This is a genomic window from Leucobacter sp. 1207-22, from assembly GCF_052850455.1.
Genome location: NZ_VXCR01000007.1, coordinates 1 through 56,670 on the forward strand (window position 1 = coordinate 1; position 56,670 = coordinate 56,670).

At 60.8% G+C, this 56,670-nt stretch carries 46 protein-coding genes and 2 tRNA genes; 35 read left to right on the top strand and 13 right to left on the bottom strand.

The genetic code is table 11. From position 1 onward, the window contains the following. The 3 genes from FW756_RS11245 to FW756_RS11255 form a co-directional block, all read left to right on the top strand. On the top strand, positions 1-955 hold a 955-nt coding region (locus FW756_RS11245; protein WP_446430250.1), incomplete at its 5' end, for a hypothetical protein. Between the two features lie 73 nt (positions 956-1,028). After that, a complete protein-coding gene (locus tag FW756_RS11250; protein ID WP_446430251.1) occupies positions 1,029-1,814 on the top strand; it encodes a DUF5819 family protein in 786 nt (261 codons plus the stop codon). Further along, positions 1,811-2,923, top strand: a complete 1,113-nt coding sequence (locus FW756_RS11255) for an HTTM domain-containing protein (protein WP_446430252.1) — start codon at positions 1,811-1,813, stop codon at positions 2,921-2,923. The genes FW756_RS11250 and FW756_RS11255 overlap by 4 nt, the downstream gene beginning before the upstream one ends. A gap of 7 nt (positions 2,924-2,930) precedes the next feature. Here FW756_RS11255 and FW756_RS11260 read toward each other — a convergent pair whose 3' ends face one another. Beyond that, positions 2,931-3,392, bottom strand: a complete 462-nt coding sequence (locus tag FW756_RS11260; RefSeq protein WP_446430253.1) for a tRNA (cytidine(34)-2'-O)-methyltransferase — start codon at positions 3,390-3,392, stop codon at positions 2,931-2,933. Positions 3,393-3,594: 202 nt separating this feature from the next. On the opposite strand from FW756_RS11260, the gene FW756_RS11265 reads away from it, so the two are divergent. From FW756_RS11265 to FW756_RS11280, 4 genes are all read left to right on the top strand, one after another. Next, positions 3,595-4,950 (top strand): PhoH family protein, encoded by a 1,356-nt coding sequence (locus FW756_RS11265; RefSeq protein ID WP_446430254.1) that lies wholly within the window; start codon positions 3,595-3,597, stop codon positions 4,948-4,950. A gap of 388 nt (positions 4,951-5,338) precedes the next feature. Continuing rightward, positions 5,339-5,542 carry a cold-shock protein gene (locus tag FW756_RS11270; RefSeq protein ID WP_446430255.1) on the top strand — a complete coding sequence of 68 codons (204 nt, stop codon included), beginning with the start codon at positions 5,339-5,341 and terminating at the stop codon, positions 5,540-5,542. Between the two features lie 425 nt (positions 5,543-5,967). After that, positions 5,968-6,579, top strand: coding sequence for a TetR/AcrR family transcriptional regulator (locus FW756_RS11275; RefSeq protein WP_446430256.1), 612 nt, complete (start codon positions 5,968-5,970; stop codon positions 6,577-6,579). Between the two features lie 57 nt (positions 6,580-6,636). Then, positions 6,637-8,151, top strand: coding sequence for an MFS transporter (locus FW756_RS11280; RefSeq protein WP_446430257.1), 1,515 nt, complete (start codon positions 6,637-6,639; stop codon positions 8,149-8,151). Positions 8,152-8,255: 104 nt separating this feature from the next. Here the strand turns inward: FW756_RS11280 and FW756_RS11285 are convergent, their stop codons facing one another. Continuing rightward, positions 8,256-9,425, bottom strand: a complete 1,170-nt coding sequence (locus FW756_RS11285; RefSeq protein WP_446430258.1) for a M20/M25/M40 family metallo-hydrolase — start codon at positions 9,423-9,425, stop codon at positions 8,256-8,258. Positions 9,426-9,597: 172 nt separating this feature from the next. Further along, on the bottom strand, positions 9,598-10,491 hold the full coding sequence (locus tag FW756_RS11290; protein ID WP_446430259.1) for a MurR/RpiR family transcriptional regulator: 894 nt from the start codon (positions 10,489-10,491) through the stop codon (positions 9,598-9,600). A gap of 154 nt (positions 10,492-10,645) precedes the next feature. Here FW756_RS11290 and FW756_RS11295 point away from each other — a divergent pair, with 154 nt between their 5' ends. From FW756_RS11295 to FW756_RS11325, 7 genes are all read left to right on the top strand, one after another. Next, positions 10,646-12,046 carry a cyanophycinase gene (locus tag FW756_RS11295; protein ID WP_446430260.1) on the top strand — a complete coding sequence of 467 codons (1,401 nt, stop codon included), beginning with the start codon at positions 10,646-10,648 and terminating at the stop codon, positions 12,044-12,046. Positions 12,047-12,059: 13 nt separating this feature from the next. Beyond that, positions 12,060-13,655: an ABC transporter substrate-binding protein gene (locus FW756_RS11300; RefSeq protein ID WP_446430261.1), complete on the top strand. Its 1,596-nt coding sequence runs from the start codon at positions 12,060-12,062 to the stop codon at positions 13,653-13,655. A gap of 92 nt (positions 13,656-13,747) precedes the next feature. Continuing rightward, the gene (locus tag FW756_RS11305) at positions 13,748-14,701 is read left to right on the top strand and encodes an ABC transporter permease (RefSeq protein ID WP_446430262.1); all 954 of its coding nucleotides are present in this window, start codon (positions 13,748-13,750) and stop codon (positions 14,699-14,701) included. Next, a complete protein-coding gene (locus tag FW756_RS11310; RefSeq protein WP_446430263.1) occupies positions 14,701-15,774 on the top strand; it encodes an ABC transporter permease in 1,074 nt (357 codons plus the stop codon). Before FW756_RS11305 ends, FW756_RS11310 begins: the two co-directional genes overlap by 1 nt. Beyond that, positions 15,771-17,558, top strand: a complete 1,788-nt coding sequence (locus tag FW756_RS11315) for a dipeptide ABC transporter ATP-binding protein (RefSeq protein ID WP_446430264.1) — start codon at positions 15,771-15,773, stop codon at positions 17,556-17,558. The genes FW756_RS11310 and FW756_RS11315 overlap by 4 nt, the downstream gene beginning before the upstream one ends. Continuing rightward, a complete protein-coding gene (locus FW756_RS11320) occupies positions 17,555-19,231 on the top strand; it encodes an amidohydrolase (RefSeq protein WP_446430265.1) in 1,677 nt (558 codons plus the stop codon). The genes FW756_RS11315 and FW756_RS11320 overlap by 4 nt, the downstream gene beginning before the upstream one ends. Continuing rightward, on the top strand, positions 19,228-20,784 hold the full coding sequence (locus FW756_RS11325; RefSeq protein WP_446430266.1) for an amidohydrolase: 1,557 nt from the start codon (positions 19,228-19,230) through the stop codon (positions 20,782-20,784). Before FW756_RS11320 ends, FW756_RS11325 begins: the two co-directional genes overlap by 4 nt. Before the next feature lie 300 nt (positions 20,785-21,084). Here the strand turns inward: FW756_RS11325 and FW756_RS11330 are convergent, their stop codons facing one another. From FW756_RS11330 to FW756_RS11350, 5 genes are all read right to left on the bottom strand, one after another. After that, positions 21,085-21,396 carry an antibiotic biosynthesis monooxygenase family protein gene (locus tag FW756_RS11330; RefSeq protein ID WP_446430267.1) on the bottom strand — a complete coding sequence of 104 codons (312 nt, stop codon included), beginning with the start codon at positions 21,394-21,396 and terminating at the stop codon, positions 21,085-21,087. 46 nt (positions 21,397-21,442) lie between these two features. Further along, positions 21,443-22,204 (bottom strand): DNA alkylation repair protein, encoded by a 762-nt coding sequence (locus tag FW756_RS11335; RefSeq protein ID WP_446430268.1) that lies wholly within the window; start codon positions 22,202-22,204, stop codon positions 21,443-21,445. Beyond that, positions 22,201-22,677, bottom strand: a complete 477-nt coding sequence (locus FW756_RS11340; protein WP_446430269.1) for a MarR family winged helix-turn-helix transcriptional regulator — start codon at positions 22,675-22,677, stop codon at positions 22,201-22,203. Before FW756_RS11340 ends, FW756_RS11335 begins: the two co-directional genes overlap by 4 nt. A 119-nt stretch (positions 22,678-22,796) precedes the next feature. Then, complete coding sequence (locus FW756_RS11345) at positions 22,797-24,185, bottom strand: hypothetical protein (RefSeq protein ID WP_446430270.1); 1,389 nt, start codon at positions 24,183-24,185, stop codon at positions 22,797-22,799. Positions 24,186-24,903: 718 nt separating this feature from the next. Continuing rightward, positions 24,904-24,994, bottom strand: a tRNA-Ser gene (locus tag FW756_RS11350). Between the two features lie 225 nt (positions 24,995-25,219). Here FW756_RS11350 and FW756_RS11355 point away from each other — a divergent pair. The 6 genes from FW756_RS11355 (at position 25,220) to FW756_RS11380 (ending at position 32,771) form a co-directional block, all read left to right on the top strand. Then, positions 25,220-26,671, top strand: a complete 1,452-nt coding sequence (locus tag FW756_RS11355; RefSeq protein ID WP_446430271.1) for an APC family permease — start codon at positions 25,220-25,222, stop codon at positions 26,669-26,671. 38 nt (positions 26,672-26,709) lie between these two features. Continuing rightward, the gene (locus FW756_RS11360; RefSeq protein ID WP_446430272.1) at positions 26,710-27,888 is read left to right on the top strand and encodes an amidohydrolase family protein; all 1,179 of its coding nucleotides are present in this window, start codon (positions 26,710-26,712) and stop codon (positions 27,886-27,888) included. After that, a complete protein-coding gene (locus FW756_RS11365; protein ID WP_446430273.1) occupies positions 27,885-29,084 on the top strand; it encodes a M20 metallopeptidase family protein in 1,200 nt (399 codons plus the stop codon). The genes FW756_RS11360 and FW756_RS11365 overlap by 4 nt, the downstream gene beginning before the upstream one ends. Positions 29,085-29,092: 8 nt before the next feature. Beyond that, positions 29,093-30,418 carry an aspartate aminotransferase family protein gene (locus FW756_RS11370; RefSeq protein ID WP_446430274.1) on the top strand — a complete coding sequence of 442 codons (1,326 nt, stop codon included), beginning with the start codon at positions 29,093-29,095 and terminating at the stop codon, positions 30,416-30,418. A gap of 11 nt (positions 30,419-30,429) precedes the next feature. Next, positions 30,430-31,284, top strand: a complete 855-nt coding sequence (locus tag FW756_RS11375) for a MurR/RpiR family transcriptional regulator (protein WP_446430275.1) — start codon at positions 30,430-30,432, stop codon at positions 31,282-31,284. Between the two features lie 167 nt (positions 31,285-31,451). Then, positions 31,452-32,771 (top strand): glutamine synthetase, encoded by a 1,320-nt coding sequence (locus tag FW756_RS11380; protein WP_446430276.1) that lies wholly within the window; start codon positions 31,452-31,454, stop codon positions 32,769-32,771. A 341-nt stretch (positions 32,772-33,112) separates the two neighbouring features. Here the strand turns inward: FW756_RS11380 and FW756_RS11385 are convergent. Further along, a tRNA-Ser gene (locus FW756_RS11385) sits at positions 33,113-33,203 on the bottom strand. Positions 33,204-33,322: 119 nt separating this feature from the next. On the opposite strand from FW756_RS11385, the gene radA reads away from it, so the two are divergent. Both radA and mqo read left to right on the top strand, forming a co-directional pair. After that, on the top strand, positions 33,323-34,642 hold the full coding sequence (gene radA, locus FW756_RS11390) for a DNA repair protein RadA (RefSeq protein WP_446430277.1): 1,320 nt from the start codon (positions 33,323-33,325) through the stop codon (positions 34,640-34,642). Between the two features lie 15 nt (positions 34,643-34,657). Then, positions 34,658-36,136, top strand: a complete 1,479-nt coding sequence (gene mqo, locus FW756_RS11395) for a malate dehydrogenase (quinone) (RefSeq protein WP_446430278.1) — start codon at positions 34,658-34,660, stop codon at positions 36,134-36,136. Between the two features lie 309 nt (positions 36,137-36,445). Here mqo and FW756_RS11400 read toward each other — a convergent pair whose 3' ends face one another. Continuing rightward, the gene (locus tag FW756_RS11400; RefSeq protein ID WP_446430295.1) at positions 36,446-37,210 is read right to left on the bottom strand and encodes an HAD-IIB family hydrolase; all 765 of its coding nucleotides are present in this window, start codon (positions 37,208-37,210) and stop codon (positions 36,446-36,448) included. Positions 37,211-37,294: 84 nt separating this feature from the next. Between FW756_RS11400 and argF the strand changes: the two genes are divergently transcribed. The 4 genes from argF to FW756_RS11420 all read left to right on the top strand — a co-directional run bounded on the left by argF (position 37,295) and on the right by FW756_RS11420 (position 42,770). After that, positions 37,295-38,227 carry an ornithine carbamoyltransferase gene (gene argF, locus FW756_RS11405; RefSeq protein WP_446430279.1) on the top strand — a complete coding sequence of 311 codons (933 nt, stop codon included), beginning with the start codon at positions 37,295-37,297 and terminating at the stop codon, positions 38,225-38,227. 93 nt (positions 38,228-38,320) lie between these two features. Further along, entirely contained in the window at positions 38,321-39,757 is a 1,437-nt protein-coding gene (argH, locus tag FW756_RS11410; protein ID WP_446430280.1) for an argininosuccinate lyase, read from the top strand. 781 nt (positions 39,758-40,538) lie between these two features. Further along, complete coding sequence (gene tyrS / locus FW756_RS11415) at positions 40,539-41,861, top strand: tyrosine--tRNA ligase (RefSeq protein WP_446430281.1); 1,323 nt, start codon at positions 40,539-40,541, stop codon at positions 41,859-41,861. Positions 41,862-41,966: 105 nt separating this feature from the next. Further along, the gene (locus FW756_RS11420; protein ID WP_446430282.1) at positions 41,967-42,770 is read left to right on the top strand and encodes a nitrilase-related carbon-nitrogen hydrolase; all 804 of its coding nucleotides are present in this window, start codon (positions 41,967-41,969) and stop codon (positions 42,768-42,770) included. Positions 42,771-42,839: 69 nt separating this feature from the next. Here the strand turns inward: FW756_RS11420 and FW756_RS11425 are convergent, their stop codons facing one another. After that, a complete protein-coding gene (locus tag FW756_RS11425) occupies positions 42,840-43,775 on the bottom strand; it encodes an Lrp/AsnC family transcriptional regulator (protein ID WP_446430283.1) in 936 nt (311 codons plus the stop codon). Between the two features lie 187 nt (positions 43,776-43,962). On the opposite strand from FW756_RS11425, the gene FW756_RS11430 reads away from it, so the two are divergent. Genes FW756_RS11430 through FW756_RS11440 form a run of 3 tightly spaced genes read left to right on the top strand, consistent with a single transcriptional unit; the run spans position 43,963 to position 46,754 of the window. Further along, a complete protein-coding gene (locus FW756_RS11430) occupies positions 43,963-44,160 on the top strand; it encodes a hypothetical protein (RefSeq protein WP_446430284.1) in 198 nt (65 codons plus the stop codon). After that, the gene (locus tag FW756_RS11435) at positions 44,160-45,626 is read left to right on the top strand and encodes a purine-cytosine permease family protein (protein ID WP_446430285.1); all 1,467 of its coding nucleotides are present in this window, start codon (positions 44,160-44,162) and stop codon (positions 45,624-45,626) included. Before FW756_RS11430 ends, FW756_RS11435 begins: the two co-directional genes overlap by 1 nt. 3 nt (positions 45,627-45,629) lie before the next feature. Then, a complete protein-coding gene (locus tag FW756_RS11440; RefSeq protein ID WP_446430286.1) occupies positions 45,630-46,754 on the top strand; it encodes an alcohol dehydrogenase catalytic domain-containing protein in 1,125 nt (374 codons plus the stop codon). A 74-nt stretch (positions 46,755-46,828) separates the two neighbouring features. On the opposite strand, the gene FW756_RS11445 is transcribed toward FW756_RS11440, so the two are convergent. Next, positions 46,829-47,410 (bottom strand): helix-turn-helix domain-containing protein, encoded by a 582-nt coding sequence (locus tag FW756_RS11445; protein ID WP_446430287.1) that lies wholly within the window; start codon positions 47,408-47,410, stop codon positions 46,829-46,831. A gap of 181 nt (positions 47,411-47,591) precedes the next feature. On the opposite strand from FW756_RS11445, the gene speB reads away from it, so the two are divergent. Further along, a complete protein-coding gene (speB, locus tag FW756_RS11450) occupies positions 47,592-48,539 on the top strand; it encodes an agmatinase (RefSeq protein ID WP_446430288.1) in 948 nt (315 codons plus the stop codon). A 132-nt stretch (positions 48,540-48,671) separates the two neighbouring features. Further along, on the top strand, positions 48,672-49,382 hold the full coding sequence (locus FW756_RS11455) for a cyclase family protein (protein ID WP_446430289.1): 711 nt from the start codon (positions 48,672-48,674) through the stop codon (positions 49,380-49,382). A 16-nt stretch (positions 49,383-49,398) separates the two neighbouring features. Here the strand turns inward: FW756_RS11455 and FW756_RS11460 are convergent, their stop codons facing one another. Next, positions 49,399-50,385 carry an Lrp/AsnC family transcriptional regulator gene (locus tag FW756_RS11460; RefSeq protein WP_446430290.1) on the bottom strand — a complete coding sequence of 329 codons (987 nt, stop codon included), beginning with the start codon at positions 50,383-50,385 and terminating at the stop codon, positions 49,399-49,401. 190 nt (positions 50,386-50,575) lie between these two features. Here FW756_RS11460 and FW756_RS11465 point away from each other — a divergent pair, with 190 nt between their 5' ends. The 4 genes from FW756_RS11465 to FW756_RS11480 all read left to right on the top strand — a co-directional run bounded on the left by FW756_RS11465 (position 50,576) and on the right by FW756_RS11480 (position 56,310). After that, positions 50,576-52,246 (top strand): amidohydrolase, encoded by a 1,671-nt coding sequence (locus FW756_RS11465; protein WP_446430291.1) that lies wholly within the window; start codon positions 50,576-50,578, stop codon positions 52,244-52,246. Positions 52,247-52,337: 91 nt separating this feature from the next. Then, entirely contained in the window at positions 52,338-53,693 is a 1,356-nt protein-coding gene (locus FW756_RS11470) for an MFS transporter (protein WP_446430292.1), read from the top strand. Between the two features lie 2 nt (positions 53,694-53,695). Then, the gene (locus FW756_RS11475; RefSeq protein WP_446430293.1) at positions 53,696-55,318 is read left to right on the top strand and encodes a thiamine pyrophosphate-binding protein; all 1,623 of its coding nucleotides are present in this window, start codon (positions 53,696-53,698) and stop codon (positions 55,316-55,318) included. A gap of 2 nt (positions 55,319-55,320) precedes the next feature. Further along, a complete protein-coding gene (locus tag FW756_RS11480; protein WP_446430294.1) occupies positions 55,321-56,310 on the top strand; it encodes a C-terminal binding protein in 990 nt (329 codons plus the stop codon). Positions 56,311-56,670: the final 360 nt, after the last annotated feature.

The following is a 56,670-nucleotide window of genomic DNA, read 5'->3' on the forward strand; positions in this document are numbered from 1 at the left end:
CAGCAAGGCGAACGCTGCAGCTCAGGCTGCTGCGAAGAGCACTGCTGATGCGGATGCTTCGACCAACGCGTCGGCGAATGACGAGGCTTCGGCTTCGGCAAATGCTGCTGCGTCGGCTCAGGCTGCTGCGCACTCTGCCGCTGATTCGGACGCAAACGCCGCTGCTTCGGCAGCTGCGAACGCGAACGCATCGGCAGCTTCTGAGGCGAGCGCAAACGCGACCTCATCGGCAGATGCTTCGTCAAGTGCAGCTGCGAACGCGAACGCAAACGCGGCAGCGAACGCTGATGCGAATGTCAACGCTGCGGCATCTGCCTCGGCATCGGCGCAGGCAGATAGCGACAACAACGCCGCAGCTCAGGCTGCTGCTGTTGCTGCTGCAAACGCGGATGCAAGCTCCGCTGCACAGGCTGCGGCAACGGCTAACGCCAATGCTGCGGCTGAAACAGCTGCGAAGGCAAACGCAACGCAGAATGCTTCGGCAGATGCGACGACCGCGGCGAATGCTGCCGCTGTTGCAGCTTCGCAGGCTTCCGCTGATTCGACCGCGCAGGCCGCTTCTGCTGCAACTGCGCAGGCGAACGCAAATGCGTCGGCTGCGGCTTCGGCTGCTGCAAATGCTGATGCTGAGGCAGGCGCTTCGCAGAACGCGTCAGCAGATGCTGCTGCAGAGGGCAACGCTTCGGCTTCGGCCGCCGCAAACCCTGCTGCTGCTGCGAATGCCGAGACTGCTGCAAACGCTTCGGCTGCTGCGAACGCGAACGCGGGCGCAAACGCTGAAGCAGGTTCGAAGGCCGCAGCTTCGGCTGAAGCAAACGCGAATGCTGACCCGGCGACTGGCAACCTGGTGAACACGGGCGGAGCTCTTCCGCTCGGCTTGATCGCGGGCGGCGTGCTCGTGGTTCTCATGGGTGGCGGTCTGTTGATCGCCAGCCGCGTACGAGCGCGCGCGTAACGGTGCTCATTGGTGTGCTGCCTCGGCTTTTGCCGGGGCAGCACACCTCCACACTCTTGGGAGAATCCGGAATATGGCAACCGCCAAACCACAATTGAAGCGTCGATCAACACAGATCCGCATCACCCTTGTCGGGGCATGTGTCTTTGTTGCCTGGCACATTTTTGCGTCCTTCCTTTGGATCGCGCCGTACTCGCCACTGCGCGAGGTCGTGCCTGGCAATGCTCTTTCGAGCTACATGCTTCCGATGTTCGGACAGTCATGGAGCGTCTTTGCACCTGAACCCATTAACGGTGACTACCGTCTTTCGGTGCGAGCAGTCATTGAAAAAGATGGTGAAGAGGTCGCAACCGAGTGGGTCGACGCGACCGAGGTCGAGATCTCGATGATTCAGTACAACCTCTTCCCGCCACGTGCGGGCATCGGTGGCGTCGAAGTTGCGAGCCAGCTCAAGGGCGCTTTCGATGCACTTTCAGACGAGCAGAAGAAGGTCGCCGGTCTGAACTACTTCAAGCCAGAGTGGGATACCCGCTTGGCTGAAGGCCTCGAAGACGCGGGCGACGCTGAGCTGGCTGAGGCTTTCGTTACCGCGGAACAGCAAGCAATTGCGTATTCAACCCAGGTGGCTTACGCGATGTGGGGCGAAGAAAACGTGACTCGTCTGCAGTACCACGTGACTCGTCAGAACGTCATTCCGTTCGCAGAGCGTAACAACCCCGAGGCTGAGCGCCCAGGGCTACAGCACGTCGAGACCGGATGGCGAGGGACCGTGGTTCGCGAAGGCCAGAGTAACGAAGCCTTCGCGAATACCTTCATGAAGCAGTACAACCGCATCCACGAGGAAGGCGCGACCAAGTGAGCGACAATTCAATGAAGCCGCAGCGACGCAATCCCGTCACCGTGGCGCTCGCCTTCCTGCGGCTGCTTATTGTGCACGTTTGTGGCCTGATCCGCGACACCGTCATCAGGGGCATTGACTTCGTTGAGTGTTGGCTCCTTGACAGTCGAAAGGCGCTGTACGGTACCGCGGTCACGCGAATTCTGCTCGGCGTCTCAGCACTCGGGCTCCTGCTGTCGAACTTCTCGACGCGTTTGTACAGTTTCGGTTCTGGATCTGTATGGAACGGCGAGGTGATCGCCCCTAAGAGCGATTTCCCGAAGGTCTGGCTCTTCAGTGTGTTCCATCATGCGATCACGAATGACGTGCTCTACACGGCGCTGTACATCGTCTTGATCGCGATCGCTGTGCTCGTGGTGCTGGGCTGGCGAACGAAGATTGTGCTCCCGGTGTTCCTCATCATGTGGGTCTCGTTCATTGAGGCAAACGACATGTTGGGTGACCAGGGCGACAACATGTTCCGTATCGCAATTCTGGTGTTGATCTTCATGGATCCAGCAGCGCGGTGGTCGCTTGATGCGCGACGCCGAGCCAAGAGCGCGGAGCTCGACCCAGAGTCGTACCTGAGCCAGGGCGGCAACCTGCTGCACAACCTTGGCCTCGTCGTGCTTACCGCTCAGGTCTGCTTCGTATATGTGTCAGGTGCGCTGTACAAGGCTGCAGGTGAACCGTGGTCCGGTGGCTACGCGGTCTATAACCCGCTACAGACCGAGCGTTTCGGCACCTGGCCGATCCTCTCAGATTGGCTGACAGCATGGGGGCCTGCGGTTGCGTTCGGCACTTGGGCTTCGATCATCATCCAGGCCTCGTTCGCATGCATGCTCCTCAGCAGGCCGACGCGAGTGCTTGGTCTCATCGGCATCCTGGGCTTCCACATTGGTATCGCAGTCCTCATGGGATTGCCGTGGTTCTCACTGACCATGGTCGCGATCGATGCGATCTTCGTGCGTGATCGTACCTGGGCGGCGATGGCAGCGCGGATCCGAGAATTCGGACGCCAAGCTGCTGGCCGCCAAACTGCAGGCCGTCAAGTTGTCGACCGTCAGGAGCCAGTCGCAGAGCAGGTGTAGCCGCGAGTTACTTGGCGCCCGGGAAACCCTGCTGGCGCCAAGCCTCGTAGGCCGCAATTGCGGCGCAGTTCGCGAGGTTCATTGACCGCCTGCCTTCAAGCATGGGAATGCGAAGGTGGGCGGTCACTGCTGGGTGCTCGAGTACTTCTACGGGAAGACCAGTTGGCTCGGGGCCGAACATGAGAATGTCGGTGGGTTCGTACTGCACGTCGGTGTACCGCGTTGATGTGTGCGCAGTAAAGGCGAAGAGTCGCGCGGGCAGGAGCGCCTCGAGCGCATCATCAAGCGTCTCGTGCACCGTGACGTTTGCGAGGTCGTGATAATCGAGACCTGCTCGGCGAAGCTTCGCGTCTTCGAAGTCGAACAGCGGCTTCACGATGTGGAGTTCGTCGCCGGTACCGGCGGCCAATCGGATGGTGCTTCCGGTATTCCCGGCGATACGTGGTTCGAAGAACAAAATGCGGCTCACCCGTCCCAGAGTACTCGGTCACGCTGGGCACACCGGACGTTGAGGGTTCACCACTCGTTCATCTGCAGGTGGTGTTTCAGGACTCTTACGACTCGTACCGTTGGCGGTATCGGGCAACGTGCCCGGTCGGGGCGGTGAACTTTCACCGCAGTGAGAAAGGGATATCCGCCCTGCGAGAAGTAACCGTCTCGAAGGAGTCCCCGTGACTGATTTCCCCCGCACCCACCGCACCGCTCGCTTCGCCGGCACGTCTGCGCCTGAGGTTCTCCCACAGGACGAGCGGACCTACGTGCTGGACACGTCGGTGCTCTTGAGCGATCCGCGCGCAATGTTCAGGTTCGCTGAGCACGCTGTGGTGATCCCGGTCGTCGTGGTCTCGGAGCTTGAGAAGAAGCGGCATGATCCAGAACTGGGATACTTCGCACGCAGTGCGCTGCGGCTCCTTGACGGATTACGTGCGCAGCACGTGCGCTTGGACTTCCCTGTCCCAGTGGGCGACCAGGGCGGCACTGTCTACGTCGAGCTCAACCACTCGAACGAAACCGCGCTCCCGAGTGGCATGCGGCTTGGCGACAACGATTCGCGGATCCTGGCGGTTGCGTTGAACCTCGCGAGCGAGATGCCAAACGTTACGGTCGTCTCGAAGGACCTGCCGATGCGAGTGAAGGCCGCGGCGCTGGGCCTCGGTGCCGAGGAATATCGTGCAGAACTTGCGACGGATGACTCCTACACCGGGGTGGTCGAGGTTTCAATTGCAGAGTCTGCACTCGCGGATCTGTGGGCTGAGGGACAGCTCGACGCAGTCCCGGAGATTGCCGACGTGCCACTCGGTACCGGGGTGATCGTGTCGTCAGGGGGCGGATCCGCGCTCGCGAGGGTCACCGGTCCTGAGTCGCTGCGACTCGTGCGGGGTGACCGCGAGGTGTTCGGGGTCACCGGGCGAAGCGCTGAACAGCGACTCGCGATCGATTTGCTGCTGGATCCCGAGGTCGGCATCGTTTCGCTCGGTGGCAGCGCTGGGACCGGCAAGTCGGCTCTCGCGCTGGCAGCAGGGCTTGAAGCCGTGCTGGAACGGCAGGAGCACCGGAAGATTATGGTCTTCCGGCCGCTCTACGCGGTTGGCGGTCAAGAGCTCGGCTACCTGCCTGGCGACCAGCACGAAAAGATGGGGCCCTGGGCAGAAGCGGTGTTCGACACGCTCGGTGCGATCGTTTCGCCAAATGTGCTCGCCGAAGTTGAGGCACGTGGACTCATCGAGGTATTGCCGCTCACGCACATTCGCGGAAGGTCGCTGCACGATTCGTTTGTCATTGTCGATGAGGCGCAGTCGCTTGAGCGAAACGTTCTCTTCACCATGCTCAGTAGAATCGGTCAGCGGTCGCGAGTCGTGCTGACGCATGATGTGGCGCAGCGAGACAACCTTCGGGTTGGCCGCCACGACGGGGTCGCCGCGGTCATCGAGCAGCTCAAGGGGCATCGCCTGTTTGGACACGTGACACTTACTCGCAGCGAGCGCAGCGCAATCGCTGCACTTGTGACGGGCATCCTAGATCGGTAGCCGCGGGTGCCAAATTTTTGTCGCAACCGAGACACTTCTTTCACCACTGCAAAAATTCAGTGCACTGAGAGCGCATCCCATGTACTGTTGTATGCAGCGTCCGGCTCAAATGTCATACGCGTGAGAACGTAGTCATAGATGCCTGCGCACTCTTTTGTTTCATCGGTCGCTTTGCGGCCCAACTTGATCGGCTTTAGTTCTTTTTTTGCAGTACCTCGCCAGGCTTACAGCCTCAGCTTCCTTCGCGTCTTGGGTGATCTAACAGTGCAGTTGGTTCTTTCCCCGGAAGCGGCGTCGCTGCGTCGAGCTGCGCCCACAATCTCCGGGGCGACGCCGTCGCTGCGGTACCCCCGGTCGTAAGATCACGACCCAAACTGAAGGAAATAACATGGCAACTGGCACCGTGAAGTGGTTCAACTCCGAAAAGGGCTTCGGCTTCATTGCTCCCGATGACGGTTCGCGTGACGTATTCGCACACTACAGCGCGATCATTGGCTTCGGTCACCGTAACCTCGAAGAGAACCAGAAGGTTGAGTTCGAGATCGAAGAGGGCCCCAAGGGTCCCCAGGCTGCATCGATCCACCCCCTCTAAACTTTCATCTGTGTGTGGGTGACCAATTCGGTCGCCCACGCTGTGATATGCGCGGGACTGAGTGTTTACACTCAGTCCCGTTTTTTGTGCCCGGGTGGCGGGGGTTTCTGCGTCCTGACGAGCGTGGCAGTTCCGGGTATGCCTAGTCGTGAGCTGCATTTGGCGCCAAATCTCTTCATGTGAGGGGAGGCGCTGACTGACCACCTCGAAAAGGGGTGTTTCCTGCGAAGACGGCCCCTCTTTGCGCATGAAACCTGGGTTTTCGGCAGAAGCGGTCGGTTTCGCGGTTTCGTGGGACTCGAACCTCTCGACTCAGCCATTGCAGCGTTGGCTAGCGAGAATCCTCGCCACTGTGGTACAAATGTACCGTTACATTTGTACCGTAAGGCCTGATGGTCTGAACGAGGCCAGCGAGAGGAGCGATCATGGCTGAGACAAAGCCCCGAAAGCGCGACCCCGAAGCGCGACGCGAAGCGATCCTCGAAGCTGCGGCTGAGATGACCATCGAGAGCGGCTCGGCTTCGCTGACGCATCGTGCAGTCGCTGCACGTGCTGGTGAGTCGCTCGGGTCGATGACCAGACTGTTTTCCTCGATCGATGATCTGCGTGAGGCATCCCTGCAGCGACTGGCTGATGACCTGAATGACGAGCTCACCGACATTGAGCGAACGATTGCTGCAGCACCAAACTTCATCGCGGGTTGCACGCAGGTTATGGTCGAGTTTTTGTCTGACCAACACGTCGTGCGTTCGAGCATTGCGTTGGTGACGACCTCGACAACTGACCCGAAGACCTGTGAACTCGAGCTCGCATGGTCAGCAAGATTCCACTCAATCTTGCAGTGCTACGTGAGTAAAACTGCAGCTGCTGCGCTTGAGCAGTACTTCAACGGACTGATGGTTCATGTGGCGCTGCACGACGCGATGCCCGTCGAGGACGAAATGGTTGCGGTGATCCGCGCCCTCGGTGGCCTCCCAGATGTTTTCGCTGTGGAGCCGTCTGCCGCGGCAAGCGCCTCCACGCTCGCAATTCACTAGCGCCACTCGCCGCAATCAGCACACGATATATCTACCGCACAACTTAAAGGACACACCGTGACCCAGCTCACGCGCGCACGCCGATGGGGTGCGCTTGTCGTACTCAGCGCGAGCCTCTTTGTCGTCATCATGGACATGACGATCCTGAACATCGCGATGCCTGAACTCGCAGCAGAGCTGCACCCGACGGCGACCCAGCAGCTCTGGATCGTCGACATCTACTCACTCGTACTCGCTGGCCTGCTCGTCTCATGGGCAGCAATTGGCGACCGCTGGGGCCGGAAGCGCATGCTTATGCTCGGCTACGCGATCTTTGCGGTTGCCTCGGTGCTCGTGCTCTTCGCCGACTCGGCTGGGCACGTCATTGCGATCCGCGCGCTGCTGGGTATCGGCGGCGCAATGATCATGCCGACGACGCTGTCGTTGATCCGCGTCATCTTTACAGATCCTAAGGAGCGAGCGACCGCACTGAGCGTGTGGGCGGCGGTGTCCGGACTTGGTGGTGCGATCGGCCCGCTCGTTGGTGGGTTGCTGCTTGAGCACTTCTCTTGGCACGCGGCGTTCCTCGTGAATGTGCCGCTGATGGTGCTTGCGGTCGTTGCGGGCATCCTGCTGCTGCCTGAGTCGAAGGTTCCGAATCCTGGCAAGTGGGATGCGTTCGCAGCACTCCTGTCATTCGTCGGCATGGTGTTGCTCGTGTGGAGCATCAAGGACTTCGCCGCACAGGCGAGTTTCGCAGTGCCGCTCGCATGGGCCGCATTTGTTGGCGCTGTTATTGCGCTCGGTTGGTTCGCACGCCGCAGCATCAGGAGCGATCACCCGCTGCTCGACCTGCGACTGTTTGAAAGCCGCACCTTCACCGCTGGCATTATCGCGGCATTCGGCTCGACCTTTGCGATGGGTGCCTCGTCACTCCTGATCGCGCAGTGGATGCAGCTTGTCGACGGTGCGACGCCCATCGAAGCGGGCTTGCGCATGATTCCGGGTGCGCTCACGGCAGCGCTCGCATCGCTCGCTGCACCGCCGCTTGCGCGTCTCATCGGGTCACGCGCGGTGCTCGCTGGCGGACTCGGCTTTGCGGCCTTGGGTATGTTTATGCTCGCGATCCGCCCAGATAATCTCACGCTCACAATGGTGATGGCGTGCATCGCGCTCGTCGGCGTCGGTATGGGTGCGCTGTCGATCGCATCGGTATTGATTATGAGCGGATCGCCCGAAGAGAAAGCCGGCAACGCTGGTGCGCTGGAAGAGACATCGTACGAACTCGGCGCGACCCTCGGAATCGCCGTGCTAGGCAGTATCTCTGCACTGCTGTACCGCGCAACCATGATTGGCAATGGTGCGGTGGCGGGCGTGCCCGCGCACCTCGCAGTTGAAGCCGAGGGTTCACTGGGTGCCGCAGTTGCTATTGCGGATGAGCTTGGCAACCCGGTCCTGGCTGAACAGGCTGCGGTCGCGTTCGTTGAATCACTGCAGCTCGCAGGTCTTGTCGGTGGCATTCTCATGCTGGCGGTAGCTGTCACCGCGTTCGTGCTCACGCCGAAGGGGACCGAGGCTGTGGGCGCGCACTAAGACTTGCGCAGACCAGCACCGCGAGATCGACCCTTGTTCGCCAAAACGCCCCTTTCATGCGCATGAAAGGGGCGTTTTGGGCAGAAGGTGCTGGTTTCGCGGGGTTACCGCTCAGCGGATCGAGCGGTCCGGTCAATGAGCGCTGCGAGCAATGCAACGCGGCTCGGCACCGAGGCGAGCTCGAGCCATTCCGTGGGGCTGTGGTCGCCGCCGCCGACGGGACCGAGCCCGTCGAGCGTGGGCACTCCGAGTGCAGAGACGCGGTTGCCGTCGGAGACGCCGCCGGTGCGTGCGAGTCCGGGGGTGAAGCCCAACTCGGTCGCAATGGCCACTGCTGATTCGCCGAGAGCAATGCTCGCAGGGCTCTCCTCGAGTGGTGGGCAGAAGTCGAGCTCACGTACGGTCACGCTGGTGCGTTCAACGCAGGGAGCCAAAGCACGCGCGTTGAGCTTTGCCAACGCTTCGTCGAGAACCTCACGCTGTGCCGCGCGCATCTCAACTTTGAGAAGTGCGTGATCGGGGACAATGTTGGTGCGTTCGCCCGCCTGCAGAATGCCAACGTTGACCGAAAGCTTGCGGCTCGGGTCTGCAAGCTGTTGCAGGAAGATGGTGAGGTGCGCGGCTTCGAGCGCAGCGTGAGCTCCGCGCTCTGGCTCGATGCCTGAGTGCGCGGCAACACCGTGCACTTCGATGTCGAGGTCGACGGCACCCTTGCGTGCGATGACCAGGTCACCGTTCTCGCGAGCGCATTCGAGGCTGAAACCGGCGTCGGCGGTAGCGGCAAGTGCGGCGAGAGCTGGGGCGCCAACCGGAGAACCGATTTCTTCGTCTGGCGTGAACGCCAGCACGAGCTCGCCGTAGTTCTCAGCGCCGAGCGCGATGAGGTGTTCCGCTGCGTGGATACCGGCGATGACACCGGCCTTGTCGTCAGTGACGCCTGGCCCGCGGCCGTGGCCGCGCTCATCAATTGAGAAGGGGCGCAATGCTGCGTCACCGCGCTCAAAAACGGTATCCATGTGTGCAAACAGCAGGATTTGGCGTGAGCCGTTTCCCTTGCGACGTGCGACGACGACGTCTCCGTGCACCCCGTCGGTGGTGACCTGGCGTTCAACGGTGAAGCCGCTTCGAGTGAGGCGATCCGCGACCCAGTCAGCGACACGATTTACGCCCGCAGCGTCGAGGGAACCTGAATCAATTCCCACGAGGGTCGCAAGATCGCGCTCGTAAGTATCCTGCGCCGCTTCAGCGAGACGCAGTAGTTCGAGTGCGGGCATGCGCGGGCCTCCGAATCCCATAGTCGCAACGATTGTTGCGCGTCTGCAATGAGTATTGCAGGTACGCAAGATACGTTACATGCAAGAAACGTACGTTTCAATACCGTTTCAAGAAATGGAGGATTCGGGCTTGCTGTCGCGCCTGCAGCTGCCGCGACTGCAATTGCCGCGGCTACAGGAGGCGATGCTCCTGTGCTGACTGTTCAATTGCTTCCATGCGCTCACGTGCAGCGGGGCCGATTCGGTCCATGGTTGCCGTGAAGATCGCTTCGATGAGTGCCATGACCGGGACCACGGAGTCGAATGCACCACGCTCGACCGACAGGCTGGTGAGTACCGCGTCGGCGTCACTTGCGCAGGGGGAGACCCAAGCGTCAGTAATGAGAATGATGGTGGCCTTGCGGCTCTTGGCGTGCTGTACGAGTTGCAGTGTGCGCTCTTCGTAGCGTCGGAAGTCGAACGCAATGATGACATCTTTTGCGTCGAGATCAATCATTGTCGCCGCGCGCACGCTTGCCATTTGTGGAACCATGCGTGCGCCTGGGCGTAGCTGCTCAAGGCTTGAGGCAAGGTATTCGGCGAGGTAGGTGCTGTAGCGGCCGCCGGTCAGCCAGATGCGGCGCTTGGGATTCGACAGTGCGTCAATCGTGGTGTCGAAATCGTGCTGCGAGAGGCCTGCGAACGTGGCCTGAATGTCTGAGGCGGGGCCTTCGCCGAGCTGAGCAAGGTCCCCGAGGGGCGCGGATCGCTCGCTCGTTGTTCGGGCGTAGAGTGCGGCAGGTGACGCGCTGCGAAGCTCAAGCTCGTCGCGCAGTGCTCGTTGTAGATCAGGGAAGCCACCAAAGCCGAGGCGGGTGCTGAACCGCACAACGGTAGCACCGCTGACGCCCGCGAGTTCTGCGAGCCCGGCTACGGTCTCAAAGCCTGCAACTGGGTATGCGGCGAGCAGCGTTCGGGCGACCTTGCGTTCTGCGGGGGAGTAGTCGCCCATGCGTTCACGTACGCGAGATGCGACAGATTCCTTCTCAATCTGCTCAGCGGGGGTGTTGCCTGATTCGAGATTCATGGCTGCTCCGATCGTTGGTGCGCAGTTGGGTGCGCCCGATCGAAGTGGGTGACGGCGGGCGGTGCGGTCGACCCGAGTGTATCAATCGCGCAGATGGAATCGTGTAACCAAATCCTGAAATATCTGTTTCGAGATTGCAAAAGATGGTGTCTATGTGAAACACTTTGTGCAACCTGCGGTTCGCCGCATCCTCATCGTCGAGAGTACGGAGACTGCGTTGCTCACACTACCCAACCAGCACGACTCGCATTCGGCGTTGCCAGGCCCGCTCTTCCTCATTGGTGGGGCGCTCGACGAAGACCCGGTGCTCCTCGAGAGGTTCGCTGCGCTTGCTCGCACAGCACGTGATGCTGGTGGCTCGCAATCGACCGGAATTCCGACGGCCGGAGCTCAGCATGAGGTGCGGATCGGAATCTTCACCACCGCGTCCGAACCAGCGATGGCGCCATTCGACGGTGACCCCGAGACTGAGAGCGATGAAGCTGACGGGCTGTACTACCAACAGGTGTTTGCGCGCCACGGAATGACCGGAATTCCGATTCCCGTTGGGCGCGCGCCGGAAGCACCGTTTACGGGAGCCACGTATACGCGAGCATCTGCCGAGGATGAACAGCTCGCGGAACTCATCGCAGACCTTGACGGCCTGTTCTTCGGTGGCGGCGACCAGACTAATTACCTCTTCGCACTGTTCCGTGACGCGGTGGGCGTTGCGGCGACACCGGGCGAGGCCGAAACGCCACCCGGTGAGAACCGCGTTGATACGCCGGTCATGCGTGCGATCCGCGAACTGCATGCTCGTGGCGGCGTGATCGCTGGCACGAGCGCTGGCCTTGCGATTCAGCAGGGCCATGGAATGGTGACTGGCGGCACCAGTGTGCGTGGCTGGTATGACGGAGTAACGGTCGGGTACGAAGACGACGAACGCGTCCACTATTTGCCTGCGGGTGGCTTTGGGTTCTTCGCTGAGGGGCTGCTCGATTCACACTTCAACGAATGGGATCGCGTCGTGCGGGCCGTCTGTCTTGGGCGAGCAACTGGCAACCGATTCGTGTTCGGGGTTGACGAGCACACCGCGCTTCTCTATTTCCCTGGTCAGCGCTCCGGTGCAGTGGTGGGAACGGGCGGGGTCTCCATTATTGACCTTGAAGAGACCGAGTGGAGCGCAGATACTTCAGCGTCTACCGTGATTGGGGTGCGCTGGCATCAGCTCACCGCTGGTGATACCTACCGGTTTGATACCGAACTCATTGCGCGAAGCGGGACCGAACACTCGGCACCTGGAACTGATCCGCTGCCCGATCCTGAACACTCTGCTGGGGGCGAAAATGTTGGCCCAGTGCTCCTGCGTCTTGCGCAACGACTCATGAGATCCACAGGCACAGTATCGGCGCTTGACTACATTCCGAGCAGCCGGCCCGAATCGGCAGAATACGCGGATCTCGGGTATCGGGTCACGCTCCGCCGAGATGAACGCACGCTGTGGACGCACGCAGGCGGATTCTCAGACCTCACACTCTCCATCACACCCCTCAAGAACTCTCAGAACTCGAAGTAAAGAAAGGCACAGCATGTTGAAGCACACTGCACCACGCACCGCTCGCCGACTCATGGCCGGTGCGGCCGTGATCACTGCGGGCGCACTGCTCCTCACCGGTTGTTCCGGTGGCGGCTCGGAGGCAAAGGACGCGAAGACTGACGTCGTCAACCTCGTGACCCCCGCCCAGCCAGAGAGCCTGGATCCGCAGATCTCGACTGACTCGATCATGGGCGAGATTACGCTCCCGGTGTTTGAGACGCTCGTGACAATCGACAAGGATCGTCAGGTTGTTCCCATGCTCGCTGAATCATTTGAAGCGAGCGAAGACGGCAAGGAGTTCACCTTCAAGCTTCGTGAAGGCGTGAAGTTCCAGGATGGTTCTGATCTCGATGCAGACGACGTCGTTGCATCGATGAACCGTTGGAACCGTGTCTCGATCGCAGCGCAGGAACTCTTCACAGGCGCAGAGTGGACCAAGGTTGATGCTTCGACGGTGAAGCTCACCGTGCCAAGCGCGAGCTTCATGCACATGCTGTACCTCTCATCGATTGGCACTGCGTACTCGGCGATTTTGCCTTCTGAGGTCATCGACAAGGTTGGCGACGACCCGATTCAGGACACCGCTGACATCATCGGCACCGGCCCGTACAAGCTCACTGAGTGGCAGGCCGACCAGAAGATCGTCATCGAAAAGTGGGACGACTATGTTCCAGCCGAGGGCCCTTCAAGCGGACGTGCGGGCAAGAAGGAAGCCGTTCTCGATCAGGTCATCTTCAACTTTGTGGCTGACGCGTCAACTCGTACGCTCGGCCTCCAGTCAGGCCAGTACGATGCGACGACCGAGCTGCCTTTCGACAGCCTTGATCAGTTCAAGGACGACGCAAACATCAAGCTCGACACCTACATGGTCGGCCCGATCAACCTCGTCTACAGTGATGCACCGAACGGCGTATTTGCGAACGTTGAGAACCGTCAGGCAGTGAACGAGGGCCTCGACCGTGATCCGATCATGCTTGCCGCAGTTGGCAGCGAAGATCTCTACGACCTTGTGCACCACAACATGACGCTCGATCAGCAGGCGATCTGGGACACCGAGGTTGGTAAGGCTGAATTCAACAAGGCGGATGTTGAGGCAGCCAAGGCTGCACTTAAGAAGACCGGCGCTGCAGGCAAGAGCCTCACGGTACTTGCGAACAAGGATTACTCTGAGGCGTACAACTCGGCAGTCGTCGTCGTTGAGCAGCTCAAGGAGCTTGGCTTCGACGCAACGCTTGACGCATACGAGTGGGGCGCGTTCAGCGAGAAGTACCGCGAGAAGCGTGACGAGTGGGATGCTGTGGTCTTCCCGTTCGGCACCGAGACGGACCCGACACAGACGCTTGGCTTCTTGCCTGACCGTGCGTGGTACTCGGATGCACCTGAGCTGCAGGATCTTTTGACGCGCTTCCGTGCAGCACCAACGCAGGCAGATGCGAGCGCAATGTTCGATGAAATGCAGGCGTACATTGAGAAGACTCGTCCGATGAGCCGAATCGGCGATGCGCACAACGTGTACGCTGCGAACAAGGATCTCGATCTTGCTTGGTTCGACGGCCACTTCACCTGGTGGAACGCCGCCTGGAAGTAAGTGATCGCGGGGTGGCAGCTTGGCGTCTGTCTTGCTGCCGCCCCGCTTTTTTCTTGTATTTTGCGATGTGAGTCGCCGACCTTGGAACACTGATGTTCACATTCATTCTTCGCAGGCTATTGAGCCTGATTCCGGTGCTCTTCGTGGTGTCCGTGGTGATCTTCTCGCTCATCCACTTGACGCCTGGAGATCCAGCTCGCCGTATCCTCGGCGAGAAAGCCTCAGACGATGCGGTTGCAGCACTCCATGCCAGCATGGGTCTTGATGACCCCATCGTGACGCAGTACCTCCATTGGGTCGGAGGTGTTTTCACCGGCGATCTCGGTGACTCATACTTCCTCAACAAGTCGGTCGTGCAAGCAATTGCCGACAACTCAGTACCGACCATTCAGCTCGCACTTATCGCGATGCTGGTCGCGGTACTGCTGTCGATCCCGTTTGGTACGCTCGCCGCGCGATATCGCAACGGGGCATTCGATAAGGCGGTGACTGGCTTCACGCTTCTCGGCATGACCGTGCCAAGCTTTGTGCTTGCGCTCGCGATGATGCTGCTGTTCGGCCTTGCGCTGCGCTGGCTTCCCATCTCTGGGTACGTGAATCCGCTCGAAGATCCGGTTGAAGGACTTCGAACATTGCTCATGCCTGGTATCGCGCTTGGCGCGATTACCGCCGCGCTCATCACCCGCACGACTCGTGCTGCGGTACTTGATGTGCTCAACGCTGACTACATTGATTCCGCTCGCTCACGCGGCGTTGACGAGGGACGTCTCCTCTTCATGCACACCCTGAAGAACGCGAGCCTTCCGGTGCTCACGATCGTGGGATTGTCCCTCGGCTCGCTCGTCACCGGTGCTGCGGTGACGGAGACCATCTTCAACATCCCAGGTCTTGGCCAGTTGCTCGTCAACGCGATCTCGCGCCGCGACTACCCGGTCATTCAAGGCGTGATCCTGTTCATCACCCTGGTCTATCTCTTGACGAACCTGCTCATTGACCTGCTGTATGGCATCGTCGACCCGCGGGTCCGAGTCGGAAAGGGGAACTAATGTCTACCCCCAACGAACCCACTGACCCGCGCAAGCCAGGAGCCGAGAAGCTGCGGCGATCCGCGCCTTCCACTCTGGCTGTAGATCTTCCGAGCACACAGATGCTCTCGCTCGCTCCGGCGCGTGCGGCCGCGCCGAGCTCGATCTGGCGTCGCATGCTCGATAACACGCAGCTCATGGTCGGGATCATTATCGTGCTGGTGATCTTCATCATCTCGTACGTGTTGCCGCCTCTGCTGCACTTGGACCCGCTCGCGGTCGATCCTGCGAACCGACTTGCCAAGCCATCTGCGGAGCACATCTTTGGACTCGACAACTTTGGTCGAGACCTCTTCGCCCGCATCGTCTCTGGTGCATCAACCTCGCTCATCGTTGGCTTCGTTGTCGCATTGGTGAGCGGTGTGCTTGGTGTCATCATTGGCGTGGCATCGGTGTTCAACAAGGTGCTCGACGCGATCCTCATGCGAGTGTGTGATGGCCTTATGGCGATCCCTGCGATCCTGCTTGCGGTTGCCCTCACCGCGGCCCTTGGCCCGAGCGTGAGTAACCTCATCATCGCGCTCTCCATCGTCTACACGCCTGGCCTCGCCCGTCTCGTGCGCGCTCGAGCGCTTGCCGTGATGAGTGAGACCTTTGTCACTGCCAGTGTGATGCAGGGTGCAGGCCCCCTGCACATCATGTGGAAGCACATCTTGCCGAACACTATGTCGGTGCTTGTCGTCCAGTCGACCTTCACGTTCGCGGAGTCAGTGATTACTGAGGCTGCCATGAGCTTCCTCGGCGCTGGCGTTCCTGCGCCGCAGGCGAGCTGGGGCAACATCCTTTACGACGGTAAGTCTGTCATCATGCAGGCTCCGCAAATGATCATTCTCACGAGCGCCTTCCTGATCATTACGGTGCTCGCGCTCAACATGATCGGTGACGGCCTGCGTGACCTCGTTGATCAGCGTTCACGCGCGCTTGTTGGAAAGCCGGGAATCTTCTCCCGACTGCTCGGTGTCGTCGGCCCACGCCGTACGCGCACCCTGCCCACCACTGTGCGTGAGACGAACAACTCGGAGGTAGGACGATGACCACCAATCCAGCGCAAACCGCCGCAACGCAGCCGTCACCGCTCGCCTTTACCAACTTCACGATCGACATTGATGCGCCCCAGGGCACCGTGCACGCGGTGAAGAACCTCTCGCTCGAACTTGAGCAGGGCGAAATTCTTGCAATCGTCGGTGAATCAGGCTCTGGCAAGACACTTACCGCCCGTGCCGCGCTCGGGCTTTTCCCGCAGCGCACGCGTACCCGAGGCGCAGTCGTGCTTTCGGGGCAGGACGTGCTCACCGTCGATGCCGCTGAACTGCGCCGCATGCGCGGTAGCGAAGCCGCGATGATCTTCCAGGAGCCATCGACCGCGCTGAACCCCGTGTTCCGCATCGGCTGGCAGCTTGAAGAGGGACTCCGCGCGCACGGCATGACAGACCGTGCCGAGCGTCGCGCACGCGCCCTTGAGATGCTTCGTGCAGTTGGCATCCCTGACCCTGAGAAGCGAATCGACGACTACCCGCACCAGTTCTCTGGCGGTCAGAAGCAGCGCATCGTGATTGCGATGGCGCTTGCGCTTCGTCCGAGCGTCATCATCGCGGATGAGCCGACGACAGCGCTCGATGTCACGGTTCAGGCCGAGATTCTCGACCTGCTGCGTGAGTGCCGCGACGAGTTCGACGCATCAATTGTGCTGATTACCCACAACATGGGTGTCGTCGCGGATCTCGCAGACCGGGTCGCGGTGATGTACCGCGGCGATCTTGTCGAGGTGGCACCAGTCGATGAGCTCTTTGCGAATCCGCAGGAGCAGTACACCCGTGATCTGCTCGCAGCTGTGCCACGGCTCGGCAGCGGCAAGGGTCCAGACGGCGAAGTGCGTGCGAACGCCCCCGTGTCTGCGGCGGCAGCAGCACCCGCGTCGCGGGACGAAGGCGCCGCAGCTGCGACCGTGACCGCACCCGCAACTGCAACCGCTGTACGACTCACTGGCCTCGAAGTGACGTATCGCAGTGGATTCGGGAAGAACCCGGTGCGAGCCGTGCAGGGCGTCAGCCTCGAGATTGCGCGCGGCGAAGTGGTTGGCCTTGTTGGCGAATCAGGCTCGGGCAAGTCGACCATTGGTCGTGCGATCGGTGGGCTTGAACCCATCTCAGGCGGCACCCTTGAGGTGTTTGGCGAGGATCTCACGAAGCTGCGTAAGAGCGCGTTGCGCAAGTTGCGTCGTCGCGTTGGCTTCGTGTTCCAAGACCCCGCCGCATCATTCAACTCCTTCATGACGATTGCGCAGTGCATCGAAGAACCCATGCAGGTGCACCGGATGCCCGGTGGAAAGCGGGCATACCGCGCTCGCGCGCTTGAATTGCTTGACGCGGTCGAGCTGCCAGCTGATTACGCGGATCGCTATCCATACGAGCTGTCAGGCGGTCAGCGACAGCGCGTAGGTCTTGCGCGCGCGCTCGCGCTCGATCCCGATTTCGTGATTGCTGACGAGCCGACGTCTGCGCTCGACGTATCGGTGCAGGCGCGCGTGCTTGAGATCTTCTCGTCGCTCCAGCGTGACCTTGGGTTTGCGTCGCTATTCATCAGTCACGACCTCGCCGTCGTCGAGATGCTGTCTCACCGAGTCGGGGTGCTGCAGCGTGGCACCCTCGTCGAACTCGGGCCAACCGAAGAAGTACTGCACTCGCCCAGCCACGAGTACACACAGCGCCTCATCGCTGCCGTACCTGTCCCGGATCCCGCCGTCCAGCGTCTGCGTCGCACTGCTGACGCTGCAGCGAACCTTGAACATCCCATCCTCGACGCCCAGGAGAACGCATGACCGCCCAGATCCGCGCCGACCTCGTACTGCTCGGTGGCCGCGTGCACACTGGGATCGCAGCTAATGGCGACGCGCTCGCCGCAGATGCGAGTCCAGCGCTCACGGCAGCACCGAATGCAGTCGCCGTGAGCGGGCGAGCAATCGTCGCGGTTGGTACCCGAGCTGATGTTGCCACCTGGGATACCAGTGACGCAGAGATCATCGATCTCGGTGATGCGACGATTACTGCTGGCTTTGTTGATGCGCACGTGCATCCGCTCTCTGGGGCGGAGTCGCGTCACCAGGCGCTCATGCTGCACGACTGCGAGACAACCGACGAAGTGGCCGCCCGCATTACTGAGTTCGTACGTGATCTCGGCCCGGATGAATGGGTGCGAGGGTTCGGACTCTCGTTCGACATGTTCGTTGGCACCGAAGCATCGAATGCGCCGTTCGCGGACGCGTTCGGTGGGCGACCCGGGTACCTGCTCTTGTTTGACGGGCATTCAATCATTGCGAGTCCGAAAGCGCTTGAGCTCGCAGGTATCGACGGGCCGCGCGACTTTGGGAACAACTCATCAATTGAGGTCGACGCTGACGGCACGCCGACGGGCTTCCTCATCGAATCGGACGCCGAGATGCTCGTCACCGAACTGTACCCGCGCATGCCGTTCGAGCAGCGCGTGCGTGCAGTGCGCGGCAAGCTTGAGGAGTTCGCTGCGACGGGATACACGTCCCTGCACCAGATGAACATGGAGGAGGGCGACATTGACGTGCTCCTCGCGCTTGAGGCCGAGGGCGAACTCCCGGTGCGGATCCGTGTATCTCCCATCTGGCGCGCGACCGACCCGTGGGCAGAAACACTCCAGCGCATGATCTCGCTCCAGGGAGTTGGCGGGCGCAGGTGGTCGATCGAGGGCGTCAAGTTCATGCTCGACGGAAGTATCGATAACGGCTCTGCCTGGCTCTTTGACGCGGACACTCGTGGCGGCGGACTCGAGCCGTACTGGGTACCGAACGAACTGTTCACGCAGACGATTCACGCGCTCGCTGAGAGCGGTGTGCCGACCGCGACCCACGCGATCGGCGACCGCGCGGTCGAGTTTGTGCTTGATACTGTCGAATCAATCCCGGAACACGCCCAGCAAGTCACTCACCGCATCGAGCACCTCGAAACGATCCCAGATCACCTCATTCCGCGGTTTGTGGCGCTCGGAGTGCCAGCGAGCATGCAACCGATTCACGCGTTTGCGCAGCGCCCAGATGGCTGCGACATGTGGACAACGCTCTTGGGGCGCGGATCAGAACGAGCCGCACACGGCTGGCGAGTGGCTGACCTTGATACAGCTGGAGCCATTGTGGCGCTTGGCTCAGACTGGCCAGTTGAAGAGTTTGATGCTCGCCGTGTTTTCGCGGCGGCTGTCAACCGACGCAGGCATGGCTCGGAGAAGCCCGCGGTTGATCCGCATCAGGGACTGTCACGTGACCGCGCACTTGTTGGTCTGACGGTCAACTGCTGGGCATCGATTGACCGGCCGCTCGATGGCCTCGTGGCACCTGGATCGATTGCGGATCTCGCGGTGTGGGAACGTGATCCGCTCGTTGTCGATGCTGCGGAGTTCGCTGAGAGTAGGGTGTTGCTGACGGTCGTCAACGGCCGCGTAGCGCACAGAAACGAGGAAGCTCGGGTATGACTGGTTCGTGGTCGATGGGGGCTTCGCCCGCAGTAGCGCAGATTCGCAATGTCACGTTGCTCGGGGATGCGGGACTCTCAGACATCACAATTGCGGGGGAGCGGATCGTGTCCGTCACCCCAGCCGGTGAGCGCCCGGAGCAGCCGACCACGGCAGCGACAGAAGTGATCGATGCCGACGGCAGATGGCTCACCTCAGGGCTCTGGGACGAACACGTTCACTTCGCGCAGTGGGCTGAGCAGTCGACACGATTGGATCTTGGTGCTGCGACACACGCAGGCGCGGCACTGGAGCTGTTGGCTGCCGGGCTGGCTGAGATCGGTGCCGGTGCGGGTGCCGGTGCCGGTGCGGGTGGCAGTGGCAGCACAGTCGCGAGCTCACCTGGGGCGGCGGAAGTTGTCGCAATGCGCGCCCGCGCCGCGAGCTGGCCCGACGCGATTTCCCGTGAAGCGCTCGATGCGGTCGCGGGTGCGACCCCACTCGTGGTTATCGGTGTCGATCTGCACAGCCTCTGGTTGAATTCCGCAGCGATGCGCGCCAGAGGCATGGAACCGCAGGGCGACGGTCACATCATCGAGGATGACTGCTTTGCGCTCCTGCGCGAGCTCGACAATCGGCCCGCACACGAGCTCGACGTGTTGGTCGAACGGGCATCGCGATCCGCCGCTGCCCGTGGTGTCGTCGGCATCGTCGATCTCGAGATGCGTTGGTGCCTTGACGAGTGGGCGCGACGGGAGGCTGCAGGCTTCGACCTCTTGCGGGTAGAAGCGGCCGTCTATCCAGATCAGCTTGATCGCGCACTCACCGCGGAACACCGCAGTGGAGACCACCTCACAGAGTCGGGGCGACTACGCGTCGGACCGCTCAAAATCATCACTGACGGCTCGCTCGGGACCTCGACTGCATGGTGCTGCGACCCCTACGCTGATGGCTCATTCGGCCGCTCCCTCGTGTCTGCACCCGCCCTCCAGGAACTCATGCGTCGCGCGCACAGCGGAGGCCTGAACCTTGCAATCCACGCGATCGGCGACCGGGCAGGTGCCCAGGTGCTTGACGCGTTTGAGGCGCTCGGAATCGGTGGGCGGATCGAGCACGCCCAACTCCTGCGTGATGAAGACCTCGATCGTTTCGCTCAGCTCGGTGTCGAAGCGAGCGTGCAGCCGACCCACCTTGTCGACGACCGCGAGCTCACCGAGCGAGTGTGGCCCGGGCGCGCGCCGCGCGCGTTCCCGCTTGCCTCGCTCGATGCGCGCGGCACTCGCCTGGTGTTCGGCTCAGACGCACCAGTGGCGCCGCTGGATCCGTGGGAGGGAATCCACGCCGCCGTGAACCGTGCACGCCAAGGCGATGCGCCGTGGACAGCGTCAGAACGGGTGCCAGTTGAGCTTGCGCTCATGTCTTCGATGCGTGGACCTCTGGTGCCTGGCCGGGGCGACATCGCTGATCTCGTACTGCTCGACGCTGACCCGTTGAGTATGCCCGCGTCACACCTGGACGACATGCGGGTGTCTGCCACGGTCGTTGGTGGGCGCGTGACGCACCGAGCACTTTAGCGACTGGCCGGTCGGCTGGCTGTTGGGTCGCCGGGCCGCCGGGCTTCCGGGTTGTCTATGCGTCGGGCTGCCGGGCTGCCGGGTTGTCGATCCGCCGATCCGCCGAAAACCCCACTTCCCGCCGAAACTGGCCGCTTCATGCGCCAGAAGCGGTTGGTTTCGGCAACAAGTACTCGTTTCGAACAGTTGGCACTCGCACTGGCGCTTGCACTGGCACTGGCGACTCCGGTGCAAACGAAAATCCCCGTCCCAACTGGAACACCAGGGGGCGCGGGGATCTTCGTAGTTGCTTGACAAAAGTTACGGGGTAGGCACGAGGTCTGGGGTGCCGTAAAGCATGCGCATCGTTTCCGGATTGCTGACAAGCGTCATGAGCTGACCGAATACGGGAGTTTCACTGACTTTCATCATTGAGGACTGCGCGTCCTCGACGGAGTCCCAGCGGTAGTCGAGGATCCAGCCGTTCGCATTCACTGCATCTCGGAACAGCTGTCGGGACTGGAAGCCGCCGATGGTCTTGAGTTCGGTGTCAAGAGCGTCCAATGCCTCGGTAAGGGCTTCAGAAGTGACGTGTTCATGGGTAGTGAACTCAATAATTTCGATAACTGACATGTGTGAATATCCTTGTTTGTTTCAGGGAGTGGCTGTGTCTGTGGAATCAGCGAATGGAACGCAGGCCCCGCTTCACGATGCGGTCTGTTGCGGCGCTTGGACTTTCGCGAGACCATCTTGCGGCGATCTCGGTGGCCCAGTCGGGCCTGGTTTTTGCGGCATCATTGATCCAGTTCGCTACCGAGTCCTGCACGTATTTCGCAGGATCTGCTCGTAGCGGCTCAAGGAGTGGGAGCCCCTTGGCAGGGTCCGCCTTGAGCTCAGCGATATGGCTCGCCCAGACGCCTCGCGGGCGGAGCGCCTCACTCGCGAACCTGCGCACCCGCTCGGATGGATCGCTTGTCCATTCCGCGAGCAACGCAATACTTGCATCGAGTTGCGCCGTCAGTACCGGGCGGGCGGCCATCCATACCCACTCCCGCACGGTGAAGAGCGCATCGTCTGCAGCACCTCTGATCTCGTTCAACAGTGCTGCCGGCTCCTGTAACGCAGGGTTTGAAGCGGCGGCAAAGCACCACCAGCCGCGCACGGTGTCGGATGGGTGCTGTGCAAGCTCGGCAAGAGTGGCCTCGTCGAGATGCTCGTGGAGCGCGATGCCGACTGCGCGCATGCGAGCGAGTGCACTTAGTGATTGCGCTGCCGTGACTGCCTCGACCAAAGTAGCGGCGGCGCCTGGCACTGCATGAGCGAGCAGCACCGAGTGATCGATTGCGAGCGCTTCGGTGAGGGTGCGTGCCTCAACGGTGCCTGCATTCAGCTGGACAAGAAACGTTGGGTCGATGTCTCGTGTTCGTGAAGCGCCGCTCATGCGTGCGTCCCGGAGTTGAGATTTTCTTGCATGCGCGACATGACAAGCGAAGCGGCATCGATTTCCCGGGGCGTGGTGCCCGCGGTAAGTGCGGTGAGCCAAGTGGCGTATTCGGGAACGAGCTTCGCGAGCAGTTCCTCTCCTGACTGGGTGGTCGTCAGCGTGAAGGCGCGACGATCCACCGTGTCAGCGGCGCGTTCGATGAGACCCGCCTTGACGAGCCCATCGGTCAGGCCAGTGACGGTCGCGCGGATCACGCCGATGCGATCCGCGAGACGCGCGGGGGAGATGCCTGGCTCGTCACTCACCGCGAGCAGCGCAGCAAAGCGTCCTTCGGTCAGCCCGTGAGCTGAGAGGAGTTTCGTGCAGGCAGCGTCGATCATTCGCACTGTTGTGAGCATGCCCATGACGAAACTTGCCTCGTCACTGCTTGTTCTTGAGCTGAGGAGTTCGTGCTTCGTGTCAATTTCCACATTTGGTATGGTACCAAACTATCTGGTTCCGAATTATGTGATGCGTGACGCTAGAGCTCTCAGGGTGACTGGGCTGGCTTTTCAGGGGCAGTCGGGAGAAATAGCTTCAGCGGAGATTCTTAGTGGCTAGAAGCGTTGTGTTCCAAGTTCCGCAATTCATCGGGCGCCAGTACATCTCTAAGCTCGCGGTCGCTCTTGGCCCACTCATTGGGCCGATCGTTTTCAGTTCCTGCGGCGCACCATCCGCTTTCCTCACTACCCGGGAATCCGGCTGGAGCGATTACCCCCGAGTACTGCCACTTTTCGGTGAGGTTATTAGCCTTGCTTCCGATGGCAAGATAACAACCGCCAGTGGTTTTGCGATATGCAAGCCATGTTCTCCTGTCTTTAGCTGTTCGAATTTCAATTCCGTGCGGCTCTGGAAGCCCCTCAAACTCGGAATGCAGGAGAAGACTTAAAGGATCCTCGCTAAAACAGTTCTTGTGGTTTCGAGCGAAACCCATCTGTGAGAAGTAGAGGGATGTGAGAGTATCTTTTGTTTCCTTGAATTCGCGCCGATCCAGCCAGTATCCGTCGCCATCGAGGCCCTGCATCCCTGCCATGTTCCTTGTGTGAAGCCTCTTTGCTCGAATATTAGCCGCCGCTTGGCGCACAGCCGCTCGATACTCCTTCATGAGGTGACGAGCGCCTCGGTACGTCTTTTGCTTTGCTAGTTCCGCACCCCAGTCTCCAGGAAAGCGAGATGCGAAATGTAAGCGGCCATGGAATCCCGCAACCATCGCGAGCTTTATTCTCCGAGCGACCTCCTTCTTGCCGGAACCAAACCGGAGACGAAGCATTGCCGTTTCAGATGCGGCGATGAAGCTGATCGGATACACAACGGGAACAAGTGCCAAAGGAAGCCAGACAGACAGTGTAAACACCAGGCTTTCTTGGGCCCAGTCGAATGTATCGAAGTGGGAAATTACGAACCATGTGGTGTGCAAGAAAATACCAATTCCCGCGGTTCCAAGGAGAATCTCACAAGCTGTCGAAGCAGGCTTTGTCTTCGGGTCCAGGCGTCCAACCGCGGCACACATTACTAAGAAAATGACTGTGACCTGCAATAGCAGTTCTCCCCACAAAGGGAACGGTGCGAGGTTGATATAGGCGACCACGAAAGCTGTCACGCCGAGTATTTCCTTGACGAGGTACTTCATGAGGTCGGTGCCGCTCTTCTTGCTCATTGAAGCCATGAGGAGAGGAATCCCCGTAAAGAAGACCACAAGAACTGTGTCTTTCAACAAGTCCACAGTCCAGAATCCGAGCCAAGCAGCGAGAAGAACAATCGCTACTGAGTGCAAGAGGAGGACGAGTATTACTGACCAGACTTTCCAAGCGAGGAACGCCTTAACGACGCTGGCGAATGAGCTCCAGAGCTTCTGGCGGTCTCTGGAAAGTGCAACGGCCAGCGCCACGAAGGTGATCAGGATGATAATTGATGCGAGTTCGCGCGTAGTTAGTTCCATGCCACTTCAGAATATGCAGGAGAGTCGGAGGTTCGTCAACCGTTCAGAATGGGTAGTCCGGGAACGCACTGCGCAACTCTCGTATATCTAGTTCGGTGAAGATCTAGGGTCGAGCACGGAGCTAGTCCGTAGCTGAAGGTTGATTAGCTTGCCATCTCAACCGGTGTATCGCCCGCCTGAATAACCGCCCGCACAGGGGGCGAAGTGGGCAATTTCTTGGATTGGCAGCGGTGGTTGGCTTTCAAGTCACCTCGGAGCTATCGCCAGACTGTTGGGGAATGGTGAATGATTAGATGGCCAGACCCAACCCCGCATTTATCAGCATTTGTGAGTTGTTGTTTCTGATACCAGGGCTCATGCGGTCATCTTTCGAGAACCGGCCCTCGTTATGCCGTGGCTAATCGCGTCAGCATGGGGTCTCAGGAGACTGAACTTAACTGGAAAGGAGAGTGAGCGTGCATGCGGAGTGAAGGAAAGTCCAGGAGTTTCGCCAGCGAGGGGCAATCGCCGTGCCGAAGCCTGCGGTGATCTATCTACGCGTGTCGACGGCTCAGCAAGATCCCACAGGTGTTGCATGTGAAGAAGCTCAAACCTGTAATTCGGAGCATTTCTAGTGCAAGGCTGCTGAGCTGAGTGCTCGACTTGGCTGTCACCTGCTGTCGGGCAAACGCAAAAATTCCCCATCTCAACTGGAAACCCAGGAGATGGGGAATTTTACTGGCGGTGACGGCGGGATTTGAACCCGCGGTGCAGGGTCACTACACACAACATTTCGAGTGTTGCACCTTCGGCCGCTCGGACACGTCACCAAGAACGAGATTACGGGATTGTGTCGTTCAGCGCGAATTGAGTGGCGCGCGTGGCGCGATTCTGGCGTGTCGTTGCGTGCGACCGCCGCGTTCTGGCACTTGTTCCAAACGATACGTGAATTCACGTTTGCTTGAAGTGTGTAACGTGAGTTACGCTATTGCCGATGGCGCACCGCAGGTGCTGCTCCGTCAAATCATTCACAGACAAGGGAGTCTTTACAAGTAATGGTTGACCAACAACTCGCGGCAGAGTCCGCACACACCCAAACCTCACGTAAGCGCAAGCTTCGTGTGTGGGAAGTCACCGCCCTCTCAGTCGGCTTCATGGGTCCCGTCATGGCAATGGCGCTCAACGGCATCGGTGTCGCTGGTCTCGTCGGAAAGTCCGTCCCGTTCACCTTCTTGCTCGCGTTCATCGGAACCTTGCTTGTCGGCTACGGCTTCATCCGCCTCACCGGATACTTCAGCCACGCAGGCTCCGTCTACGCCCTCGCTGGCGCGACAATTGGCCCGCGCGCAGGCTTCTTTGGCGGCTTTGCACTGCTCGGAACGTATTTGTTCTTCGCTGCGTGCATCCTCGGCGCAACGGGCGTCTTCTTCCAGGCGTGGGCTGATGAGTTTGGTGGCGCGCTCGCGAATATCCCGTGGATCCTCATCGCGCTCGTGGTCTCTGCACTCGTCGTCGTCCTCAACGTACGTGAGTCGCGGATCGTCACGCGAGTGCTGCTCGTGATCGGCGCACTCGGCGTAGCTGCGATGCTTGTGCTCGCGATCGTGATCTTCGCGAAGGTCGGAAGCGGCACTGGTCCAGTCGAAGGGGCAACCATTGACTGGAGCACGTTCCTTCCCGGAAACGCCACTGCGGTCGGCATTCTGACTGCCTCGGTCTTTGCCTTCTTGTCGTGGGCTGGCTTTGAATCAGGTGCCTCGCTCGGTGAGGAAACAGAGAATCCACGTCGCGTCATCCCCAAGGCACTGCTCGGTGCAATCGTCGTGGCAGGCCTCCTCTACACCTTCATGATGTTCGCGCAGACCATCGGCTTCGGAACTGATGCAGACGGCGTCGCCGCCTTCGCCGGTTCGAACTCGACGCTCACCCAGCTCAGCACCATGTACATCAGCCGTGAGTACGCGATGCTCATTGCGTTTGTCGCTTTCGTGGTGGCCTTCGCTTCCGTGCTGAGTTCGACCGCAGCCGCAGCGCGCCTCATCTACGCCCTCGCGCGTGACGGCTTTGGCCCGAAGCGCCTCGGCGTCGCGAACCCGAAGACCGGTGTGCCTGTTGCTGCGGTGTTCACGACGATCGTGCTCGCGCTGCTGTTGGCTGGCGGTATTGCGGTCTTTGGCGGATCCGCCTTCGACGCCTACTACTGGTACGCAACGATTGCGACGCTCTGCATGGTGGTTGCGTATGGCATGACCTCGGTAGGTGTCATCGTGTACATCTTCCGTGCGAAGGGCAACCGAATCCCCAGGTGGGAGGCGATCATGCCAGTGCTCGGCTTGATCTACCTCGCGTTCGTCTATGCGATTCAGGTCATTGGCCAGGAAGCTCCGTACACCTACTTCCCATGGATCGCGGGCGCGTGGTGCATCATCGGCTTCATCATCATCCTTGCGCGACCGCAGCTGGCCAAGCGCATCGGTGGTCGCCTCTCAGTCGAAGATCTCGACTAACTCTCCATTTCACCCTGCTCTCTCGAAAAGGAACCTAGATGTCCGTTCAACGTCTTGACGTGTCAGCGTTTGCAGAAGTCCAACTGGTCGATCACCACTGTCATGGGGTCATTGAGCACGTCCCGGACCGTCGGGAATTCGAGAGCATGATTACTGAGTCGAACTGGGATGCGCCCGTTGGCACCACCGTGTTCGACTCCCAGCTCGGGGTCGCGATCCGCCGTCACTGCGCACCGCTTCTCGGCCTGGAGCCCCATGCGTCGGCCGAAGCGTACCTTGCTCGGCGTGCAGAGCTGGCTCCTGCTGAGGTGAATGATCTCCTCCTGAAGGCATCGGGGATTGACCGCTATCTCATCGAGACCGGACACCGCGGCGATACGATCCTGTCCCCGCAGGGCATGGCGGATCGGTCGGGTGCGTCCGCAGACCAGGTCATTCGCTTGGAACGTCTCGCCGAGCAAATTGCTGAGACGCAGCCTGCTCCCGCGGCGTTCGCGGATCGATTCCGTGAGCTGCTGCGTGAGCAGCTGCGCACTGCGGTCGGTGTGAAATCCATTGCTGCGTACCGGATCGGACTCGATTTTGATCCCGCGCGACCGAGCGACCGCGAGGTCGAGTTGGCGGCCGCGGCATGGTTCACCGAGATTGAGTCTGGCTCGCCAATCAGGCTTGCGGATGCCGTGCTCATTCGGTTCGGTATTTGGACTGCGGTTGATGAGCGTTGTGCGATTCAGTTCCATATCGGCTTCGGTGATGATGACGTGGATCTGCACCGCTGTGATCCGCTGCTGCTGACCGAGTGGTTGCGCATGACCCGCACGAGTGGCGCGCGCGTCACCCTCCTGCACTGCTACCCCTTCCATCGCAACGCAGGGTTCCTCGCCCACGTGTTCCCCCACGTGTACTGCGACGTTGGGCTCGCGATCAACTACGTTGGTGCTCGTTCGCCACAGATCATCGCTGAGTCGCTCGAACTCACGCCTATGGATAAGGCACTGTTCTCATCAGACGCGTGGGGACTCCCTGAGCTGTACTTCCTGGGTTCTCACCTCTTCAAGAAGGGGCTCCTGCAAGTGGTGAACGGTTGGATAGACGCTGACGAATGGAGCGTTGCCGATGGCGAAAAGCTCATTCGACGCATCTGCAATGACAATGCCGTTCGCGCGTATGAGCTCGCTGAGACGCCGCGCTTCCTTGCACCTGGAGTTTCCGCATGACCAGCACCACCGTTCACCGTGACGACCTCGCACGTGACCTCATCGCCCGCACACTTGAGAAAGTAGCAGCGGCAGTCGAGTATCGAGAGTCCCTGCATTCCGCCCCGTGCGTTTCAGGCGAGGAAGAGCCAGCAGCAGCCTGGATCGCAGAGCGAATGCCCGTTCCAATGGAGCGCATCGCAGACGCAGGCCGCATCGGGCTCATCGGCCCATCAGCCCGGCCAGCGATTGCGATCCGCTCAGAACTCGATGCGCTCCCGGTGACCGAGGCAACCGGCGCCTCGTTTGCTTCGACCAACGGAGCAATGCACGCCTGCGGCCATGATGTGCACCAGGCTGCGCTCATCGCGGTGGCGCAGGCAGCAGCTGAGTGCGACCTGCCGTACGGACTCGTGCCGTTCCTGCAGCCACGTGAAGAGGCCTATCCTTCTGGTGCGCTCGACATCGTGAAGGACGGCGCGCTTGACCGGCTCAATGTTCAGGCAGTGATTGCGGCGCACGTGCATCCTCGTATTCCGGTGGGATCGGTCGCGACGGGCAAGGGGCCGACGAATGCGGCGGCTGACGAAGTCGCAGTCGTCGTAACCGGGCGTGGTGGGCACGGTGCGTACCCACATGAGGCGGCAAACCCGATCCCCGTGCTCGCGCACATCGTGACAGGCCTCAACGAAGTGCTCCGCCGCGTGTGCTCGCCGATGCACCCCGCGCTCTTGACGGTTGGACTGTTCGAAGCGGGAGATGCGGCGAACGTCATCCCGGAGCACGGGCGCTTCGCCGCGACACTGCGCACGATGAACCGCGAGGAACGCCCCCGTGTGCACGAAGCGATCCGCGAATACGTCGCGTCGCAGGCGCGAGCGTTCGGCGTGACCGCGACTGTGAACATCACGACCGGTGAGCCAGTGCTCGAAAACGATCCGGACTTTGTCGACTTTGTGGATCGTCGCTTGGTCGAAGCTGGCATGCAGGTCAGCGAGCCAATGCGCTCGTGCGGCGCAGATGACTTCTCGTTCTACTCTGAACGCCTGCCAGGCGTCATGGCGTTTGTCGGTGTTGAGACCGAGGGCACGACATCGCAGCCGAGCTTGCACAGCGCGAACTTCCTGCCGGATACCGACGCGGTTCGTCGCGTCGCACTCGCGCTGGTATCGGCGTACCTCGGCGCGTGCGATCTGCTTGATTCGAGTGCGCAATGAGTGCCGGCATGAGGACCAGCAGGGCGGATCTGCCTGCGCACGACGCACAGTTCATTGGAGCGAACCAAAAGCTGCGTTTCTTCCCACTGAGTGTCGTTTCAGCGAAGGGCAGTGAGATCACTGACCACACCGGACGAAAGCTCCTCGACCTCTCAGCCGCGTGGGGCGCAAACGGAGTTGGCCACGCGCACCCGCGAGTGGTCGCTGCGGTGCAGGAGGCGGCCGTCACCGGTGGCAGTGCAAGCGTGCTGTCGGCAATGAGCCCGGCAGCAACTGCGCTCGCAGAAAAACTGCTGAGCATCGTGCCCGCAGTACAGCCAAGCGAGCAACGCGTGATTCTCGGCCACTCAGGGACCGATGCAAACTCAGCCGCTCTCGCAGCGGCGCGTGCCGCGACCGGCAGACCAGGCATCGTCGCATTCGCTGGGGGATACCACGGCGGATTCGGCGCAGCGCAGCAGGTCAGCGGAGTCTTCATCGCTGACGGACTTCCCGCAGCCGAAGGCACCCATCTCCTGGAATACCCTGTTGCCACGGGCGACGCGGATCGCGATACCCACACCCGTGACCGCGTGCTTGCCGAACTCGACAGGGCGCTCGCCGCAGGCACGATTGCTGCCGTCATCATTGAACCGATGCAGTCAGACGGCGGAGTCTTGGTACCCCCGACCGGATTCCTCGCCGGAGTCGCGGAGCGTGCAGCAGCAGCTGGCGCGCTCCTTATCTGCGACGAGGTCAAGATCGGGCTTGGCCGCACAGGCAAATGGCACGGGTTCTCGCACGAGGGTGTCACCCCTGACCTGGTCACCTTTGGCAAGTCACTCGGCGGCGGGCTCCCGCTGTCGGCGGTAACTGGGCCAGCATGGGTGCTCGACGCTGCCCCAGCAAGCACGCTCCTGACAACCGCAGGAAACTCGATCTCTGCAGCCGCTGGTCTCGCGGTGCTCGAGGTCATCGAGGCAGAAGGCCTTGCTGCACACGCGCACGAACGCGGTGATCAGCTGCGCGCACTCGTGCGAGAAGCGCAGTTGCAGCGGCCTGAGATTCTTGAGATTCGTGGCCTCGGCCTGAGTCTCGGAATTGAGCTCACTGATCCGCGCGACCCTGAAGACCTCGCCGCGGCAGCGGAACTGACACGACGCGTGATCTTCCGCATGTGGCAGCTCGGCGTCGTGTGTTACCTCGTGCGCGGCAATGTGATCGAGCTGACGCCTCCACTGAACCTCAGCGCGCGCGACGCGGAACGAGCAGTTGAGACACTCACCCAGGCCATTGCTGACGCACGAGCTGGGCTCGTCACTGATGCTGACATCGCACCGTTCCTCGGCTGGTGAAAGGAGAAACTATGGTCATGCACACCCCCGATAACCAGACGCTCGCCGGGATTTTGAAGAAGAACCTCGACGCGATGACCCCGTCAGAGAAGAAGGTCGCACGCGCACTTATTGCGGACTACCCGGTCGCCGGTCTCGAACCAGTCGCGAAGCTCGCAGAGCGCGCGAGCGTGAGCGCGCCGTCGGTACTGCGTATGCTGTCGCGGATCGGCCTGCACTCGTACACCCAGATGCAAGAGCAGCTGCGCGAAGAAATCTCGCAGCGCAACGCATCGCCGATGGATATGTATGCGGCGAAGAGCGAATCTACGCGTGACGATGACCACCTGCTTGCGAAGGCAAACCAGGTGTTCTCGCGTGAGCTTTCTGGGTCGTTCGAGGAGATTCCTGACACGGAGTTTGATGAGGTCGTCGCGCTGCTTGCAAACCCAAAACTTCGGATTTGGACCGTCGGCGGTCGGTACAGCAACATGCTCGCTGAGTACCTCACGATGCACCTGCGGATGCTTCGCCCCGACGTCCATTTCGTTGGACGCGGCGAATCAGACAAGTCTCTTGCTCTCCTCGACTTCGGCCCACGAGACGTGCTGGTCGGTTTCGATTTCCGTCGATACCAGAGCAGCACAATTGAGTTCTTCGCACGTGCGAAGGAGAGCCGTGCGAAGACCGTGTTGATCACCGATCCTTGGCTCTCGCCTGCAGCAAAGCACGCAGACCTCCTGCTCTCTGCCTCGGTCGAAGCGCCGAGCCCGTTTGACTCCTTGGTGCCGTCACTTGCCCTCACCGAGACACTCGTGGCCGCGGTAATCGGTGCTCTTGGCTCTGAACCGCTCGGCAGAATCCAGGCATTCGACTCCTGGGAGTAACCCACAACCCACTGAGCCATCACGAGCCCGAATTGCGGCGCACGTGAGCTGACGGAACACAAGGACCGTGACCAGTCAGCCCCTCAATTTCAAGACCCACACAGAAGTTCGCGGATCATCAGCAACGTAGCGATCCACGACCCCAGAAATACAACGAAGGAATCACCGTGCGAAAAGAACCACTCGGCATCATTCTGACCGCAGACCTGGCCGCAAAGGCGCGTGGCCGAGCATTCCCGCAGCAAGACCTCCAGAAGTACCTCGGCACCGGTTGCGGCTGGGTGCCCGCCAACCTCGCGATCGATTCGTTTGGCAGTATTGTCACGCCGAACCCGTTTGGCTCGGTTGGCGATCTCCGACTCATGCCAGATGTATCAAGCATTGCCTCTGTTGCACTCGGTGAGCACGGTGAGCAGACCACGATGGTGCTTGCCGACATTCACACGATTGAAGGGAAGCCCTGGGAGTGCGATCCGCGCACGTTCTTGAAGAGCGCAATCGCGGATCTCAAGAACGAAACCGGGCTGAGCGTCGTGTCGTCCTTCGAACACGAGTTTATGCTTCGCGATGACAACGGCAGCCCGGTCAATACGCCGTTCTCGCTCGAATCGTTCCTTGAAGAGGAAGAGCTTGGCGGACGTCTCGTTGCTGCCCTGTTTGACGCAGGACTTGACCCTGAAATGTGGCTCCCAGAGTTCGGACGCAATCAGTTTGAAATCACGCTCGCCCCTGCGAACGCGCTTGTTGCAGCGGACCGTGCGGTCTACCTCCGAGAGATCACGCGGCACGTTGCAAGTTCGCTCGGCAAGGCAATTACGTTCTCGCCCATCATTGAGGAGAACGGTGGCGGCAACGGCGTGCACGTGCACGTCAGCCTGCGCGACGAGGATGAACGGTTCGTGACGTACGATCCGACGCGTCCGGGAGGGCTCTCAGAGGTAGCCGGTTCGTTCGCAGCTGGCATTCTCAAGTACGCAGAGCAGTACCAGGCGATTGCTGCTTCGGCGCCGCTCTCGTACGAGCGTCTCGCTCCGAACCGGTGGAGCGCTGGCGGAGTCTTCCTCGGTGAAAACAACCGCGAGGCGTTGCTGCGCATTTGCCCGCTGTTTGAGCTGCCAGGCGCAAACCATCAGAAGCAGTACAACCTTGAATACCGTGCGGCCGATGCGACCTCGAACCCCTGGCTCGTGCTGGGATGCATCATTCGTGCAGGTCTTGCAGGCATTCGCGAGGGGCTTTCATCGCCGGCGATCGTCAGTGGCGAATCGAGCGACTTCACCGCTGAGCAGCGCGAGGAGTATGGCATCCGTCCGCTTCCCGTCACCCTTGAGGAAGCTCTCGCAGAGTTCGAAGCGAGCGAAACCGTGCGCGGATGGTTCGCGAAGGACTTCGTCGACACCTTCTTGCTCGTGAAGCGTGCCGAGATCGCAAAGGTCGAGGCGATGTCGCCCGAGGCGCGGTACGACGCGTACGCAACGACGTACTAGGGTTCTGCGGCCGGGCTGGACGCCGCGCTGCCCGGGGCTCCGTCGCCGCGCTGCCCGCCGCTCCGTCGCCGCGCTGCCCGCCGCTCCGTCGCCGCTCTGGTCACCGTTCCGGCCGCCGCTCTGGTCACCTTTCCGGCCGCCGCTCTGGTCACCGCCTAGGCTCATCACCGCGAAAACGGGTCGTTTTTACAAAAAGCCCACTTTCATGCGCATGAAAGTGCAGGTTTTGCGAGAACGACCCGTTTTCGTGTGCGCGGACGACCAGACACAGCGTCAAATCAGAGTCCATCGGAAGCAAAAATCCCCGCCTCAACTGGAAACCCAGGAGGCGGGGATTTTCGTGGCGGTGACGGCGGGATTTGAACCCGCGGTGCAGGGTCACTACACACAACATTTCGAGTGTTGCACCTTCGGCCGCTCGGACACGTCACCGAGAACGACCTTACGGGATCAGCGCACTGTGACGCGAATCGAGCGCGGAATTTCTTCAAAAAAGTTGTGATCGAAACCGTGCGATCTGAAATGTCGGTGGTCCCGGCTACGCTCAACACATGGCAAAAACGAGCGCAGCGTATGCATGCACCGAGTGTGGGTGGCAGACCACGAAGTGGGTTGGTCGCTGTGGTGAGTGCCAACAGTGGAACACCGTGCAAGAGCGCGGCAGCACTGGTGCCTCGCTCGCGAAGACCACTCGGGTGACGAGGCCGAGTGACTCGCGTCGTGCGCTTCCAATCACCCAACTTGATTCAACGTCTGTTGCGCACCGTCCGACGACGATCGGTGAGCTCGACCGCGTGCTTGGTGGTGGCATTGTGCCTGGTGCTGCGGTGCTGTTCTCCGGTGAGCCTGGTGTCGGCAAGTCAACGCTGCTGCTTGACGTTGCGGCTCGAATTGCGAGTCTCGGCGCGAAGGTGCTGTACGCGAGTGGTGAAGAGTCGACGGGGCAGATCCGCATGCGTGCAGAACGCACCGGCGCGCTTGAAGAGACGCTGTATCTCGCAAGCGAAACTGACTTGTCGACAGTTCTCGGCCATATCGACGAGGTGAAGCCTGCGTTCATCGTCGTGGATTCTGTGCAAACGCTTGTGAGTGACCAGATCGACGGCATCGCGGGTGGCACCTCGCAGGTGCGTGAGGTTGCCGCTGCACTCATTCGAGTCGCAAAAGACCGAGGTATCCCGGTGTTCTTGGTTGGCCACGTGACGAAAGACGGCAGTATCGCCGGCCCGCGCTTGCTTGAGCATCTCGTGGACGTTGTGTGTCATTTCGAGGGGGATCCGAACACCTCGCTGAGATTCCTTCGCACACTGAAAAACCGATTCGGCCCGACCGACGAAGTGGGTTGCTTTGAGATGGCGGGTGATGGAATCCGTGAGGTTGCTGATCCGAGCGGTCTCTTCCTGAGCCAGGGGTCTGGTCCAGTGAGCGGTACGTGCACGACGGTCTCAATGGAGGGTCGGCGCGCACTCCCAGCAGAGATTCAGGCTCTGGTCGCAAAGAGTGCGACGCCGAACCCGCGACGCGTAACCAGCGGTGTCGATCCGTCACGCGTTGCGATGATTCTCGCAGTGCTTGAGCGGCGGGCCGGTGTGCGCCTGCACGACCAAGATGTCTATGTTTCTACGGTTGGTGGGGTACGGCTTATCGAGCCCGCCGCAGACCTCGCAATTGCGCTCGCAATTGTGTCTGCGGCGACCGACACCCCGCTCTCGCACGAGCTTGCGGCGTTTGGTGAATTGAGCCTTGCAGGCGAGATCCGCCCGGTCACTTCTGGGACGCAAAGAACTAACGAAGCGAGCCGGTTGGGCTACACGAGAATCATTGACTCCGGCGTCGGAAACCTGGCTGAGGCGCGACGACTTGCGAGCTAGGGGTAGACTCACACTGTGAGTAAGAACACGGTAGATGTCGTCCTCATTGGCGGCGGTGTGATGAGCGCTACGCTCGGCACCCTGATCAAGCAGGTTCAGCCCGACTGGAGCATTGAGATTTTCGAGTCTCGCAGCCAGGTCGCAACGGAGAGTACGAATGCGTGGAACAACGCAGGTACTGGCCACGCTGCACTCTGTGAGCTCAACTACATGCCTGAGGGCAAGAACGGTGAGCTTTCGGCCGACAAGGCGATTGACATCAATGAGCAGTTCCAGTTGTCTCGTGAGTGGTGGAGCTCGCTTGTCGAGCAGGGCACCCTCGGCGAGCCGACGAGCTTCATCAACCCCACACCGCACATGACGTTCGTGCGCGGTGAAGAGAATGTTGATTACCTTCGTCGCCGTTACGAGCTGCTGAAGACTCAGCCGCTCTTCGCTGACATCGAGTTCAGCGACGATCCCGCAGTGATCGCTGAGTGGGCACCGCTCCTCATCGACCGCCGGGACAAGGGCGAAGCAATCGCTGCAACCCGCTCGGTGAGCGGTACCGACGTCGACTTCGGCTCGGTCACCCGTCAGCTCTTCGACAAGCTTGTCGAGAACGGTGCTGCAATGCACCTCGGACACCGTGTTCGTAAGCTCAAGCGTCGTAGCGACGGCACCTGGGACGTCTTCGCACGCAACCTCAACGGCCACGGCCGCACCATCACCAACGCACGTTTCGTGTTTGTTGGCGGTGGCGGTGGCGCACTTCAGCTGCTTCAGTCTTCGGGCATCCCCGAGATCAAGGGCTTCGGCGGCTTCCCCATCTCGGGTAAGTTCCTCAAGACTTCGAACCCTGAGATCGTGAAGCACCACAATGCAAAGGTGTACGGCAAGGCAGCCGTCGGCGCTCCGCCGATGTCGGTTCCTCACCTCGACACCCGTGTCATCGATGGCGAGCAGAGTCTGCTCTTCGGCCCATACGCAGGGTTCAGCCCCAACTTCCTGAAGAAGGGCTCGTGGTGGGACCTTCCCGGTTCGATCCGCCTGCACAACCTTGGCCCGATGATCAAGGTCGGCCTGACGCAGTGGTCGCTTGAGAAGTACCTGCTCACCGAGCTTCTTGCAAGCCGTGAGAAGCAGATGAACACCCTTCGCGAGTACATGCCCACGGCACGCACCGCTGATTGGGAGATGATCACCGCGGGCCAGCGCGTCCAGGTCATGAAGAAGGATCCCGTCAAGGGCGGCATCCTGCAGTTCGGCACCGAGGTCATCACCGGTGGCGAGGGCACGATTTCGGGTCTGCTCGGCGCATCGCCCGGCGCTTCGACTGCTGTGAGCGCAATGCTCGGTGTGCTCGAGAAGTGCTTCCCTGAGCAGTACCAGCAGAGCTGGAAGGCTCAGTTCAAGAAGCAGATCCCGTCGATCGGCGAAGATCTCAACGCAGACGCAAACGCGGCACAGGAGTCGCTGAACCGCACTGCAGCAGCACTGAACCTCACCGCGTAAAGTTCGAGCTGCCTCGGCAGCGCTGCTCACGCAAACGTTAAGAACCCCGGCCCTCGGCCGGGGTTCTTAACGTTGTAGCTGCTGTGTTTGGTGCTGTGGCCGGCGCTGCAGGCGCCGTTGTTGGCTCCTGTCCGCGTCTCGACCGTGCCTCTGCCTAAACCTTGAAAACGGCCGTCATCAGCATGAAATCCCGAGAAAACATGCTGACGACGGCCGTTTTGCAGACGAGGGTGAACAGCCCGCTGGCCCAGCACCCAGCACGCTAAGCCCTAAGCTCTGAGCCCAGAGCCCTGACCCCAAAAGCAGAAACTACGCGGCGAGCATCCGCTCGAGAAGCGCGACGGTGTCTTCCCAACCTTCGACGGCCTCACACGCGACGCCCATCGCAAGCACAGGGTAGTCGTTGCCGTCAGGGTCAAGCCGGTCGCCAACGAAGACCATGTCGTCGAGCGAGATCCCGGTCTGTTCTGCGAGCTTGCGCATTCCGTAGGCCTTGTCGATGCCAGCCCGGGTGATGTCGACCGACGTGGATCCGCCGCTGCGCACCTCAAGTTCTGGCAAGCGGGCGGCGACGGCAGCACGAAGGGTGTTCTTCTTTTCGCCGGTCGGGTCCCAGCCCTGCTTTGCAGCGACAGGCGCCTGCTGGCCGAGCGCTGAGAATGTGACCTGCGATCCGCGATCTTCGAGAATCTCCCCCCAGGTCTCAGACTCCCAGTAGCCAAGTCGCTCCGCCTCTTCGCGCAGTGCGGCGAAGGCGGCGTCACGTTCGGCGGGGGAGAGGTTCTCCCGGTACACATTCGTCCATGCGCCATTGACACGACGTTCGTACCGGGTGCCGCAGGTGGGGAGCAGGTGGAGTCGCTCCAGCGCAGCCTCGCTCGTGCCAGAGAAAGCGGTCAGCCGATCAACCAACTGCATCTCGAACTGCTCGAAGTTGCCGCCAGAAATCACGGCCACCGATGTGCGGTCAAGCAGCCGCGCGAAGACGTCAAGCATCGCCGGTTCAACGGGAGACTTCGACGGCGCAAGCGTATCGTCAAGGTCGAAGGCGATCAGGGCGGGAATTGCTGGCATAGTCACAACTACAACCTTGCCACGTCGGGGCGCGGATCATTGCCCCGCGCAGCCACATCGCCGCGATCCGATAAACTGAAGCGCATGATTCGACACATGCTTCGTGATGACGACCTGACCCATGCAGAGCAGCTCGAGGTACTTGACCTCGCTGCACGTCTGAAGCGTGACCCATTTGCAGCGCGTCCGCTCGAAAATGGCAAGACTGTCGCAGTCATTTTCGACAAGACTTCAACCCGTACGCGCATCAGCTTCGCGGTCGGCGTCTCTGACATGGGCGGCTACCCGCTCCTCATGGATTCGCAGTCATCGCAGCTCGGTGGCAAGGAGTCGATCGAAGACACGTCGAAGGTGATGTCGCGCATGGTCGAGACCATCGTGTGGCGTACCTTTGCGCAGGCAAACGTTGAAGAAATGGCGGCTCACGCGTCTGTTCCTGTGATCAATGCGCTCACCGATGACTTCCACCCGTGTCAGATTCTCGCTGATCTGCAGACGATCCGCGAGCAGAAGGGGGAACTGCGTGGCCTGACCGCGACGTACCTCGGTGATGCTGCAAACAACATGGGCCACTCGTACCTGCTCGGTTTCGCGACCGCAGGAATGAACATTCGTGTGGCGTGCCCCGAGGGCTACCAGCCGCGCGAAGACATCGTCGCAGATGCCAAGCGCATCGCGGCAACGACCGGCGGCAGCGTTGAGATCTTCACAGACGCAAGTGCCTCCGTGCAGGGCGCAGACGTGATCATTACTGACACCTGGGTCTCGATGGGCCAGGAGTCAGAGAAGGCTGAACGCGTCGCGACCTTCGGCGAGTACCGCGTGACGGGCGAGCTCATGGCGCAGGCCAAGAGCGACGCGATCTTCATGCACTGCCTACCCGCGTACCGCGAGTACGAGGTCGCCCCTGAGGTTATCGATGGCCCGCAGAGCGTCGTCTGGGACGAGGCAGAGAACCGCATCCACGCGCAGAAGGCGCTCATGGTGTGGCTGCTTGCCAAGTCGCAGGCGGCGTAGCTCACAGGCTGAAATACATAATTTCTGAATGATCCGCGCCCCTATCGGTTTCTGGGGCGCGGATCATTACTTTTCAACAGATAGGCTGGTCACGTGACTGAGGCAACTGAGAACTCCGAACCTGGTAACCGCGCGGCAGAGGCTGGCGCCCTGTGGGGCGGCCGCTTCGCGAGCGGTCCGTCGCCCGAGCTGCAGCTTCTGAGCAAGTCGACGCAGTTCGACTGGGTGCTTGCGCAGTATGACATCCGCGGGTCGAAGGCGCACGCTACGGCGCTTGCTGCTGCTGGCTACCTCAGCGAGCAGGAGCTTGCCGACATGCGTGCAGCGCTCGACGAGTTGTCGGCGCGCGTAGCTGACGGTCGCGCTGTCGCTGCTGACGAAGACGAAGACGTGCATTCGGCGCTTGAGCGACTCCTCATCGAGATCACTGGCGTTCAGCTTGGCGGCAAGCTTCGTGCAGGCCGCAGCCGTAACGACCAGATCGCGACGCTCGTTCGTATGTTCCTGCTCGATCACGCTGCAGTGATCAGCGACCTGCTCGTTGACCTGCTGGTCGCGATCGAGGGTCAGGCGAAGGCACACCCAGACGCGATTCTTCCGGGCCGTACGCACCTGCAGCATGCGCAGCCCGTGCTGCTCGCACACCAGCTTGGCGCTCACGCGTGGCCGATCGTTCGCGACCTTGAGCGTCTGCGCGACTGGGCGAAGCGTGCTCGTTTCTCACCGTATGGTGGTGGTGCGCTTGCTGGCAGCTCACTTGGTCTTGATCCCCGTTTGGTTGCTGCTGAGCTTGGCCTTGGTGATCCGCTCGAAAACTCGATCGATGGCACTGCGGCTCGCGACGTCGTTGCAGAGTTCGCATTCATCTGCGCGCAGATCGGTATCGACCTCTCGCGTCTGAGCGAAGAGATCATCATCTGGAACACCAAAGAGTTTGGCTTTGTGCGTCTGCACGACGGCTACTCGACCGGTTCGAGCATCATGCCGCAGAAGAAGAACCCAGACATTGCCGAGCTCGCGCGCGGCAAGTCGGGCCGCCTCATTGGTAACCTCACCGGTCTCCTCGCAACGCTGAAGGCGATGCCGCTCGCGTACAACCGTGATCTGCAGGAAGACAAAGAGCCCGTCTTCGATTCGATCTCGCAGCTCGAGGTGCTGTTGCCTGCCTTCACCGGCATGGTTGCAACCATGACCTTCGACACCGAGCGTATGGCAGCACTCGCGCCGCAGGGCTTCTCGCTCGCAACTGACGTTGCTGAGTGGCTTGTGAAGCAGGGCGTGATTTTCCGTGACGCACACGAAATCTCAGGCGAACTCGTTCGCTATTGCGAGGAGCGTGGCCTTGAGCTGCACGAGCCTTCAGACGAAGAACTGCTCACCGTATCTGAGCACCTGACACCCGGTGTTCGGGATGTCCTCACCATCGAAGGTTCAGTGAACTCGCGCATTGGTGCCGGTGGCACTGCGCGCGTGCGCGTTGATGACCAGCTGGCTCGCCTCGCTGAGCGGATCGCGGAGTTCCGCGCGTAAGGTCTCGCTTCGCGCCGCTGGCCTCGTGCCAGCGAGCGTTGCTTACAGAGCCCCAACTGCTTCGGCGGTTGGGGCTCTGCTGTTTGGCGCGGCTTGAAGAATCGCCAAGGCCGTGCTGCTTTCGAACGAAAGTGGTGGTCACATACGAATTTGACGAGCTCTGTCGCACAGCAGTCATCAATTCCTGAGATCACAGTGACTGCGTGAAACCATTTCCTTGAACACCGGTTTTCAACTTCTCAATTACTCGCATCATATGCATTCCCGGGCTGTCCACGTGTGCGCAGTCTGCAAAATGCTTGGTGCCTAGAACAAACTGGTGAAGACATGAAACTGGGACAAGCAATGTCGGTGACGCATGCTTAGATTTTGGGAGTTTCTGAAGAGGAAGCCCGACTGGAATAAGCCGCGGGAGATCGGCCTCCTCGTGGGGTTCCAGTTCATGGCTTGCGCGATTTCCTTACTCATCATTTACGTGCTGAAAGTCTTGATGGGGGCTCGTGAATGGCATGAGATTCCTGGGTTTATGGTGCCTTCCCTGCTGGGGATGGTGATTGGCTCGGTGCTCTTCTGGGGAAGTAGCGCTCTTTCCGCTCGCAGCAAGAAGAACCGGGAGAACGGGAGGCTTGCCCAAGAACGCAGGGGTGACAGTGCCCCAGTGGAAGACTGACTGGCCAAATTCGGTAAAGGTGGCCCCGGACACATAAGTGGCCGGGGGCACTGCGGCTCTCCGAGGGCAAACCTCTGGGACTTCGCGCAGGCGCGATCGGCACACGGTACGATGTCTAACGTGTCTGTAGTAGATGAACGCGCAGAAATGATGTCCGCCCAGAGTAACGATGCGAGCTTCCCCACCCTGTGGGCTGAGCTTGAGTGGCGTGGTTTGATCCACGTATCCACTGACGCTGAGGCACTCTCTGAGCTGATCGAAGGCAAGCCGTTCACCTATTATTGCGGCTTTGACCCGACGGCTTCGAGCCTGCACCTTGGCCACCTCGTGCAGCTCCTGCTCATGCGTCGTCTCCAGCTGAAGGGGCACATGCCCCTCGGCCTTGTCGGCGGCTCAACGGGTCTGATTGGCGATCCGCGCCCCACCGCAGAACGCACCCTGAATTCACGCGAGACTGTGGCCGAGTGGGTCCGCTCGCTCGGTGAGCAGGTGTCACGTTACCTCAGCTTCGAGGGTGATAACGCAGCGCGTCTCGTCAACAATCTTGACTGGACTGCACCGCTCTCGGCGATCGACTTCTTGCGTGAGATTGGCAAGTACTTCCGCGTCGGAACGATGATTAAGAAAGACATCGTTGCGAAGCGCCTCGACTCAGAAGAGGGCATTAGCTACACCGAGTTCAGCTACCAGATTCTGCAGGGCCTCGACTTCCTCGAACTACACCGTCAGTACGGCTGCATGCTGCAGTCCGGCGGTAGTGATCAGTGGGGCAACCTGACGAGTGGCACCGAACTCATCCGTAAGGCTGAAGGCACGTCGGTACACGCGATCGGTACGCCCCTCATCACCAACGCCGATGGCACGAAGTTCGGTAAGAGTGAGGGCAACGCGATCTGGCTCAACCCAGAGATGTGCTCGCCCTACGCGTTCTACCAGTTCTGGCTCAATCAGGCCGATGCAGACGTCATCGACCGTCTGAAGGTCTTCACCTTCCTGTCACGTGCAGAGATTGAAGATTACGCTCGCCAGGTTGCAGAAGAACCGTTCCGTCGTGCTGCGCAGAAGCGCCTCGCGATTGAGGTTACGAGCCTCGTCCACGGTCGTGCCGCTGCGCAGGGCGCAATCGATGCGTCTGCTGCACTCTTCGGCCAGGGCGATCTCGCGACGCTCGACATCTCGTCGCTCAGCGGCGCAATCTCGGAGCTGCCGCAGGCGACCGGTGAGATCGGTGCGAGCGTTGCTCAGCTCTTGGTTGATGCGAACCTCGTGAAGAGTCTCGGCGAGGCCCGTCGTGCAATCGCGCAGGGCGGCGTCTACATCAACAACGTTGCTGTAGACGCTGATGACCGCACGCTCGCAGCTGATGATCTGCTGCACGACAAGTTTGCAGTGCTTCGTCGCGGCAAGAAGGCCATGGCAGGTATCACGATCTAGCGATCTTTGGCGTGGTCGCGCCGCACGAGTGCCCCAGAACTTGCATGAGTTCTGGGGCACTCGTGCGTTCAGGGTGTGCACGAACCTGAGTGCTACGGTCGGAGCATGAGAATTGCGCTGATGCAGGACGAGGCAGTCCTGCTCGACATTGATCAGAACCTTGCGACGCTGCGATGCGCCGCAGAGGTCGCCCGCGACACCGGGGCTGAGCTCGTGCTCACGCCGGAGCTGTGGGTGAGCGGATACGCCCCGCGCGAGCTCGCCGACTGGTTGACTCCTGAACGCGTTGCGCCGATCCGCCCAGCGCTCTCGACACTTGCCAAAGAGGTCGGGATCGCGATTGCAGCGAGCTTCCCACTCGCACGTGAAGACGGCGGTTTCTCGATTGCTGCCGGGCTCTGGGACGCCAACGGCAATGAGGTGCTCAGCTACGAAAAGGTGCACCTCTGGGTGGGTGACGAGCCGCTCGCGTTTCTTCCCTCCACTGATGCGCCACGCGTCGCCGAATGGAATGGGCGCACTGTGGCGTTCCAGATTTGCTACGACATTGAGTTCCCTGAACCGTCACGCTACCTCGCCGAGCGTGGCGTAGACCTGCTGCTCGTACCGACTGCCATCGACGGGTACTCGCGCTACGTGCCCGAGGTACTTGTCCGGGCACGAGCGGCAGAGAACTCGATGGTGGTTGCGTACGCGGATCACGCTGCTCGGCGTCGCCAGGGCGACGACCCCGCGGCTGGGTTCACTGGCCTCAGCACGGTCGCCGGACGTGACGGAATCGTGCACGGCGTTGCTGGGCGTGAGACAGAACTCCTCTTTGCAGATCTGCCCGACGTTGCACCGGTCGACGGTGCGGCCGCAGATTACCTGCAAGACAAGCGTCCAGAGCTCTACGCCGCCTGGCGCTAGAACAGGTGGCTCGTGTCCGCATGGGCACGAGCTACTGAGGTGTGCGCGGATCGCCCAACCGGAGACGAGTCAGCGATCCGCGCCCGCTTCGCGAGCGACCAACTGGTCACCTGCACCATATTGTTCCTTGAGGATGCTGAGATTCGCCCACGATTCGACGCGGGCCACCTCGGGGAACGAGCGCAGCTGATCAATGACCGACAGCAGCGCGAAGTTGTTCTCTGCTGAGAGCGTCACAATCATGTCGTAGGTGCCGATGGTGATCGCCAAGAACTCGGGGTCGAGCTCGCGTACTCTCGCGACCGCGGGGGTGAGCGCTCCTGCAACCTGAATGCCAACTCCCAAGATGGGTACCTCTGGCTGACTCCCGCGCACCGGTACGCCGATCACCTGTACCGCATCATGTCGCATCAGCCTGCCGAGGCGCAGTCGGGCACCGCTCGCAGAGATGCCAGCCGCATCTCCGAGCTCACGAAATGAAGCGCGGCCATCAACCTGTAGATGCCGGACGAGTGCCCGATCAGCAGCGTCAAGGGTGAAACCAGGGGTGGCGCGACGCATCGGCGAATGCAGGTTGAGCTCGATGCTCTCGTACTGATGCACGTGCATGTCACGCACGTGGGGAAGTGCTCGAATGCGCTCGATGGTGTCGCGAAGATGTGGATCGCGACCCACCCGTAGCTCGGCATCGATCGAATACCGACCGCTGATTTCGGCGACAAAGCTCGTCTCTGGCATCGCGACAAGCACGTCGCGGATCGCAGCCACGGGGCCGTCGGTTGCGATCTGCACATACGCGAAACGCTCGTGCCCGAGCAGCTCGGGGCTCACTGATGCGGTAATCCGAAACTCGTCTGCGTCGATCGCGCGTTGCACGATGTGCGCGACCTGGCGACGCGGGGTATTCAGCTGTTCGGCGATCCGCGCATAGCTCGCTCGGCCATCGTGTTGCAGAATCCCAAGAATGCGGTTGCGCAGTGCAACGGTTTCGGTTGAGGTGTCCATGCTGGTCCAAAATCTTCTGGTTACCGAGTGCCTTATGTGCACTATTTGTGTTGAACTCTAGCTGTTTCGTCGTCAAATGCACCAACACTGTGCAGTTTTGCATATTTCAGATCGCGAAGCTGCCAATCTGGTTTGCTGTCACGTGATCTTGCTCTTAGGCTGGCTCCGAATTACAGAGCAGTGATCCATGGTTCACGAGGAGGTTGAATCACTCATGGTTGAGCAGGTAGGGCTGGATCCCGAACTTGAAGCGCGACTGCGTGAGATCGAAACGGACGAGAGTGCCGACCCGATTCACGCCGCACTGAGCGCGCGTAGCATCGCATGGTTTTTGGCAGTTGCTGGTGGCATTGTTGTCGCAGCCGCAATCGGGGCGGTGTTGTAATGACGAAGTCGACTGAGACCTCACAGGTTGACGCAGCGGTCAACAACGAGGCAACTTACGGATCGTTCCCGCTCCTGAAGCGTGAGCGCACTTGGAGCGCCGGTGACTTCTCGTGGGTGACGCTAAGTCTCGCGATTGCGACCTGGGCGTTTCTGACTGGCGGATCCACGGTGCTGCTGGTTGGCTTCACCGATGGCATCTTCGCGATGCTCATCGGCAACAGCATTGGCCTCGCGATCATGGCGCTCGGTAGCGTTGTGCTGAGCCAACGGATGGGGGTTGAGCAGTATCGCGCACTGAAGTCGGTCTTCGGCGTGGTTGGCGTTGGCATTGTCGTCTTCGTCGTCGTGTTGCTCACCGAGATGGGGTGGACCTCGCTGCTCGGTGTGATGTTCGGCCGTGCATTCTCTGAAATCTCGAACCAGGCATTTGGCACTGAGTTCGCTCAGTTTGGTCCGCTTGTGACGGTATTTGCTCTCGCGGCCATCTTCGTTGGTTGGATCATTCTTTCCCGAGGCCCTGTCATGATTGGCAAGCTCAATCGCTTTGTGGCACCGGGGCTCTTGATCGTTGTTGCGCTCATGATGGTGTTGCTCATGACGCAGTTCTCGTGGGCCGATCTTTTCGCGGCAGAACCCCTGATGCCGTTCGCCGATGAACAGCTGAACTTCATGATGGCTGTCGAGTTCAACCTTGGCGCTGGTCTCTCCTGGTGGCCGGTGATGGGTACGTTGGCGCGGCTGACGCGTGGCCCGCGCGCTGCACTCTGGCCAGCGTACGGCGGGATCTTTGTCGGCACGGTTGTGGCGCAGCTTGTGGGTATGGCTGCTGGACTCCTCATCGGGCAGTCAGATCCGACTGCGTGGATGGTACCCCTTGGCGGCCCGGTTCTTGGAATCCTGACGCTGTTGTTTGTTGGCTTTGCGAACGTGACGAGTATGGCTTCGATCGCATATTCGACGGTCCTCGCGGTGAAGCAGTCGTGCGGTGACCTGCTCGCGCGCGTGCGGTGGCCGGTTCTTTCGGCCGCCTTCCTTGCTTTGCCGGCAATTCTGAGTTTCTTCCCCGGGTTCATGTACGAGCAGTTCATGACATTTGTGGTGATTTCGGGCGTCTTCATTGCTGCGCTGTGCGGTGTCATTATTGCTGACTTCTTCATTGTGCGCCGCCAGGTAGTTCCGTTGCGTGCGCTCTATGCGTCTGGCCCGCAGGACCCGCTTCGCTTCACTGGCGGCGTCAACATCGCTGCGCTGCTTGCGGTCGTGGTGGCGTCTGCGTTCTACCTCTGGATGTACAACCCCATCACGCTCGAAACCCAGGGGCTCTTTAGGTACGGCACAGCGACGGTGCCAGCGGTCATCATCGCGATGGTCGTCTACCTGGTGTTGAACTACGTGCTGAACGTGCGACGCGGACGTGGCGCCTACGGCGAACCCGATCTGTTCGCAGCTGCTGGAAGGAAATAACACATGCAAGAAAACATCTCGGTTCGTGCTGCGGTCTACCGCGGTGATGACGGCGACCGACTCGCGGTCGAGACACTGCGTCTCGCGCCGCCGTCGCACGGCGAAGTCCGGGTGCGCGTCCGCGCTGCGGGTGTGTGCGGATCGGACCGACATGTCATCGACGGTGAGTGGCACGTTCCACTTCCTGCGGTGATGGGCCATGAAGCTGCAGGAATCGTAGAGGCGATCGGGCCAGGCGTGCGTGAGCTTGCTGTGGGAGATCACGTCATTATTGCCTGGCATCAGGCGTGCCAGCGTTGCGCTGAGTGCGCCGGCGGCAAGCCGTGGGCATGCACTCGTGTGCGTTCAAACGACTCGCAGCTGCCCGACGGCACGACGCGATGGTCGACTGAGACCGGAGATTCGGCCTGGCCGTACTTGGCGGTTGGTGCGATGAGTGAGCGGATCGTTGTGCCAGACTTCGCTGCGATTAAGTGCGACCCCAGAGTGCCATTTGAGATTGCGAGCCTCATCGGCTGTTCGGTGGGTACCGGGTATGGCGCGGTCGTGAATAATGCTCAGGTGGTCGCAGGCGAATCTGCTGTCGTGATCGGCGCTGGCGGCGTTGGTATCTCGATCATCTCGGCGCTGAAGCTCGCAGGTGCCTTCCCGATCATTGCGGTCGATGTGAACCCTGAGAAGCTGACCGAGGCTGCGGCCGCGGGTGCAAGTCACACACTCTTGAGTGGCGACGACTTGCCGGAACAGGTCGCATCGCTCACTGATGGCGGTGCTGACGTCGCGTTCGAAGCCATCGGCCGTGTGCAGACGATGGAACTCCTGCCTGCGTTGATCCGCCCGGGTGCGCGAGCGGTGTTTGTTGGCTTGCCGCCAGAAGGGCAGAGCCTGCAGCTCGACGGGCTGCAGCTTGCCTACGACGGTAAGACGATCATCGGTTCAAACTACGGAGGACTCGTGCCAGCACGGGACTTCCCGCGAATTGCGAGCGCGTACCTTGCTGGCGAGCTCGAGCTCGACGGGTTGATCAGTGCCCGCGCCTCGCTTGACGAGGTGAACGAAGCATTCGACGCAATGCGTCGCGGTGAGCGCACGCGTACCGTCATCACGTTTGACGACGCAACTGCGTAGCCGTTGAGAAGCAGGCGCAGTCGCGCCTGCGTTGCTGTGGCACAGCAGGTGAACCCCCTGTGTCACAGCGACGTCTAGTTTGATCCACTCCACGCGGCCGGTGCCAGAATCCACATGAGTTCTGCACCGGCTTCGTGCGTCTCCCACGTGTGTGGCTCGCTGCCAGCGAAGGTGAGAGTATCGCTCTCCGCGAGGGAAACACGGCGGTCGGTGAATATGACGTCGACGCTGCCAGAAATGACATGAATGCTCTCGACCTCGCAGTTCACGGTGTAGAGCTGCACGCCACCGTTCGCGTTGGGTTCGAGCGTGGATCGCAGCACCTGCACGCGGTGCTCAGACCGGGGCGTGACAAGCCGTTCAATCGCGCCAGTGCCGCCCATGTTGATCTTTGGTGCTTCTGAGAGCGGCACCAATTGCACCTCAGGCTCTTCGAAGAGTGAGCCAACCGGAAGCGAGAGCGCTTGGCAGATTTGCACGAGCACCGGAACGCTTGGGGTGGTGTCGTCGCGTTCAACGCGGCTCAAGAATCCCTTGGTGAGCCCACACGCGAGTGCGAGTTGTTCCATGGTGATGCCTTGTGACGTGCGTGATGCGCGAAGTTTGGCGCCGATCCGCACGGGAGCGTCACCCGCGGTGGGATGTACGGGGCGCATGGGCGACCACCTTCCGAGAGTGCATGTCTGCTGACAACGACGGCCAGCCGCGTTTGACGTGGTGTTGTTTCTCAGTCTATTCTGTCATCAAGTTCACTCATAGAGTCTGTTTGTTTACTCACATGAAACTTGAAGCGTGAACGCAGACCACAGAACAACACACCTGAAAGGAATGTGGACCGTGACTGATCACACCCCCGTAGGCCCCGTTGACGCGAGCCTGACACCCCGTTATGCAGGCATCGCCACGTTCGCAAAGCTGCCCCGTATCGAAGACGTGCCCGCAGCCGACATCGCAGTCGTTGGTATCCCGTTTGACACCGGTGTGAGCTTCCGTCCCGGCGCTCGCTTCGGTCCCAGCCACGTTCGCGAGGCTTCGCGCCTGCTTCGTCCGTACAACCCTGCGCAGGATGTCTCACCGTTCGAGACCAAGCAGGTGGTCGACGCTGGCGACATCGTCGCAAACCCCTTCAACCTCGAAGAGGCTGTCAACCAGATCGACGCCGCGGCAACTGAGCTTGGCGAAAAGGTCGACAAGATCGTGACGATCGGTGGCGACCACACGATTGCCCTTCCGCTGCTTCGCGCGATCAACAAGAAGCACGGCCCGGTTGCGGTGCTGCACTTCGACGCGCACCTCGACACCTGGGACACCTACTTCGGTGCGCCCACGACGCACGGCACCCCGTTCCGACGGGCATCGGAAGAGGGGCTCATTGACATGACCGCCTCGATGCACGGCGGCACCCGCGGCCCGCTCTACGGTAAGAGTGACCTGGAAGACGACGCGATGCTCGGCTTCCAGATCGTGACCACCGAGTTCGTTGAAGAGCACGGTGTTCCTGCGGCGCTTGAGAAGATCCGCACCCGCGTGGGTGACAAGCCGCTGTATATCTCGATCGATATCGATGTGCTTGACCCCGCTCACGCCCCCGGCACCGGTACTCCCGAGGCTGGCGGTCTCACGAGCCGTGAGATGCTCCGCATCATCCGTGGCCTCGCAGACCTGAACATTGTTGGTGCAGATGTCGTCGAGGTGGCTCCGGCCTACGATCACGCGCAGATTACTGCCGTGTCGGCAAGCCACGTCGTGTACGAGCTCGTCTCGGCGATGGCAGCGCGCGACTAAGCTCGCTGTCTGGTCCGGCGGATCACGCCACAGGGTCTTCCTGTGCGTGGTTCGCCGGATTTTTGTTCTTCTCGCGACTGCATTGCGGTATCTTGGCCGCATGGTGAGCTTCGGCGGAGAGCGTGGGGGGGCGTGAAGTTCGTTGATCTGAGTCATACGTTGCACGCGGGAATGGCAGTGTATCCCGGCGACCCCGACGTGGAGTTTTCGCCCGCGCTCTCGATCGCGACCGACGGGGTTGCTGTCGAGCGTCTTGGGCTGGGTTCGCACGCTGGCACGCATCTTGATGCGCCATCTCACGTGGTCGTCGGTGGTCGTACCGTTGATGAGATCGAACCTGGCTTGCTGTGGGGTGACGCGTGGGTGGTGCGGATCACCGATGCGCATGCGAGCACCGAGATACCCGCAGTTGACGCGTCAGTACTGCCTGCTGGGTTGCCGTCAATCGTGTGCATCTCGACCGGATGGGATGCACACTTCGGGATGCCAATGGCTCTCGCACACCCCTATCTCAGTCGAGGGTTTGTTGAGCAGCTCTGGGAACGTGGCGCGCGCGTGCTGTGTGTGGACACCATGAGCCCCGACGCGACTGATCCCACTGACGGGGAGTTGCAGGACGCTGGTATGCCAGTGCACGACTTCTGGCTTGGTCGAGACGGGGTCATCGTTGAGAACCTGCGGGGATTGTCTGAAATCCCAGACCGCATTGAACTCTCAATCCTTCCGCTCAAACTTGATGGCGTTGACGGTTCGCCAGTGCGCGCTATTGCGCGGTTCGAAGTGCACGATGGCCACGAAGCGCGTGGCCGCAGCGAATCGACGGACGGCCTCGAGCTACGCTGAACGCGGGCAACGTGTTCTACAAGACCTCTTGAATAAAGGGCGGGGGAGTCCATGGCTCCGCCGTAGACTCCACGACCTGCTCGCGAGCCTGGCGTGAGGGCAGGCGGTCGAGGCTCCACTCGTATCGCTCAGCCCAAATATGCGCGTGCACCCAGGTGTCGACGATCATGACGCCGGGCTGGTTGCGGATGTCGCGCACGAGCTGCGTAAAGTGAGGAATTGAGCGCGCCGAAATGGTCGCGATGAATGAGTATGTGCCCATGGTGCGCGCAATGAACTCGATGCCTGGCAGCTCGACGAAGCGCTGCTCGAAAGCTTCGGCGGTCGTGTCTGATCCGCTCAGGGTGATTCCAACGCCCGCGAGAAGCGAGCTTGTCGCGGCTCGCCTTGCGCGTACGGCGCCGATCCGCATCGCGTTCGAGTCGAGCAAGCGCATCACGCGGGTGCGGCATGCCGATGCGGATCGACCCAACCGGCGACTGAGTTCACCGAAGGTGTATCGCCCGTCCTCTTGCAGCAGTGCCATGAGCTCGATGTCAAAATCATCAAAGGTATGCATCGGCACGCGTGGATCTTGACTCAGTCGCAGGCGGCGAATGACCTGTTCGTACAGGCTCACTTGAATCTCAAGAACGCCTGGGATCGCGCGGATCTGTCTGGTGGCGCGAGCTGCTGTTTCCCAGTCCTCGGCCCAGATCTCGACAATGGCCTGTTGCGGGCCGGTCACCTCCGAAAGGAATACGACATCGTTTCTGGTGAGTAGCTCTTCAAAGACGGGAGTCGTTGATCCCAGTATGCGCAGGCGAAGGTTCACCTGCACCGGCATCCCGAGCGCGCTGGGGTGAACCGCGGCACGAATGCTGATCTCGCCGGTTTCGATGAGCTCTTGCACGCGCTTGGCAACGAGCGTGCGGTGAACGCCGAGCTGATCTGCGAGCGTCGAGAACTGCGCCCGCCCGTCGAGCTGGAGCGCGCGAATGAGGTCTTCATCGAAATCTTGCACGTGCTCAAGCTATCAGAACTTGATGTGCCGCAATTCGACAAATCAACTTCAGCATCGCAGGAAATCTCGTAAGTGGGTGCCACTTTGCCTCGCTTGGATGACAAATCTGCATCAGGTGATTCACCTCGCGCAATTCTGTTTCGAAATGGGGTTAGCCTCGTCTGCGTACACAGACAAAGGAGTTCACACAGTGCGCAAGTTGGCATTTACGAAGGCCTCAGAAATTTCGGCCCCCAAGATCATCGTCGCGAAGAAGATCTACGCGCTTGATACCGAGGGAACCACTCCTGAAGCATTCCTGGTCATTGATGACCGCATCCACCAGGTCGGCACCGTTGCCGAGTGCGAGGCAGCTGCAGCAGCAGTGAGCGCGCTCACCCCCGAGATCGTTGACCTTGGCGAGGGTGTTGTCGTTCCTGGCTTCATTGATGCGCACGCGCATCCGCTCATGCACGGTCAGATGATGAGCTGGGTTGATTGCGGTCCAGAGCAGGCATCCTCAATCCCCGAGATCGTCGCGCTCCTCAGCGAAGCTGCGAAGAAGCTTCCCGCAGGTCGCCCGGTTCGCGGCTACGGCTATGAGCAGCGCAACCTTGCAGAACAGCGTCACCCCAACCGCTTCGAGCTTGACCAGGTCGCAACCGACCGCGAGGTCTACCTCATGAACGCTTCGGGTCACGGCGGCGTGGTGAACTCTTACACCTTTGAACTGCACGGTGTCGATCGCGATACTCCGAACCCCAAGGGTGGCGAGTTCTTCCGCGACGCAGACGGCGAGCTCACCGGCGAACTGTCGGACGCTGCATGCAACGTTCTCACCGGTCTCGAAGGCGTGAAGATTGGTCACCACGGCCCGAACTTCCACCTCGCAGACGAGCCTGAAGAGCACAAGCGCCAGCTTGCAGCCGCTCAGGAAGACTTCTTCAAGGGCGGCGTCACCACCATCGGTGACGCGCAGGTGAGTCGTCGTGAGTTCGACATGTACCTTCGCCTTGCCGAGAGCGGCGATCTGAAGATGCGCGTGAGCATGTACCTGCTCTCGCATCTCCTCGATGAAGCTATCGAAATGGGTCTCCACGGCCAGTTCGGCAACGAGTACCTCTCGTTCGCCGGTATCAAGTTCTACTCGGACGGCACCCTCGGTGGCTGGACCGCGTACTTCCCTGACGGCTACGTCGGCGATCCCTGCCGTACCGGCCAGCTCTACCATGATCCGCGTGACTACACGATGCTCATCAAGAAGGCGCACGCTGTCGGCCTCCAGACCGCAACCCACTCGCAGTCGCCAGTTGCACTCGAGATGGTCATCAACGCGATCGAAGAGGCGCTTGCAGAGAACCCCGATGCAGACGCGCGTCACCGCATCGAGCACTGTGGCCTGCCGACCCCTGAGCAGATCAAGCGCATGGCACAGGCAGGCATCATGCCCGTCAACCAGCCGCAGCACCACTTCAACTGGGGCGAGGGCGTCGAGCACGCTGTCGGTACCCCCGGCGAACGCTTCAACCCGCTGGGTGAGTTCGAGCGCGCTGGCGTTCCCGTCACGATCTCGTCGGATGCTCCCGTTGCAGAGCCACGTCCCCTCGAAGCCCTGCAGGCTGCGACCTCGCGCATTACGCGTCGCGGTCACCAGCTCGGCTCGGATGATCTCGCAGTGTCGGTCGACACCGCGCTTCGCGGTCACACCATTAGCGCGGCTCGCGCGCTCGGCCGTGAGGACGAGCTCGGCAGCCTCGAGGTCGGCAAGCGCGCTGACTTCGCTGTATTGGGCGCGGATCCTTACTCGACGCCCGTGACCGAGCTGGCAGCGGTGCAGGTTGACTCAACCTGGGTCGGCGGCAACAAGGTCTACACGCGCTAACTCTCTCCTGCGGAGCCGACCCCCACAACCGGTCGGCTCCGCACCACTGGTTCAATCCATACCAAAATAGGCATCCGGCAAAGGAGCTCATATGTCAACAACATCTATCCCTACAGCGGGCAACACCCATAGACGCGCGCTGAAGAGTGGTTTCGCCGCGCTCGTCGGCACCACGGTCGAGTGGTACGACTTCTACGTCTACGCGATTGCTGCGGCTATCGTGTTCCCTCACGTCTTCTTCCCGAACGCGGATCCCGCACTCGCGACCCTCGCATCGTTCGGAACCTATGCGGTTGCATTCTTCATGCGCCCCATCGGCGGCATCATCTTCGGCCACGTCGGTGACCGCCTCGGACGTAAGCCAGCACTCACCATCACGCTCGTGATGATGGGTGTTGCAACGGTCTGCGTCGGCCTGCTCCCGAGCTACGCCACGATTGGCATCTGGGGCCCCATCCTACTCATCATCTTCCGCATGGTGCAGGGACTCGCAGTTGGCGGCGAGTGGGGTGGCGCAAGCCTCATGGCCGTTGAGAGCGCTCCCGAAAAGTGGAAGAACTTCTACGGCGGCTTCACGCAGCTCGGTAACCCGCTTGGCGCGCTCCTCTCGTCACTTGCGTTCTTCCTGCTCGCGCTCATGGGCGATGATGCGCTGCTCGCCTGGGGCTGGCGAATTCCGTTCCTCTTCAGTGTTGTGCTCATCGGCGTCGGCTTCTGGGTTCGCTACCGCGTTGAAGAGACCCCCGTCTTCGAGGCAAAGGTCGAGGGCAAGAAGCAGTCGACCCCGCTCGTGTTCGCGATCAAGAACAACTGGTTCCCGATCCTCATGGGCGTCTGCATCGTCGCAATGTCGTCGGGTGGCTACGTGATTGCAACCACCTTCGTGCAGAACTACGCGACCAGCCCCGAGGTTGGCATTACGGCATCCGTCATCCTTGGCGCGATGAGCGTTGCCTCGCTTGTCGAGGCAATCGTGACGCTGCCGGTGGCAATGCTCGGCGACAAGATCGGCGCGAAGGCGGTCATGCTCGGTGGCATCATCCTGTCGTTCTTCTGCATGATTCCGATGATCCTCGTGATCGAAGCGCACAACGTCGCCCTGATCTTCCTCTTCGCTTCGTTGCTCCGCATCACGCTGAGTGGTGCGTGGGCACCGCTCTCGACGCTCATGGCACAGATGTTCCGTCCGCAGGCCCGTTACACCTCGATGTCGCTCTCGTACGGTATCGGCGCAGCGTTCTGGGGCGGTCTCTCACCCGCAGCTGCTTCGGCGATCATGCTCGCAACCGGCAACGTGTGGGCAGTGATCGGCTTCTTCGGCGTGCTCACCGCGGCAGCGCTCATCGGCACCATCTTTGCTCCTCAGCACTCGGACGTCGCTCCGGTGACGGGCTCCTTCAAGGCCCGCACTGACACGACTGCCGTCACCATTTCAGAAGGAAACTAACCATGCAGACCACCGTCCGACGCACCGCTGGCTGGGTCGTCATCGAGACCCTGAAGAACTACGGCATTGACACCGTGTTCGGCATCCCGGGTACGCATAACCTTGAGTTCTACCGTCCGCTGACCGAGCTGGGCATTCGCCCAGTTACCTCGCGTCACGAACAGGGAGCCGGTTACGCGTCGGACGGATGGTCGCTACAGACTGGTAAGCCTGGCGTCGTCATCACCACGAGCGGCCCCGGCCTGCTCAATGCGCTTTCGGCAGCCGGTACCGCGTACTGCGAATCACGCCCCATGATCCTGCTGGCTCCTGGCCCAGCGCTCGGCAACGAGTTCGCAGACATCGGAACCCTCCACGAGACGAAGGACCAGCTCAGCGCTGCCTCGGCAATCGTCGAGTGGGGCCGCCGCGTGAAGTCAGCTGAAGAAGCTGTTGCTGCGGTGCACGACGCGTTCGAACTCTTCGCGACGACGCGTCCCCGCCCGGTGTACATCGAGGTTCCGCTCGACGTACTCGAAGAGGTCACCGAAATCTCGGACGAAGCACTCGCTGCCCGCACCTTCGCGCCCATTCCTGCAGCGGATCCCGCACTCGTCACCGAGGCTGCACGCTTGCTCGCAAATGCTGCAGATCCGGTGATTCTCGCTGGTGGCGGATCACGCGCCGCAACCTCCGAGATCCGCGCCCTCGCTGAGCGTCTCGGTGCGCCCGTCGTCACCACCGGCAACGCAAAGGGCGTGCTTGACGAGCACCACCCGCTCTCGCTCGGTGCGAACCTTCGTCTTGCTGCGGCACGTGACCGCGCTCGTGACGCAGACGTGCTCGTTGTTGTCGGTTCGAAGCTTGGTGAGGCTGAGCTGTGGGTTGACAAGCTTGATGCCCAGGGCGCTGTGATCCGCATCGATCTGCTTGAATCGCAGATCAATAAGAACCAGGAAGCCACGGTTGGCCTCGTCGGTTCGGCCCAGGCAACGCTCGCCGCACTCGTTGCGGAGCTAGGCGAAGGCACCCCCATCGACAGCGCCGCCCGTACCGCAGAGACGCTCGCAGCAGTGCGTGCCGAGGTTCGTGAGCTCTCACCCGAAAACGCTGGCCTCGCCGAGGCGATCGCTGCTGTCATCCCCGCTGATGCGATCGTCTCGACCGACTCCTCGCAGATCGCATACTGGGGTCTGCTCAATACGCTCAAGGCGTCGAAGCCCAACTCCACCCCGTACATGACGACCTACGCGACCCTCGGCTACGGTTTGCCCGCTGCCCTCGGTTCGCGGATCGCGGATCCGAGCCGCCCCTCATTCGTCGTCATCGGCGACGGTGCGCTCATGTTCTCGATGAATGAGTTCATTACGGTCACTGAGCAGCGCGAAGACGTCACGGTCATCGTCGTCGATAATGGTGGCTACGGTGAGATCAAGCAGAACGAGATTGACGCGGATATCGCGCCGATCGCTGTTGATCTTGTGCAGCCGGACTGGGCTGCGCTCGCTCCCGCGTTCGGTGGTGCAGGTCACCGCGCAGCGAACGCTGAAGAACTCGACGCCGCTGTACAGATCGCGCTGCGCGACGGTGGACTCCAGGTGATCCACATCGACCAGGCAACCTTCGATCTCACTGGAGGCAAGTAATCATGACTGAGACCAAGCGACCCGTCGTTGTCTACACCGACATCGAAGACACTGATCCCGCAATCGGTATCGCACTGCTCGAAGAAGCAGGCTACGAGGTACGTGTGCTCGGCACTCGCAATGCTGAGGAGATCATCGCTGGCTCCAAGGACGCTGTTGCGCTCCTTCCCGGCTACGCGACGATCACGCGCGAAATTATCGAGGCACTGCCAGATCTCAAGATCATTGCACTCATGTCGATGGGCTTCGATTACGTTGATCTTGACGCGGCGACTGAGCGTGGCATCTGGGTGACCAACGTGCCTGGCGCAGCAACGGAGGAGGTCGCTGTGCACGCACTTGCGATCATTCTGAGCAGCGTCCGTCAGCTCCCGTTCTACACCGGTTCTGCCGTACCTGGCACCTGGAACGATCGCGCACCGAGCGCACCTCCGCGCCTGAGTGAGATCTCACTTGGCATCATCGGTCTTGGCAAGATCGGCCGCGAGCTCGCTCGCATCGCTGGCCCGATCTTCGGCTCAGTCGTTGGATATGACCCGATGCTTCCCGATACACCAGAGGTAGCAGCGGATCTCGAGGCCCTCGGCGTTGAGCGCAAGAGCCTCGAGGAAGTGCAGGCGCAGGCGAATGTGCTTTCGCTCCACCTCCCGCTCTTCCCGTCAACCGCGAAGATGATCAACGCAGAGTTCATCGCTGGCATGCCGGCGAACAGCGTGCTCGTGAACGTTTCGCGCGGTGGCCTCATCGACAACGAAGCGCTTGTAGCCGCACTCGACAGCGGACACCTTGCAGGCGCTGCGCTCGACGTGCTTGAGCAGGAGCCACCGGCGGCGGATCATGTATTGCTCGGTCGCCCTGACGTTGTACTCACGCCGCACATCGCGTACTTCTCTGCACGTACGGAGATCGAGTACGTGCGCATTCAAGCGCAGAACGTTGTCACCCTGGCTGAGTCGGGTACGCCTGATTCGCCAGTGAACCGCTTGAGCTAACGCGTCTGTGCGGCTGCTGATGTAGCTGCTCTTGTAGCTGTCACGCACCAGCAATGGGGTGCCTCGGAATCTTCCGGGGCACCCCATTTCTCGTTGTGCCGCTGGGGAGGTGCTCGAGAAAGGGTGTTTCCTGCGAAACCACGCCTTTCTCCCGCAAACAAGAGGCGGTTTCGCAGGAACGCCCCTGTTTCGTGGTGGTGCATGGGTTGCAAGAAACTTGGGTACATGGAGGACACGCCGAGTATTTGGCCGAAGTTTGCGTTCGGTCTGGGTTCGGCGTAATGTATTCCCTTGTCGCCGCAACGTAGCCGGGCAGCAAAGCTGGCCTGGTTGATTTGGTTTGCGGTTTCGCCGGAACAA

Excerpts from the sequence above, each read along its gene's own strand:
- FW756_RS11250 (WP_446430251.1), top strand. The coding sequence starts at position 1,029 with ATGGCAACCGCCAAACCACAATTGAAGCGTCGATCAACACAGATCCGC.
- FW756_RS11270 (WP_446430255.1), top strand. The coding sequence starts at position 5,339 with ATGGCAACTGGCACCGTGAAGTGGTTCAACTCCGAAAAGGGCTTCGGC.
- FW756_RS11275 (WP_446430256.1), top strand. The coding sequence starts at position 5,968 with ATGGCTGAGACAAAGCCCCGAAAGCGCGACCCCGAAGCGCGACGCGAA.
- FW756_RS11285 (WP_446430258.1), bottom strand. The coding sequence starts at position 9,425 with ATGCCCGCACTCGAACTACTGCGTCTCGCTGAAGCGGCGCAGGATACT.
- FW756_RS11290 (WP_446430259.1), bottom strand. The coding sequence starts at position 10,491 with ATGAATCTCGAATCAGGCAACACCCCCGCTGAGCAGATTGAGAAGGAA.
- FW756_RS11300 (WP_446430261.1), top strand. The coding sequence starts at position 12,060 with ATGTTGAAGCACACTGCACCACGCACCGCTCGCCGACTCATGGCCGGT.
- FW756_RS11305 (WP_446430262.1), top strand. The coding sequence starts at position 13,748 with ATGTTCACATTCATTCTTCGCAGGCTATTGAGCCTGATTCCGGTGCTC.
- FW756_RS11310 (WP_446430263.1), top strand. The coding sequence starts at position 14,701 with ATGTCTACCCCCAACGAACCCACTGACCCGCGCAAGCCAGGAGCCGAG.
- FW756_RS11315 (WP_446430264.1), top strand. The coding sequence starts at position 15,771 with ATGACCACCAATCCAGCGCAAACCGCCGCAACGCAGCCGTCACCGCTC.
- FW756_RS11320 (WP_446430265.1), top strand. The coding sequence starts at position 17,555 with ATGACCGCCCAGATCCGCGCCGACCTCGTACTGCTCGGTGGCCGCGTG.
- FW756_RS11325 (WP_446430266.1), top strand. The coding sequence starts at position 19,228 with ATGACTGGTTCGTGGTCGATGGGGGCTTCGCCCGCAGTAGCGCAGATT.
- FW756_RS11330 (WP_446430267.1), bottom strand. The coding sequence starts at position 21,396 with ATGTCAGTTATCGAAATTATTGAGTTCACTACCCATGAACACGTCACT.
- FW756_RS11335 (WP_446430268.1), bottom strand. The coding sequence starts at position 22,204 with ATGAGCGGCGCTTCACGAACACGAGACATCGACCCAACGTTTCTTGTC.
- FW756_RS11345 (WP_446430270.1), bottom strand. The coding sequence starts at position 24,185 with ATGGAACTAACTACGCGCGAACTCGCATCAATTATCATCCTGATCACC.
- FW756_RS11355 (WP_446430271.1), top strand. The coding sequence starts at position 25,220 with ATGGTTGACCAACAACTCGCGGCAGAGTCCGCACACACCCAAACCTCA.
- FW756_RS11360 (WP_446430272.1), top strand. The coding sequence starts at position 26,710 with ATGTCCGTTCAACGTCTTGACGTGTCAGCGTTTGCAGAAGTCCAACTG.
- FW756_RS11365 (WP_446430273.1), top strand. The coding sequence starts at position 27,885 with ATGACCAGCACCACCGTTCACCGTGACGACCTCGCACGTGACCTCATC.
- FW756_RS11370 (WP_446430274.1), top strand. The coding sequence starts at position 29,093 with ATGAGGACCAGCAGGGCGGATCTGCCTGCGCACGACGCACAGTTCATT.
- FW756_RS11375 (WP_446430275.1), top strand. The coding sequence starts at position 30,430 with ATGGTCATGCACACCCCCGATAACCAGACGCTCGCCGGGATTTTGAAG.
- radA (WP_446430277.1), top strand. The coding sequence starts at position 33,323 with ATGGCAAAAACGAGCGCAGCGTATGCATGCACCGAGTGTGGGTGGCAG.
- FW756_RS11400 (WP_446430295.1), bottom strand. The coding sequence starts at position 37,210 with ATGCCAGCAATTCCCGCCCTGATCGCCTTCGACCTTGACGATACGCTT.
- argF (WP_446430279.1), top strand. The coding sequence starts at position 37,295 with ATGATTCGACACATGCTTCGTGATGACGACCTGACCCATGCAGAGCAG.
- tyrS (WP_446430281.1), top strand. The coding sequence starts at position 40,539 with ATGTCTAACGTGTCTGTAGTAGATGAACGCGCAGAAATGATGTCCGCC.
- FW756_RS11420 (WP_446430282.1), top strand. The coding sequence starts at position 41,967 with ATGAGAATTGCGCTGATGCAGGACGAGGCAGTCCTGCTCGACATTGAT.
- FW756_RS11425 (WP_446430283.1), bottom strand. The coding sequence starts at position 43,775 with ATGGACACCTCAACCGAAACCGTTGCACTGCGCAACCGCATTCTTGGG.
- FW756_RS11430 (WP_446430284.1), top strand. The coding sequence starts at position 43,963 with ATGGTTCACGAGGAGGTTGAATCACTCATGGTTGAGCAGGTAGGGCTG.
- FW756_RS11435 (WP_446430285.1), top strand. The coding sequence starts at position 44,160 with ATGACGAAGTCGACTGAGACCTCACAGGTTGACGCAGCGGTCAACAAC.
- FW756_RS11440 (WP_446430286.1), top strand. The coding sequence starts at position 45,630 with ATGCAAGAAAACATCTCGGTTCGTGCTGCGGTCTACCGCGGTGATGAC.
- FW756_RS11445 (WP_446430287.1), bottom strand. The coding sequence starts at position 47,410 with ATGCGCCCCGTACATCCCACCGCGGGTGACGCTCCCGTGCGGATCGGC.
- FW756_RS11470 (WP_446430292.1), top strand. The coding sequence starts at position 52,338 with ATGTCAACAACATCTATCCCTACAGCGGGCAACACCCATAGACGCGCG.
- FW756_RS11475 (WP_446430293.1), top strand. The coding sequence starts at position 53,696 with ATGCAGACCACCGTCCGACGCACCGCTGGCTGGGTCGTCATCGAGACC.
- FW756_RS11480 (WP_446430294.1), top strand. The coding sequence starts at position 55,321 with ATGACTGAGACCAAGCGACCCGTCGTTGTCTACACCGACATCGAAGAC.